Raw genomic sequence first — 55,731 nt, 5'->3', positions numbered from 1 at the left:
ACGACGTCGCCGGTGGTGAGGCCGACGCTGCCCCAGTGGTAGGGCATCCAGATCTGGTGGACGGTCCGGTCCTCGACACGCAGCGGCGCCATCCGGTCGGTGACGAAGACGCGGGCCTCCACCGCGGTCCGGCTGGTGATCACGTGGGCCCAGTCCAGATGGCGCAGGCCGCGTTCGGCCGCCAGCTCCGGCGACACCTCCACGACCAGCTCGGGCTGCAGCTCCGACAGGTACGGCAGTTGGCGGCTCATGCCCCCGGCGGTGTGGTGCTCGGTGAGCCGCGACGCCGTGAACACGAAGGGGAACACCTCCCCGTGCGCCTCGGGGGGAGCCGGGTTGGAGGGGTTGTCGCGGCGCCCGTAGACCTTCCTCGTGGGATTGGCCTGCTGGCCGTAGAGGAGGTTGCGCACGGGCGACTCGTGCGGCTCGTAGTGGGTGGGCAGCGGGCCGTCCGCCAGGCCGGTGGGCGCGAACAGCCACGCCTTCCCGTCGGACATCATGATGAACGCGTCCTCGCCGCTGAGGGCCTGCGGCCCCGATGCGCCCTCGGGAGGCCGGTAGTGGGGCGGCTTGTCCTTCTCGAAGTCCGGGGTGTCGTGTCCGGTCCACTCCCCGCGGTCCTCGTCCCACCAGACGAGGGCCTTGCGCTCGCTCCAGGGCCTGCCCTGCGGATCGGCGGAGGCGCGGTTGTAGAGCACCCGCCGGTTCAGCGGCCAGGTCCAGCCCCACTCGGCGTCGTAGGGCCCCTGCTCGAAGCGGGATTTGCGGCGCCGGGACTGGTTAGTCTCGTCGGCGTACACGCCGCTGTAGATCCAGCAGCCGCAGGCCGTGCTGCCGTCGGCCCTGAGGTCGGGGTAGCCGCCGACGGTCCGGCCGGTCCGCAGGTCGATGCCGTTGATGTGGCGCAGCACGTCCGCCGCGGACGGTTCGTCGCCCTCGGTGCGGTAGTCCCAGGCAAGGTCGAGCACGGGCCGGTCGCGGTCGTCGGTCGAGCCGGCCAGTCTGTCCTTGACGCGCCTGCCGAGGTGGTGGAAGAACCACAGCTCCGACCGCTGGTCGCCGCTTGGTTCGACGGCCTTGTCCCGCCACTGCAACATCCGCTGGGTCTGGGTGAAGGTGCCGGCCTTCTCCACGTGCGAGGCGGCGGGGAAGAAGAACACCTCCGTGCGGCAGCGCTCGGTGACGATCTCCCCGGTTTCGACCTCGGGGGCGTCCTTCCAGAACGTGGCGCTCTCGATCATGGTCAGGTCGCGGACGACGAGCCAGTCGAGGTTGGCCATGCCGAGGCGCTGGAGGCGGCCGTGCGCTGACCCGACCGCGGGATTCTGACCGAGCAGGAAGTAGCCGAAGATCTTCCCGTCGACCATGTCCATGGCAGTGCGGTAGGTGCCGTGATCGCCGTTGATGCGGGGCAGGTAGTCGAAGCAGTAGTCGTTGTCCGCTGTCGCCGCCTCGCCCCAGTACTCCTTGAGCAGGGAGATCATGTAGGCGTCGGCGTTGCCCCAGAACCCCTTCTGGTCAGGGCGGCGAACTCCGTCCAGGTAGTCGGCCAGGTTCTCCTGGGTGATGTCCGGCATCGGCAGGTAGCCGGGCAGCAGGTTGAACAGGGTCGGGATGTCCGTGGAGCCCTGGATGCTGGCGTGCCCCCGCAGGGCGTAGATGCCTCCGCCGGGGCGGCCGATGTTGCCCAGCAACAGCTGGATGATCGAAGCGGTCCGGATGTACTGGGCGCCGACGGAGTGCTGGGTCCAGCCGACGCTGTAGACCAGCGCGGCGGTGCGTTCCCGGCCGGAGTTCTCCGTCCAGGCCCGGCACACGTCCAGGAACCGGTCCCGGGGCACCCCGCAGATCCGCTCGACCATCTCCGGGGTGTAGCGGGCGAAGTGCCGCTTGAGCACCTGGAAGACGCAGCGTGGGTGCTGCAGCGTGGGGTCGGCGGCGATGTCTCCGACGGCTCCCCCGATGACCGGGCCGCCGGAGCCGTGCTGGTCGGGCGCGGCCTGTTCCTTGTGACGCCTCCCCGGGCGCTCTTCGGCCTCGACGCCCTCGTACGTCCAGCTGGAGGAGTCGTAGGAGGCGGTGTGCGGGTCGTAGCCGCTGAACAGGCCGTCCAGGTCCTCGGTGTCCTGGTAACGCTCGCTCAGCAGGAAGGGGGCGTTGGTGTACGCCTGTACGTACTCCTCGAAATGGAGGTCGTTGGACAGGATGTGGTTGATGACGCCGCCGAGGAACGCGATGTCGGTGCCGGCCCGCAGCGTGACGTGCTGGTCGGCCAGCGCGCTGGTCCGGGTGAAGCGCGGATCGATGTGGATGACCCTGGCGCCGCGTGCCTTGGCCTCCATCACCCACTGGAAGCCGACCGGATGGGCCTCGGCCATGTTCGAGCCCATGATGATGATGCAGTCGGAGTTGACCAGGTCCTGCTGGTAGTCCGTGGCACCGCCACGTCCGAACGAGGCTCCCAGACCGGGAACCGTGGCGGAGTGTCAAATACGGGCCTGGTTCTCGATCTGCAACGCGCCCAGGGCCGTGAACAGCTTCTTGATGAGGTAGTTCTCTTCGTTGTCCAGCGTGGCCCCGCCCAGACCGGCGAAGCCCATGGTGCGGCGCAGCTTCCTCCCGTCCGCATCGCTGTCCTGCCAGCCCTTGCGGCGGGCGTCCAGCACCCGGTCGACCACCATCTCCATGGCGGTCTCCAGATCGAGGTCCTGCCACTCGGTGGCGTACGGCGCACGGTAGCGGACCTTCTGCTCCCGCTGCGGGCCGGTGACGAGCTGCTTGCTGGCGGATCCCTTCGGGCACAGCCGGCCGCGCGAGATCGGGCTGTCCGGGTTGCCCTCGATCTGGATGACCCGGTCGTCCTTGACGTAGACACGCTGCGCGCAGCCCACGGCGCAATAGGGACAGACGGAGTCCGCGACACGGTCCGCGCGGTCGGTGCGGGGTCCGAGAGCTGCCGAGCGCGGGGACTCGGCCGCCTTGCCCCGGCCAAGCCGGTCGGGGCCGGTGAGCTGCCGGTACACGGGCCACCGACCGATCCACCGTTCCAGACCCATACGCTCGCTCCTTCATGGGTGGCATACGCCTTGCTCGACGCTACTAGCGCGGGGACCAAGTGCAAGTCGACGTCGGGCGGCGAGGCACCGCCGCGACGACGGCGTCGGCCGGTGGCCGGATACGTCTCTCAGTAGCCGCTTCACGGCTGGGCGCCTTCGCGAGCGCGGTGGCGGCAAGTAAGGGGTACGTCCTGCAGTGCGCCTCCGCGGGTCGCCGGTGGCGGGGCGTCCTGGCGGGAGGGGTTCGAACCGCCGACGGGTCAGTCCCTCAGCAGCCGGCCGACGAGGAAGAGGTTCAGCACGCTGATCGCCGCCGGCCGCCAGGCCTGCAGGGCCGCCCTTTCGATACAGCTTCGGGGTGAGTATGGCGTGCTGGCACGCCCTCCCCGCGCTTCGATCAGCGGTTGACGGCGGCCATGTTGTCCGCGTCGTAGCGCTCGCCGGAGGCGCGGGGCAGGTCGTTCAGGCGGGCGATGTGGCCGGCAGTGAGCTCGATGTGGTCGGCGGCGGCGTTCTCCTCAAGCCGGGCGACTCGCTTGGTGCCGGGGATGGGCGCGATGTCTTCACCCTGGGCGAGCAGCCAGGCCAAGGAGACCTGCGCGGGCGTGGTGTCGATCTCGGCGGCCACGGCCCGGACCTCGTCGACGATTCGCAGGTTGCGTTCCAGGTTGCCGTCGGCAAAGCGGTGGTTGGTACGGCGCCAGTCGTCGGTGTCGAGATCGTTCAGGGAGCGGATGCTGCCGGTCAGGAAGCCGCGGCCGAGCGGGGAGTACGGCACGAAGCCGATACCCAGTTCGCGCAGGACAGGCAGGATCTCGGCCTCGGGGTCGCGGGTCCACAGGGAGTATTCGGATTGGACCGCGCTGACCGGATGCACGGCGTGAGCGCGGCGGATCGTGGCGGGGCCGGCCTCCGACAGGCCGATGTGGCGGATCTTGCCCTCGGCCACCAGTTCGGCCAGCGCGCCAACGGTCTCTTCGATGGGCGTGCCGGGGTCCACCCGGTGCTGGTAGTAGAGGTCGATGTGATCGGTACCCAGGCGCTTCAGTGATCCTTCCACGGCCAGGCGGACGTTGGCCGGGGTGCTGTCCGGAGACATGCCACCGGTGTGGGAGATCAGTCCGAACTTGGTCGCCAGCACGACCTCGTCCCGGCGCCCCTGCAAGGCCCGGCCGACCAGTTCCTCGTTGATGAAGGGGCCGTACCCCTCAGCGGTGTCGATATGGGTGACCCCGAGGTCCAGAGCGCGGTGGATCGTGCGGATCGACTCGTCGTCGAACTGGCCAGCGCCGGTGTAGAACGCCGACATTCCCATGGCTCCGAGACCGATGCGCGAGACCTTCAGGCTGCCGAGAGACACGGTTTTCATGGCGCGGACTTCCCTTCCCCTGACTTAAGTACCGTTCGGTGCAGAACTCTAACACATCAAGACCGCCCGGTACTGAACTGCGCTCGCCACCTTGTGGGGGTGAAACTGCTGGTCAGCGTGGATCTGTACCGAGTGGTACGGTTGTGGTATGGGTGACTCCCGCAGGGCCGTCATGGGCCGGCCTCGAGAATTCGACATCGACCAGGCGCTGGAACGTGCGATGCGGGTGTTCTGGGCCCGAGGGTACGAAGGTTCGAGCCTCGCTGAACTGACCAGCGCCATGGGGATCACCAAGACGAGCATGTACGCGGCTTTCGGCAACAAGGAGCAGTTGTTCCGCAAGGCCCTCCAGCGCTACGGCGCAGGGCCGGCCGCCTACGCCACGCGCGCCTTGGAAGAGCCCACCGCACGGGCCGTGGCCTCGGCGTTCCTCCGCGGAGCGGTCCGCACCACGACCCCTCCCGGCGGCCCCTCCGGGTGTCTGACCGTGCAGGGTGCGCTGGCGTCGAGCGACGAGACCCAGGCCGTCCACGACCTGCTGGTCGACTGGCGCAACGACGCGGGGGTCCGCCTCGAGGAGCGCTTCCGGCGCGCCGTCAACGAGGGTGATCTTCCGCGCGACGCCGACCCACGGCGTCTTGCCCGGTTCATCATGACGATGGGTTTCGGCATCGCAGTGCAGGCCGCCAACGGCCTCGGTCCTGCCGAGCTCGATGAGATCGTCGACACGGCGTTGCTCGGCTGGCCTGCATAGCGGCTGCACCCCTCCGCCCGCCCGGTGAGACCGTCTCCGCACGATGAGGGCCGTGACGGGGCGGCAGAACTTCGGTACCGTCCGGCACAGAAGTTTCGGGCAGTGGTTCCTCCCCTGCCCGGACCGCCGCGACAAAACCGTCAAGGGCCACGAAAACCGAGCATGACCTCCGCTCCGGGGGCCGAAGAAGGAGATCATGTCCGACACCGACCTGCGCGAGTTCTACCTGCGCTACATCGGGGCGCTCAACGCCCACGAGATCTCCCGCATGGACGAATTCATCAACGACGAGACCACCCTGAACGGCGAGCCGGCCACTCGGGACCAGGTCATCGAGGTGCTGAACCACGCTATCGACGCGGTCCCGGACTTCCACTGGGAGCCCCGGGAAACCGCGGTCGACGGTGATCGCCTGGCCGCCCGTCTGACCAACACGGGCACGCCCGCCAAGGAGTGGCTCGGCGTGACTCCGACCGGCGCCTCGTTCGAGATCGTCGAGTACGCCATCTATCAGGTTCGTGACGGGCGGTTCGTGCACATGACAGCCCTGCACGACGCCGAGACCTTGAGGCGGCAGCTCGGTGCCTAGCGTTCGGCCCCCGTATTTCAGAGGGACACGAGGGACACGCACGCTGTTCTGCCGGCGGCGGAACAGCGACCGAACCGGGCTCATCGACCTCCGCGAACGGCTCCAGACCCAGCCCCACACCGTGACTCGGTAGAGGCAGGCGCGAGGTCACGCCCCCGTGGTGGAGCCGGGGCGGATGATCATCAGGACGGTGACCGTGGCCCACAGCAGGTTGAAGACGCCGGTGAGCATGGCGAGCCGCTGTGGTGTCGATGGAGTCGACGTCGGTGGGGCGGAACCGGCCGTCCCGGCCAGCGCGAGGTCCTGGGCGGGCAGGATCAGTACGGCCAGGACGGCGACGGCCGCCGTGGTCAGCACTATCGAGGCGATCAGCCAGCCATCGCCCATGACGCCGAGACTGCCGGCCGTGGCGAGGCCGGACAGGGGAACGGCGATGCCGATGACCGCGTAGACGCGGCAGATGCGGTGCAGTGTCCGCAGGGTCGTGCGGGCGTCGCCGTCGGAGGGGTCGCCGAGGGCGCGTCGCAGCGTCGCGGGAAACATGCTCGCGGCGACGGTGACCGGGCCGACGGCGACGAGGGCGGCCAGTACGTGCAGGGACAGGAGGAGTTTGGTCATGCCTGGTGCTCCCGTTCCGGCCGACGCTCGCCGGTGACCTTGGAGGAGGGGAGGCGGCCGGCCCTGGAGACGCCCCGAAGGGTGTCGCCGTCCACCGTGACGTCGAACGCCAGGTTCAGCCGCAGGGGCTCGGTGACGGCCTGCTTCCAGGTGAGCCGGTCGCCGTCGAGGGTGATGCCGCTCAGCGGTACTTCCTCGCCGGCTCCGCGGGCGACGCCGGTCAGGGCGCCGTCCCGCTCCCGGAGTTCCACCACGGCCTTGATCTTGCCCACGGGGGTGGAGACGGACAGGTGCCAGGTGCCTTCGACGGACATGCTGAATTTCCTTCTGACGATGCGAGGGGGGAAGCAGCCGGGTGCTCAGAGGGCGGCGGGCGTCCGGCCCCGGGGCCGCCAGACAGTGCCGCGCCGCTCGTGGGAGAAGAGCTCTTCGACCGCGTGCGCGATCCGCGGGCCCACCTCGCGCTCCAGCAGGTACAGGCCCAGGTCCAGCCCGGAGGTGACGCCGGCCCCGGTGATCAGGTCTCCGTCGTCCACGACGCGGGCGCGGACCGCGCGGGCGCCGGTGGCGTCCAGCAGGTCGAGGCCCAGGTGGTGGGTGGTCGCGTGACGCCCCTCCAGCAGACCCGCCATGGCCAGGACGAGCGAGCCGCCGCAGACGGCGGCGACCGTGATGCGCGGATCGGCCATGGCCTGCTTCAGCAGCGCGGGGAGCCCGGTGGCCAGCGTGCGGCCCAGCAGCACCGGGATGAACTCGTCCTGCTTCCGCTCACCGGCGCCCGCCTCTTCCGCCGGAACCTCGCCGGGTTCACCCACCCGGCCGGAGGCGCCGGGCACCACCAGCAGGTCCGCGCGCTCCAGGTCGACGGCGCCCGTGGCGCGCAGCGTCAGCCCTCCGGTGCCGCTGATCACCTCACGAGAGCCCTCCGCGGAGACCAGCTCCACGGTCACCGCGCCGTCCGACGCCGAGCCGCCGGCGTACAGCACCTCGTAGGGAGCGATCACATCGAGTGGGTCGAAGCCGTCGAACAGGATGATCTGGACGTGCATGAAGGTTCCCTCGGGTCGTTCTCCTGCGGACACCCGAAGTCAACCGGGTGCCGCCACGCTCGCCCAGTGGCACTTGTGACAGGCTTCGACGGGAAAATGCCAAACGCTTCCGGAGGGCTCGGAATGTCGCTGAGGATGGGCTTTCCGGGGGAGAGAGCGACGCCGTCACGGCGGCGGAGAGGTACGTTCCTGCCATGCACACCGTCGCCGTCCTCGCGCTGGACCAGGTGATCCCGTTCGACCTGTCGACCCCGATCGAGGTGTTCTCCCGCACCCGCCTGCCGGACGGGCGGCCCGGCTACCAGGTCCGGGTGTGCGCCGAGCGCGACGAGATCGATGCCGGAGCCTTCGCCGTACGCGCCCCCTGGGGGCTGGAGGGTCTCGCCGGCGCGGACACGGTCATCGTGCCGGGTGTCGCGGAACCCACCGCCCCGCTCTCGCCGGCCGTGCGGGACGCACTGCGGGCGGCCGCGGCCGCGGGGACGCGGATCGCCTCCATCTGCGTGGGCACCTTCTCCCTGGCCGCCACCGGGCTCCTCGACGGCCTGCGCGTCACGACCCACTGGGGTGCGGCCGCTCTCCTGGCCGCCACCCACCCGGCCCTGGACGTCGACCCGGACGTCCTCTACGTCGACAACGGCCAGTTCCTCACCTCGGCGGGCGCGGCCGCCGGCCTGGACCTGTGCCTGCACATGATCCGCCGGGACTACGGCTCGGCCGTCGCCGCCGACGCGGCCCGCCTGTCGGTGATGCCTCTCGAACGGGAGGGCGGTCAGGCTCAGTTCATCGTCCACGACCACGTGCCGACACCGCACGGCTCCGAACTGGAGGCGCTGCTCACCTGGCTGCGGGAGAACCTGGCCCGCGACCTCACCCTCACCGACATCGCCGAGCGGGCCGGAACCAGCACCCGCACCCTGATCCGCCGCTTCCGCGACCAGACCGGCACCACCCCGCTGCAATGGCTGCACCGCGCCCGCATCCGCCAGGCGCAGCACCTGCTGGAAACCACGGCCCACTCCGTCGAACGCATCGGCCATCAGGTCGGCTTCGCCTCCCCCACCACCTTCCGCGACCGTTTCAAGCGCACCACCGGCGTCAGCCCGCAGACCTACCGGCGCACGTTCGCCTGAACGACGAGGGGCGCCCTCCGGGACCCAGGCCCGGAAAGCGCCCCTCGTGACAGCGTCAGCGGGCGTCGGTGAAGGTCTCCCCCCGCTCCGCCTTCTCCAGCAGCAGCGCCGGAGGCGTGAAGCGGGCGCCGTAACGCTCGGCCAGTTCACGCGACCGGGCTACGAAGCCGGGCAGGCCGCCCTCGTAGCCGTTGATGTACTGGAGGACGCCGCCGGTCCAGCCGGGGAAGCCGATGCCGAGGATGGAGCCGATGTTGGCGTCGGCGACCGAGGTGAGGACGCCCTCTTCGAGGAGGCGGACGGTGTCGAGGGCCTCGGCGAAGAGCATGCGTTCCTGCATGTCCTCGAAGGGGATCTCGTGCCCGGGCTTGGTGAAGTGCTCGCGCAGGCCCGGCCAGAGGGTGGTGCGCCTGCCGTCCTCGTAGTCGTAGAAGCCGGCGCCGCCGCTGCGGCCGGGGCGGCCGAACTCGTCGACCAGGCGGTCCACGACCTCGTCGGCGGGGTGCGGGGTCCAGGTGCCGCCCGCCTCCTCCACGGCACGGCGGGTCTCCGCGCGGATCTTGCGCGGGAGGGTGAGGGTCAGCTCGTCCATCAGCGACAGCACCTTCGCCGGGTAGCCGGCCTGAGCCGCCGCCTGCTCCACCGACGCCGGTTCGATGCCCTCACCGACCATCGCGACGCCCTCGTTGATGAAGTGGCCGATCACCCGCGAGGTGAAGAAGCCGCGCGAGTCGTTGACCACGATCGGCGTCTTGTTGATCTGCCGGACCAGGTCGAAGGCGCGGGCCAGCGCCTCGTCCCCGGTGCGCTCGCCCTTGATGATCTCGACCAGCGGCATCTTGTCGACCGGCGAGAAGAAGTGCAGCCCGATGAAGTCGCGCTGCCGCTCGACGCCCTCGGCCAGCGCGGTGATGGGCAGCGTGGAGGTGTTGGAGCAGAGCAGCGCGTCGGGCTCGACGACGGACTGGACCTCCTGGAACACCTTGTGCTTGAGCGCGGTGTCCTCGAAGACCGCCTCGATCACCGCGTCGCAGCCCGCGAGGTCGGCCGCCTCGGCGGCCGGGGTGATCCGGGCCAGCAGGGTGTCGGCCTTCTCCTGGCTGGTGCGGCCCTTGGCGACGGCCTTGGCGCACAGCTTCTCGGAGTAGCCCTTGCCCTTGGCGGCCGCCTCCAGCGAGACGTCCTTGAGGACGACCTCCAGGCCCGCGCGGGCGCAGGAGTAGGCGATGCCGGCGCCCATCATGCCCGCGCCGAGCACGGCCACCTTGCGGACCTTGCGCGGCTCGATGCCCTGGGGCCGGTTGGCACCGGAGTTGACTGCCTGGAGGTCGAAGAAGAACGCCTGGATCATGTTCTTCGCGGTCTGCCCGGCGGCCAGCTCCACGAAGTACCGCGCCTCGATGACCTGCGCGGTCTCGAAGTCGACCTGGGCGCCCTCGACCGCGGCGGCGAGGATGTTGCGCGGTGCCGGGTAGGGCGCGCCGCCTGTCTGCTTGCGCAGCGAGGCCGGGAAGGCGGGCAGGTTGGCGGCGAACTTCGGGTGGGCCGGGGTGCCGCCGGGGATCTTGTAGCCGGGCTTGTCCCAGGGCTGCTGCGACTCGGGATTGGCGTCGATGAAGGCGCGGGCCCGAGCGGTCAGCTCCTCCGGCGTCTCCACCACCTCGTGCACGAGCCCGTTGTCCAGCGCGCGGCGGGGGTTGTACTGGGTGCCCTGGAGCAGCACCTTCAGCAGCGCGTCGGTGATGCCGAGCAGCCGCACGGTACGGACGACACCGCCACCGCCGGGGAGCAGGCCGAGGGTGACCTCGGGACAGCCGATGCGGGAGCCGGGGGCGTCGAGGGCGATCCGGTGGTGGCAGGCGAGGGCGATCTCGAAGCCGCCGCCGAGGGCCGCGCCGTTGATCGCGGCGACCACGGGCACACCGAGAGTCTCGATGCGGCGCAGGTTCCGCTTGATGGCCAGGCCGCCGTCGAAGAGGTCCTGGGCGGTCCCGGGGGTGACCCGGATCAGGTCACGCAGGTCACCGCCCGCGAAGAAGGTCTTCTTCGCCGAGGTGAGGATGATGCCCCGGATCGAGTCCTTCTCGGCCTCCAGCCGGTCGGTGATCACGGCGAGGGACTCGCGGAACGCCTGGTTCATGGTGTTCGCGGACTGGCCGGGGTCGTCGAGGACGAGGGTGACGACACCGGTGTCGTCCTGCTCCCAGCGGATGGTGGTGCTCTCGGTCATGACAGTCGTCTCCGTAGAAGTCGCTTGGTTCCGCTGGGAGTTCAGACGCGCTCGATGATCGTGGCGATGCCCATGCCGCCGCCGACGCACAGGGTGGCCAGGCCGTACCGCTTGTCCTGGCGCTCCAGTTCGTCCACGAGGGTGCCGAGGATCATCGCGCCGGTGGCGCCGAGGGGGTGGCCGAGCGCGATGGCGCCGCCGTTGACGTTGACCTTGTCCAGGGACAGGCCCATGTCCTTGACGAAGCGCAGGACGACGGCGGCGAACGCCTCGTTGATCTCGACCAGGTCGATGTCGTCGATGGTCAGCCCGGCCTTCGCGAGCGCCTTGCGGGTGGCGGGAGCGGGGCCGGTGAGCATGATGGTGGGCTCGGAGCCGGAGACGGCGGCGGAGACGATCCGGGCGCGGGGGTTGAGCCCGTACCGCTCCCCCACCTCGCGGGAGCCGATGGCGACCAGGGAGGCGCCGTCCACGATGCCGGAGGAGTTGCCCGCGTGGTGGACGTGGTCGATCTTCTCCACCCAGTGGTACTTCTGCAGCGCGACCGCGTCGAACCCGCCCAGCTCGCCGATGTCGGCGAAGGACGGCTTGAGACCGGCGAGGGAGTCGGCGGTGGTGCCGGGGCGGAGGTGCTCGTCGTGGTCGAGGACGGTAAGGCCCGCGCGGTCCTTGACCGGGACCACCGAGCGCTCGAAGCGGCCCTCCTTCCAGGCGTTGGCGGCACGCTCCTGGGACAGGGCCGCGTACTCGTCGACGTCACGGCGGCTGAAGCCCTCGATGGTGGCGATGAGGTCGGCGCCGATGCCCTGCGGGACGAAGTTGGTGGCGAGGTTGGTCATCGGGTCGTTGAACCAGGCGCCGCCGTCCGAGGCCATCGGCACCCGGGACATCGACTCGACACCGCCCGCCAGTACCAGGTCCTCCCAGCCGGAGCGGACCTTGGCGGCGGCCGTGTTGACGGCCTCCAGACCCGAGGCGCAGAAGCGGTTCTCCTGTACGCCCGCCACGGTGTCCGGCAGTCCCGCGGCGACGGCGGCGATCCGGGCGATGTCGGAGCCCTGGTCGCCGACGGGGCCGACGACGCCGAGCACGATGTCGTCGATGGCGGCCGGGTCCAGACCGGGGAAGCGGGCGCGGATCTCGTGGATCAGGCCGACGACCAGGTCGATCGGCTTGGTGCCGTGCAGCGCGCCGTTGGCCTTGCCTCGGCCGCGCGGGGTGCGGATCGCGTCGTACACAAACGCTTCGGTGGTCACTGGTGTGCCTTTCGGGAGGGTGTCAGGCGGTAGCTTGCGGGAGGTCCCAGTCGCGGGCCACTTCCTCGGCGCCGGTGCCGGGCAGGGCGGGGCCGGTGCGGACGCGGGTGGGGGTGGCGGAGAAGCGTGGGGCGGGGGCCGGCTGGACCAGCCCGTCGTGCTCGGTGAAGGTGGCGCGGGCGGCCAGGTGGGGATGGTGCGGAGCCTCGCGCAGGCTCAGTACGGGGGCCACGCAGGCGTCGGTGCCCTCGAAGCGGGACGTCCACTCGGCGCGCGTACCGGACTTGAAGCGGGCGGCCACCCGCTCGCGCAGCTCGGGCCAGCGGGCCGGGTCGTGGTGGGCGTCGGTCAGGCCGTCGAGGTCGAGGAGGCGGAGGAACTCGGCGTAGAAGCGGGGTTCCAGGGCGCCGACCGCCATGTACCTCCCGTCGGCGGTCTCGTAGGTGCCGTAGTAGGGGCAGCCGCCGTCGAGCAGGTTGGCGGCGCGGCGGTCCTGCCAGGCGCCGGCGGCGAGCATGCCGTGGATCATGGCGGAGAGGTGGGCGGTGCCGTCCACGATGGCGGCGTCCACCACCTGGCCGGTGCCGGTGGAGCGGGCGTGGTGCAGGGCGGCGAGGACGCCGACGACGAGGTAGAGGGAGCCGCCCGCGTAGTCCCCGAGGAGGTTGGCGGGCAGGGCCGGGGGTTCGCCGGGGCGGCCGATCATGCCGAGGGTGCCGGTGACGGCGATGTAGGAGGCGTCGTGCCCGGCGCGGTCGGCGAGCGGGCCGTCCTGGCCCCAGCCGGTCATCCGGCCGTAGACCAGGCGGGGGTTGCGGGCGTGGCAGTCGGCGGGGCCGACGCCGAGGCGCTCGGCGACACCGGGGCGGTAGCCCTCGATCAGGACGTCGGCGCGCTCGGCGAGGTCGAGCACGCGCGCGGCACCGTCCGGGGCCTTGAGGTCGACGACGACGGAGCGCTTGTTGCGGTTGGTGACATCGCGCGCGGGGTCGATGCCGAGGCCGGGGCCGTCGGGCCGGTCCACCCGGACCACGTCGGCGCCCAGGTCGGCCAGGAGCATCGCGGCGAAGGGGCCGGGGCCGATACCGGCCAGCTCGACCACCCGCACCCCGCTGAGCGGGCCCTGCCCCGGCGCCGTTGCCGTCGTCATGCCGTCATGCCCCCAAAGCGCGTATGACACAAACGATGTAACACCGGTGATGCTAGGAACACCGTGCACCCGGCACAAGACCTGAACGAGCGGGCGCTTAGCGAAGTGCCCCGGTGCGCCCCGATTCCCCGGGCACACCGCACGGGGCGCCTGCCGGGCCCCGCACCCCTCACGCTAGCCTCGGCCCCCGACAGTCGCGCGGGCTGCACGGCAAGGAGTGTCATGAGCAGGCTGAAATCGACGGACCGTCCCTACGACATCGTGATCTTCGGTGCCACCGGCTTCGTCGGCACGCTGACGGCGGAGTATCTCGCCGCGCACGCTCCGGAGGACCTGCGGTGGGCCGTCGCGGGCCGGGACCCGGGCAGGCTGGAGGCACTGCGGGAGCGGCTGCCCGGCGGTTCGGCCATCGGAGTGATCCACGCCGACGTGAGCGAGCCCGCCACCCTGCGGGCGCTCGCGGAACAGGCCCGCGTGGTGGCCTCGACCGTCGGCCCGTACATCACCTACGGCGAGGAACTGGTCGCCGCCTGCGCCGACAGCGGCACGGACTATCTCGACCTCACCGGCGAGCCCGAGTTCGTGGACCTGATGTTCATCCGCCACGACGCCCGTGCCCGGGAGACCGGCGCCCGGCTGGTGCACGCCTGCGGTTTCGACTCCGTACCGCACGACCTGGGCGCCTATTTCACGGTGCGGCAGCTTCCCGAGGGGGTGCCGCTGCGGGTGGACGGGTTCGTCACGGCGAACGCCACCTTCTCCGGGGGCACGCTCGCCTCGGCGCTGAACCAGTTCGCGCGCGCCGGGAGCATGTGGGCGGCGGCCCGCGACCGGGCCCGGCACGAGCCGCGCCTGATGGACCGCCGGGTCTCGGCCCCCACGGGCGCGCCCCGGTTCGCCGGGGAGGTCGGCGCCTGGGCGCTGCCGCTGCCCACCATCGACCCGCAGATCGTGCGCCGCTCCGCCAAGTCCCTGGACCGCTACGGCCCCGACTTCCGCTACCGCCACTACGCGGCGGTCGAGCACCTCCCGGTCGCGGCGGCGGGGCTCGCGGGTGTGGGCGTCCTCGCGGTGGCGGCCCAGCTCGCCCCCGTCCGCTCCTGGCTCTCCGGCCGGCTCCAGCCGGGCGAGGGCCCCGACGCGGAGAAGCGCGCCCGGAGCTGGTTCCGTGTCCGCTTCGTCGGCGAGGGCGGCGGGCGGCGCGTGTTCACCGAGGTCACGGGCGGCGATCCGGGCTACGGGGAGACGGCGAAGATGTTCGCGGAGGCGGCCCTGTCCCTGGCGACGGACGACCTCCCCGACCGCTCCGGCCAGCTCACCCCGGTGACCGCGATGGGCGACGCGCTGCTGGAACGGCTGCGGGCGGCGGGCATCGGGTTCCGGGTGGTGGCCGAGCGGAGCGTCTGAGCGGAAAACCGGTTCGGCGGCGGTGCGGAGCCTGGCACAGTGGCGCCCCATGACGGACTCCGCACTCGTGGCAGCCTCGGACATCCCGCTCATGCAGGGCCTGGCGCAGCGCGTCACCGCCCTCCGCCCGGACCTGATCAGCGCGGGCGCCTCGTACGGCGAGCTCGCCTGGATCTACGGCAAGGACCATGCCGCCCAGAGCGCCGGCTGGCGGCGCCGCCTGTGGTTCGCCGGTGACGAGTTGGTGGCGTGGGGCTGGGCCTTCCTCCCCCGCCGGGTCCGGCGTGACGACGGGTCGGTCACCGACGTCACCGGCGCCTCGCTGAGCCACCAGGTCCATCCGGACCACGCGGGGCTGGTCGACGAGGTGATCGAGTGGTACGACGCGGTGGCGGCCGGCCTGGAGCGCACCGCTTTGCCGACCACCGCCGACGAGTACGCGCTGACCCGCTGGGCGGCGCACGGATACGAGCCCGACGCACGGGCCCTCGGCGACACCGGGGACTGGACCCAGCTCAACCGACGGGACCTCACCGACGTGGAGCACCCGGTGCTGCCGCCCGGCTTCCGGTTCCGCACCGCCGAGGAGGCGGGCCCCCGGGCCGCGGTCCGGGCCCATTTGGACGCCTGGTCCCCGTCGCCCTACACGGCCCGGAGCTACGAGGGCGTCCGGCGGACGGCGGCCTACCGCGCCGATCTGCATGTCCTGGTGGAGGCTCCGGACGGCACCATGGCCGCCTCCACCATCATGTGGCTCGACCACATGAACAGGACCGTCGAGTTCGAACCGGTGGGCACCCACCCCGCCTACCGCCGCCTCGGCCTGGCCCGGGCGATGATGCTCCACGGCATGCGCCTGGCCCGGGCGGCCGGCGCCACCCACGCGACGGTCGTCTGCCTCGGCGCGCCGGGCCGTCCGAGGGCACGCGGGCTGTACTACGGGCTCGGTTTCCGGGAGCTTTCCCGCGATGCGCCGCTGATCAAGTGGGCGGGCTGAGAGTCCGCAGCGCCCTTCGGCACAGGGAGTCCGCCCTGCGGGTCGTCTCCGGGAGGCGGTACTTGGGGGTGAGGGCAAGAGTGTGGGCGACGGCGTTCTCCAGCGACACCCGGTGCCCCACCGACACGTACACCGGCTTGACCTCGCCGCGGGTGCGCAGGGCGGCGCCCACTTCCTCGGCCCCCTCCGCGAGCAGCGGGGCGGTGCTCCCCCGCGACGGGGCGAGCGCCGGGTGGGTGAAGGTGAAGGGGTTCTTGGCGACGCCGATGGTGGGCAGGCCGGTCAGGACGCCGAGGTGACTGGCGAGGCCGAAGCGGCGGGGGTGGGCGAGGCCGTAGCCGTCGCAGACGACGAGGCCGGGTGGGCAGGGCAGCGCGTCCAGGGCCGCCCGTACGGCCGGCAGCTCGCGGAAGGCGAGCAGGCCGGGGACGTAGGGGAAGGCGACCCGGCCGACGGCGGTCGCCTCGGCGACGACGGCCAGGGTGACCGCGTCCAGGACCACGGCCGCCGCCGCGACCAGGTCGCGGGCGTCGTCGTAGGCCACGTCGACGCCGGTGACATGACCGGTGCCGGGCGGCGGGCCTGTCTCGTCGCGGACGACACGGCCGCGCAGCGCGTCCTGGACGGCACGGGCCTCCTCCTCGGTGGCGGGCCAGTCGGCGGGAACCTGTGCGGTGATCATCGTGGCCCCGACGATACGGGGCGCCGGGGTAGGCTCGCGATCATGTTCGTACTGGAGCTGACGTACACCGCCCCGCTCGACGCCGTCGACGCCGTCCTGACCGCTCATGTGGCCTGGCTGGACGAGCAGTACGACAAGGGGCTGTTCCTCGCCTCCGGCCGCAAGAACCCCCGCGACGGCGGGGTGATCGTCGCCGTCGCGGACAGCCGGGCCCAGATCGAGGCGGTCGTGGCCGAGGACCCGTTCGTCACCGCCGGGGTGTGCGAGTACCGCGTCACCGAGTTCACCGCCACGAAGACGGCACCCGAGCTGACGCGGTACCGGCAGAGCGCCGGCTGAGCCGGCCCCGGCTCACTTCTTCCTGTCCAGCGCGCGCTGGAGCTGCTCCTTGTTCATGTCGGAGCGGCCGTGGATGCCGCGCTGCCTGGCCTCGTTGTAGAGCTGGTCGTACGTCGGGCCCTGCGAGCCCTTGCCGGAGCGCCGGCCGCCGCGCTCCCCGGAGGACATGTCCTGCGTCGAGGTACGGCTGGCGGTCTTGGACTCACCGGCCCGGGCGCGCTCCTTGTTGACCGTGCGCGCGGCGATCTCCTCCGCGCGGTCCTCGCTCGCCCCCTGGTCCAGCTCGCTCTCCTTGATGTGCTCGTACTGGCGCTCACGCTTGGGGCTGGAACCGGCTGGCATGGTCGCTCCCTTCGTTGCCCTGCGGGCCTTCGCAGGCTGTCCGGTAGGGAGGCGAGTACCCGGATTCGGACCCGTTTCGCACCCCGGAATCGTGACCGAGGTCACTCCGGCCGGGTGTGCACGGAACGGAGGCTTCCGACGTCTCTCCCGGTGTCGGGCCGCGACCCGCCGAGGAGCAGTGTCCAGCCGTCCGAGGGAGCACAGGCTTTGTCCACCGTGATCGAGGCAATCGTGGAGGCGCGTCTGGTCGCCGCCGCGCCCCGCATGCCGAGCATTCCCGCCGCCCTGCACTACGACCGGCGCGACCCCTACGCCGTCCGGATGACCTTCCCCGCCCCGGCCACCCTGGCGGGCGTGGAGGTGTGCTGGACCTTCTCCCGCGAGCTGCTGTCCGCCGGGCTGCACGAGCCGCAGGGCCAGGGTGACGTACGGGTGCGGCCCTACGGCTACGACCGCACGGTGCTGGAGTTCCACGCGCCGGAGGGCACCGCCGTGGTGCATGTGCGCTCCGGGGAGATCCGGCGCTTTCTGCGGGCGGCGGGCGAGCTGGTGCCGGTGGGCCTGGAGCACCTGCAACTCGACCTCGACCAGGGGCTGGCCGAGCTGATGCGGGACTCCGGCTGACCGGGGTCCGCGTTAATCGCGTTGACAGGCTTCGAGGCCGTTCGTAGCGTGTACAGCGGTTCTGTTGCCGTCGATAGGAGAAGGACGTTGCTCGTCTGAGGTCATGAGACATCGCGTTCACACCGGTGAGGTGTGCGTGGCGTTCAACCTCGGCGTACGAGCCGTCCCTCAGGCACAGGCCCTTTTTTCTGGCCCCTTGGGCCCAGTTCTCCCGGCCCCCAGTGCCTCCGGGCTTCCGGTTTCCGCCCGCGGTGTCTCGTCAGTCCCCCCGACCAGACCGCACCCGGCACCCGTGAGGCCCCTATGTCATCACCCGCGTCCTCCCTCTCCGCCACCTCCCTGACCTTCGCCTGGCCGGACGGCACCCCCGTCCTGGAAGGCCTCGACATCTCCTTCGGCCCCGGCCGCACCGGGCTGGTCGGCGCCAACGGCTCGGGCAAGTCCACCCTGCTGAAACTGCTCTCCGGCACCCTCGTCCCGACCGACGGCACGATCAGGGTGTCCGGCGAGATCGGCCTGCTCCCGCAGAACGTCACCCTGGACACCGCCCTCCGCGTCGACGAGGCCCTCGGCATCGCCGCCAAGCGGGCCGCGCTGCACGCCATCGAGGCGGGCGACGCCTCCGAGGAGCACTTCGAGACCCTCGACGAGGACTGGGACGTGGAGGAGCGCGCCCTGGTCACCCTCGGCGAACTCGGCCTCGGCCACATCGGCCTGGACCGCACGGTCGGTGAGGTCTCCGGCGGCGAGTCGGTGCTGCTGCGGCTGGCCGCGCTGCTGCTGCGCCGCCCCGACGTGCTGCTGCTGGACGAGCCCACCAACAACCTCGACCTGTACGCCCGCCGCCGGCTGTACGCGGCCGTGGCAAGCTGGCCCGGCGTCCTCGTCGTGGTCAGCCACGACCGCGAACTGCTGGACCTCGTCGACCAGATCGCCGACCTCCGCGCCGGCGAGGTCGCCTGGTACGGCGGCAACTACTCCGCCTACGAGGAGGCCCTCGCCGTCGAACAGGAGGCGGCCGAACGGACGGTGCGCGCGGCGGAGGCCGACGTCCGCAAGCAGCGCCGCGAACTCACCGACGCCCATATGAAACTGGCCCGCCGCAAGCGGTACGGGCAGAAGATGTACGACTCCAAGCGCGAGCCGAAGATCGTGATGGGCGCCCGCAAACGCGCCGCCCAGGAGTCCGCGGGCAAGCACCGCATCATGCACGAGGAACGGCTCGCGGAGGCCAGGGAGCGGCTGGACGAGGCGGTGGAGGCGGTCCGGGACGACGACGAGATCCGCGTCGACCTGCCGTACACCGCCGTGCCGCCGGGCCGGCAGGTGCTCACGCTGGAGAAGCTGGAGACGGTCCACGGGCCGCGCGTGGCGGGCCTGCTGGACCTGCGGGGCCCGGAGCGGATCGCGCTCGTCGGGCGCAACGGGGCCGGGAAGACGACCCTGCTGCGGACGATCGCCGGGGAGCTGCCCCCGGTCGCCGGGCTGGCCGAGGCCCATGTGCCGCTGCGCTTCCTGCCCCAGCGGCTGGACGTGCTGGACGACGGGGCTACGGTCGCGGAGAACGTGGCCCGGTTCGCGCCGGGGGCCACCCCCAACCGGGTCCGCGCCCGGCTGGCCCGCTTCCTGTTCCGGGGCAAGCGGGCCGACCAGCCGGCCGGCACCCTCTCCGGCGGCGAACGCTTCCGGGCCGCGCTGGCCGCACTGCTGCTGGCCGAACCCGCCCCGCAACTGCTGCTGTTGGACGAGCCGACCAACAACCTGGACATGGCGAGCGTGCGCCAGCTGACCTCGGCGCTGGAGTCGTACGAGGGTGCGCTGATCGTCGCCGGGCACGATCTGCCGTTCCTGGACTCCATCGGCATCACCCGCTGGCTGCTGGTGGCGGACGGGGAGTTGCGGGACGCGACGCGGGAAGAGATCGGCTAGGCGGGCGCTCCGCCTGGACGGGGCCCTTACGCCCGCCTTAACCTACGGCTTCGTAACCTACGGACACGTAGGCTACGAAGCCGTAGGTTCTTGACGCCGCCCTCTTGGGGTGGCTATGTCGATGAATCTCCCTTTTCTGCTCGGCCGTTTTTTGGAGTACCCCCGTGACGATCACCTCCCCTCACCTCGGCAGCCCGTCCGCCTGGACCGACGCGCGGCTGCTGTTCGCCCTGGAAGAAGTGGTCGAGAACGAGCTGAACCGGCATCTGCAGGTCGCCAAGGACTGGATGCCGCACGAGTACGTGCCGTGGAGCGACGGGCGCAACTTCCCAGGCCTCTTCGAGGACGGCGAGGCGTGGGGCAAGGAGCAGTCCAAGGTCACCGAGATCGGCCGGGTGGCGCTGGTCGTCAACCTGCTGACCGAGGACAACCTGCCGAGCTACCACCACGAGATCGCCTCGCTGTTCGGCCGGGACGGCGCCTGGGGCACCTGGGTGCACCGCTGGACCGCCGAGGAGGGCCGGCACGGCATCGTGATGCGCGACTACCTGCTCGCCTCCCGCGCGGTCGACCCGGACGCGCTGGAGCGGTTCCGGATGTCGCACATGAGCGAGGGCTTCGAGTCCGACAACCGGCACTCGATGCTGCACTCGGTCGCCTATGTCGCCTTCCAGGAGCTGGCCACCCGGATCTCGCACCGCAACACCGGCCACCAGTCCGGCGACCCGGTCTGCGACCGCATGCTGTCCCGCATCGCCACCGACGAGAACCTGCACATGGTCTTCTACCGGAACCTGCTGAAGGCCGCGTTCGAGATCGCGCCCGACCTGACCATGCAGGCGGTCCGTGACGTCGTGGTCGACTTCCGCATGCCGGGCCACGGCATCCCCGGCTTCGAGCGCGCGGCCGCGCAGATGGCCATAGGGGAGGTCTACAACCTCCGTATCCACCACGACGACGTGCTCCAGCCGGTGCTGCGCTTTTTGAAGGTCATGGAGATCGACGGCCTCGGCCCGGAGGGCCTGCGCGCCCAGGAGGAGCTGGGCGTGTTCATGGGCGGACTGGACTCGGAGGCGGCCAAGTTCGACGAGCGGCTCGCGGCCCGCAAGGCGCGCATGGCGGCACGCGCGGCCGGCTGAGCCCTGGGCCGTACGGCCCCGTGACCCGCGTTCAGCACACCGTACGGCCCGTTCTTCAGCGGGCCGTACGGCGCAGGGCGAGCCGTTCCCGTTCGGAGAGGCCGCCCCAGACGCCGAAGCGTTCGTCGTGGGCGAGGGCGTAGTCGAGGCAGGCGGGGCGGATCTCGCACAGGGCGCAGATCCGTTTGGCCTCGCGCACCGAACTGCCGGGCTCGGGGAAGAAGAAGTCCGCCCCGGTCTGCGCGCACAGGGCCTGGCCCTGCCAGGCGGAATCGGCCGGTGTGATCGTCTCGATGTGCATGGCCAGGATCGTGCCGGGCGCCGGAAAACGTTTGATCAACGCCGTGTCAACGAGCGCCGCGTGGGCCGTCCCGATGATCCTCCGGGCGGACACGCCCGCGCACGGCGGCGCGCGGGGCGATCCTCCCCAGCCGGTGCCAGACTCGTCGGTGCCAAGGACGGCTCGGTCCCCGAGGAGGGCGCGCATGCTCACCACCCGTTTCCCCGACGGCGCTCCTAACTGGATCGACCTCGGTTCCCCCGATCTGGCGGCGAGCCTCGCCTTCTACGGCGGCCTCTTCGGCTGGCAGCCCGCCCCCGCCGGCCCGGAGACGGGCGGCTATGTCCTCCTCCAGCGCGACGGCAGGACGGTCGCCGGGGCCATGGCGCTGGACCCGGAGCGCGGCCGGGCGGGCTGGACGGTGTACTTCCGCTGCGCGGACGCGCTCGGCACCGCCGAGGCGGCGGGGGCGGCGCACGGCACGGTGGTGTTCTGGCCGACGGAACTGCTGGGACTCGGCCGGGTGGCGGGCCTGCAGGACCGGGCCGGGGCCGCGTTCCGCGTCTGGCAGCCGGACCCGGTCGAGGGCCTGGACGCGGCGACCGAGCCGGGCGCCCTCTGCTGGGTCGAACTGCACACCCCGGACGTGGCGGCGGCCGCCGCCTTCTACCACCGGGTACTCGGCGTGGAGACCTCCGGCGTCGGCTTCCCCGGCGGGGTCTACACCTCGCTCTACCCCGGCGGCGCCGACGAGGACGCCATGTTCGGCGGCATCGTCCCCACCTTCGAGAACCCCGCCGACACCGCCCCCGCCTGGCTGCCGTACTTCGGCACGGACGACACCGACGCCCTGGTGGCCCACGCGGAGGAACTCGGCGGCTCGGTCCGCCTCCCCGCGACCAGCGTCCCCGGAGTGGGCCGCCTGGCCCGCCTCGCCGACCCGCACGGGTACGAGTTCGCGGTGATCAAGGGCGACCCGGCGCAGGAAGCCTAGGGCCTCTCGTTTGGATCTTGCCGGGCTCGCGGGCCCTGGCACCGCGCCTCGCGGCGTTGTCGTCGGTTGCCATGGCTCCGCCATGTCGCCCTCCTCCGCCTTGCGACGCACGGCACCAGACCCCGCTCCCTGATCCGGCCTGATCCAAACGAAAGACCCTAGGCGGACGCCCGGCGGACGAGGGTGGTCGGCAGGATGACGCCGCCGGCCGGGCCGCCGCCCAGGAGGAGGCGGGCCATGATGCGGCCCATCTCCTCTATGTCCTGGCGGACCGTGGTGAGCGGGGGCTCGGTCTGCTCGGCCACCGGGGCCATGTCGTCGAATCCGATCACCGCGACGTCCTCGGGGACGCGGCGCCCGTGTGCGCGCAGGACGCGGAGCGCGCCGAGAGCGGTGAGGTCGTTGGCGGCGAAGACGGCGTCGACGTCGGGGCGCCGGGCGAGGAGTTCGCGCATCGCGTGCTCGCCGCCGGCGGGGGTGAAGTCGCTCTCCACGACCAGCTCGGGGTCGGTGTCGCCCATCACGTTCCGGTAGCCGTCCAGCCGGTCCACGGCGGAGGTCTGGTCCAGGGCGCCGGTGATGTGCGCGATCCGGGTCCGGCCGAGCCCGACGAGGTGCCGTACCGCGTCGCGGGCGCCGCCCCGGTTGTCGCTGTCGACGTACACCGCGCCGCCGGTGTCCCCGTCGTCCCAGTCGGGGCGGCCGCCGAAGACCGTGCGGACGCCCGCGTCGCGGATCAGGCCGGGCAACGGGTCGTCGAGGTGGAGGGAGAAGACCAGGGCGCCGTCGACATGGCCGCCCGCGAGGTAGCGGGCGACGCGGGCATGGTCGTCCCGGCCCTCGGTGAGCAGCAGGACCAGCTGATTGTCGTGGGCGGTGAGTTCCTTGCTGATGCCGCGCAACTGGGCGGCGAAGAAGGGGTCCGCGAACACGCGGGTGCCGGGTTCGGCGATGACGACCGCGACGGCGTCGTGCCGCTTGGTGACCAGGCTGCGGGCGGCCTGGTTGGGGACGTAGCCGAGTTCCTCGACCGCCTGGCGGACACGGGTGACGAGCGAGTCGCGTACGCCGTCGCCGCCGTTGACGACCCGTGAGACGGTGGCGCGGGACACCCCGGCCCGCGCGGCCACTGCCTCCAGCGTGGGACGCGACACTGCCTCGGTCACTTGGGGCTCCTCATCGGCGGCTGTGATCAGGATAGCCGCGGGGCCCGGCGCGCCCGGGGACTCGCTCAGGAGGGCGCCTGGTCCTCGCGCGCCCGGCTGGGCTGCACCCGCTTGGGTTCGCCGGGCATCTTCGGGTACTCCGGCGGGTACGGCAGGTCGCCCAGCCCGTGTTCGGCCTCGTCGCGGCGGGCGAGGTCCAGCAGGGCGTCGAGGGAGTAGCGGTGGTCGTCCATGTCGGCGTGCACATCGCCCAGTTCGGCGAACCGGCGCGGCATGGTGACGATGTCGAAGTCGCGGGGCCGGGCGTCGGCGACCTCGTCCCAGCGCAGCGGCGCGGAGACGGTGGCGTCGGGCAGCGGGCGCACAGAGTAGGCGGAGGCGATGGTGCGGTCGCGGGCGGTCTGGTTGTAGTCCAGGAAGATGCGCTCGCCCCGCTCCTCCTTCCACCACTTCACCGTCACCTGGTCCGGCATCCGGCGCGCCAGTTCCCGGCCGACGGCGATGGCCGCGCGCCGCACCTGGGTGAAGGTCCAGCGCGGCTCGATGGGCACGAAGACGTGCAGGCCGCGCCCGCCGGAGGTCTTGGGCCAGCCCCGCAGACCGCCGAACTCCTCCAGGACGGACCGGAGTTCGAAGGCGGCGCGGACCGCGTCCTCGTAGCCGGTGCCGGGCTGCGGGTCGAGGTCGAGGCGGAGCTCGTCGGGGTGGTCGACGTCGTCGCGGCGGACCGGCCAGGGGTGGAAGGTGAGGGTGCCGTACTGGGCGGCCCACACCGCGGCCGCCTCCTCGGTGGGGCACATCTCGTCCGCGCTGCGGCCGCTGGGGAAGGTGATGTGGGCGGTGGGGATCCAGGACGGCATGTTCTTCGGTGCGCGCTTCTGGTAGAACCACTCCCCCTCCAGGCCCTCCGGGTAGCGCTGGAGGGTGGTGGGGCGGTCCCGCAGGGCGCGCAGCACACCGGGGCCGACCGCCGCGTAGTACTGGGCGACGTCGAGCTTGGTGTAGCCGTGCGCGGGGAAGAACACCCGCTCCGGGTGGGTCAGCCGTACGGTCCGGCCGCCTACCTGAAGTTCCACCGCATCGCCCATGCGGCCACCGTAGGCGTACCCCGCGCGGCCCGCACACCGGGCGCCGGCGGGTGGGGGCGCGCAGAATCGGCGTATGGACCTGCCGGTGATGCCGCCCGTGAAGCCGATGCTCGCCAAGGCGGTGGCGAAGATCCCGCCGGGCATGCACTACGAGGCCAAGTGGGACGGCTTCCGGGCGATCGTGTTCCGCGACGGCGACGAGGTCGAGCTGGGCAGCCGCACCGGCAAGCCGCTGACCAGGTACTTCCCCGAGCTGGTGGCGGCGCTGAAGGAGCGGCTGCCGGCGCGCTGCGTGGTGGACGGGGAGATCGTGATCGCACGGGACGGCCATCTGGACTTCGACGCGCTGACCGAGCGCATCCATCCGGCGGACTCACGGGTGCGGACGCTGGCCGAGCGGACCCCGGCGTCCTTCGTCGCCTTCGACCTGCTGGCGCTGGACGACCACGCCCTGCTGGACGTACCGCTGACCGACCGGCGGGCGCTGCTGGACCGGGCGCTGGCCGGAGTGAGCCCGCCGGTGCATCTGGCGCCCGCGACGACGGACGTGGAGGAAGCGCGCCGCTGGTTCGAGCAGTACGAGGGCGCCGGTCTGGACGGGGTGGTCGCCAAGCCGCTGACGGTGCCGTACCTCCAGGACGAGCGGGCCATGTTCAAGGTCAAGCACGAGCGGACGGCGGACGTGGTGGTCGCCGGGTACCGCCTGCACAAGAGCGGCCCCGTGGTGGGCTCGCTGCTGCTCGGGCTGTACGACGACGAGGGCGCGCTCCAGCACGTGGGCGTGGCGGCCGCGTTCACGATGAAGCGGCGCGCGGAGCTGGTGGAGGAACTCGAGCCGCTCAGGATGGACGACGTGAGCGGGCATCCGTGGGCGCGCTGGGCGGAGGAGGCGGCGCACGAGACGGCCCGGCTGCCGGGGGCGCCGAGCCGCTGGTCGGGCAAGAAGGACCTGTCCTGGGTGCCGCTGCGCCCGGAGAAGGTCGCGGAGGTGGCGTACGACCACATGGAGAACGGCCGCCGCTTCCGGCACACCGCCCGCTTCCGCCGCTGGCGTCCGGACCGCACTCCCGAGAGCTGTACGTTCGCCCAGCTGGAGGAGCCGGTGCGCTACGACCTGGCGGAGATCCTGGGTGCTTCTCCCGAGGCGTGAGCCGGCTTCAGCCGCCGAGGTGTTCCAGCGCTCCGCTCGCGCGGGCCACGAGTCCGTCGGCGCCGCACGCCTGGGCCAGGTCGAGACCGCGGGTGAGTTCGGCGCGGGAGCGGGCGAGGATGCCGTGCTCGACGCGGGCGGCGGCGTGCTCGTACTGGCACGGTGACGCCTCCAGATAGGCGACGGCCTTGGCGGCGAGGCGTTCGGCGCGCGGGCCGGTCTCCAGGGCTGCGGCGCAGCGCAGGGCCTCTCCTATGGCGGTGTCGGTGCCGAACCGCTCGGCCTGGCGGCGGGCGTCGGTGACGAGCCCGCGGGCCCGTTCCGGGTCGTGCGGGGCGAGGGCGCGGGCCAGGTCGACGGCCCACGGCGCGAGCACCGGGTTGTGACCGCCGCGGGAGGCGGCGGCCTTCTCGGCGGCCTCCAGCTCGTTGATGCCCTCCTCGGTCCGGCCCACGGCGAGCAGCAGGCGTCCGCGTACGGAGCGGATGTCGGGCAGCACGATGGTGGACGGGTAGGGCGGAGCGAAGCCGTACTGCTCGGCGATGGTCCACGCCTGGGCGACATGGCCGCGGGCGAGCAGGATGTCGACCAGGCCGCAGGTCGCCGACCAGTACAGCGGGAGGCCCCGGCCGACCCGCTCGGCCAGCCGGAGCGCCTCGCGCAGCGCGGCCTCGGCGTCCTGCAGCTTGCCCTGCCTGCGGTAGGCGAGGCCGAGGTAGGCGTTGGCCATGGAGAGGTGGCCGCCGTGCCAGCCGGCGCGGGTGTAGGCGCGCAGGGCCTCGGAGAAGAGGCTCTCGGCGCGGTCGAGCCGGTCGGTGTGGGCGTAGGCGCTGCCGAGCATCATCAGCAGCTCGACGCCCCACTCGTCGTCGGTCCAGCCGAGGCCGGGGGCGAGGCGGCCGTTGACCAGGGCGCGGTCGCACAGCTCGACCACCAGCTCGGCGTTCTCGCCGTGGGTCATGGCGTCGAAGCCGCGCAGGATCAGCAGGGCGCGCTCGGAGTTGTCGCGTCCGGTGCAGGTGGCGGCGAGTTCGGCCAGGCGCCGGGAGCGTTCCGGGGAGACGGTCTCGCCGTGCACGGCCTCCCAGGTGAACTGCACGGCCTGGAGCCGCATCCGTACCGGGCCCGGTTCGTGCCGGTCGGCCTCGGCCTCCACGGTACGGACGGCCTCCTCCAACTGGTCGTTGTGGAGCAGGGCCTGGGAGAGCCGGATGGAGGCGTCCACGCGCTGGGCGCTGTCGAGTCCGGGGGCGGCGAGGGCGTCGCGCAGGTGCTCGATGGTGAGGGCGGGCGCCGACAGCAGCCTGGCGCGGCCCAGTTCGTACAGCACCTGCGCCCGCACCTCGGGCAACGGAGGTTCAGCCAGGGCGCGTTCGAGGCAGGTGCAGGCGGCGTCGGGGGCGCCGACGGCGAGGTGTTCGCGGGCGGCCTCGCGCAGTTGCTCGACCAGGGTCTCGTCGCCCTCGGGGTGCACCCTGAGCAGGTGGCGGGCGGCCTCGGCGGCGCTGCGTCCGGTCTCGGCGACGATGTTCGCGGCGATGCCGTGCATGGCGGTGCGCATCGCGTCCGTGATGGAGTCGTAGACGGCGGAGGCGATCAGGGGGTGCACGAACTCCAGGGTGACGTCCTGGGGCTGGGGCGTGGCCGGGTCGGGGACGACCTCGGCGAGGATGCGGGCGTCGCAGAGCAGCTCGGCACAGCGGGCGGCGGTGCCGGCGTCCATCATGGCGAGCCGGGCGACCAGGCCGACCGGGCTGCCGGTGCCGAGGATGGCGGCCGCCCAGGCGAACTTGGTGGGCTCCACGCCGAGTTCCTGGAGCCGGCTGACGAGTCCGCCGCCGCGCGCGGAGCGGTTGAGGTCGCGCAGTTCGGCGGCTCGGTCCTCCCGGGGCTGGAGTTCGCGGTCGCGGACCTTGGCGAGGAGTTCGACGGTGTCGTAGGCGTTGCCGCCGGTGACGGCCCAGACCTCGCGGCAGAACGGGTCGTCGGCCTGCGGGCCGACGGTGGCGCGGGTGAGTCCGGCGGTTGCCTGCGGGGTGAGCGCGCTGAGGTTGCTCACGGGGCGGCCGGCGGCGGCGATCTCGTCCAGCAGGCGGGCGCTCTCGCCGTGGGCCTCGCCGGGCCTGCGGGCGACCACCACGAGCACGGGCAGGTCGGCCAGACGCTCGGCGAAGGCGGCGAGCCAGCGCAGCGTCTCCAGGTCGGCCCAGTGGGCGTCGTCGACCAGGAGGACCAGCGGATAGGTGCGGGAGGCGAGGCGGCGGACCGCGTACACGAGTCCGTCGCACACGTAGCTCGGGTCGGGGCTGCCCTCGCCGGGCTCCACGATGCCGAGGGCGGGGCCGGAGATGTCGTACCAGGAGCCGAGGTAGTCGCGGGCCTCGTCCTGGGTGAGGGCGGCGAGCGCGGGCTGGAGGAGCTGGCGCAGGACGTGGAACGGGACGGACTTGAGGGTCTCGCCGGCGCGGGCCGACCAGACCACGCAGCCACGGCGTTCGGCGATGCGGCGTATCTCGGCGAGCAGGGCGGTCTTGCCGAGTCCGGCCTCGCCACGGAAGAGGAGGAGGCTGCCGGCGGACTCGCGGTCGGCGCACAGCAGCTCGATCGCCTCGGTGACGGCGGCGATCTCCGCTTCCCGCTCCCACAGATAGCCCGAGGCGACCGCCTGTGGCCGCTCCTCCGTCATCCCGTTACCTCCGCAGGTGGTCCGAACGGCGTACGAAGAACGAGCGTAGCCGTCCGAACGGGCCCTTGGCGCCCGCTCCGGGCAGGTGTTGCCCCGCTGGGTGAGCCGGGTTCCGGCCCGGCTGACGAACACCCCTCCCGACCGGCCGGTTTGTGCCCTTGCGTACGTCAACGCTGTTCATCACGGCACTTATTGACCAGGAATCGGATAAACCTGTGAATCGGTACCGGGGCTCGGGGGGCCCGTGGGCGGGTGCTCTCATCCGGCTTTCACCGACTCCTCATACGGTATGCCCATGACGCAGGTGACTCCTCCCGGCTGGTATCCCGACCCCGGACAGACGCACGACGCTCCGCCCACCGAGCGCTGGTGGGACGGCAACGCCTGGACGGCCGAGGTCCGTCCGGCCGGGACGGCCCAGGCCGCTCCCCCGCCCGCGCACCCCCCGTACGCCTACGGTGGATACCCCCCGCAGCCCCCGGCCGGGAACCGGCGCGGACTGCGCACCGGCATAGCCGTCGCGGCGGCGGCCGCGGTGCTGGCGTGCGTCGGGGTCGGCGTCTACGCGCTGGCCAAGGACCCCGGCGGGGGCGACCGCGCCGACTCGCGCCCCCGGCAGGGGCAGGAGCGCCGCCAGGAGGGACCGGGCGACCCGCAGGAGTCGCCGTCCCCCGACCGGTCGGCCGCGCCCAAGGTGCGCGGCGGCGGCACCCTGCTGGACCCGGTCAACGGGATCAGCATGCCGGTGCCCGAGGGCTGGACCGGCCAGGCGTTCGCCATCGGTGCCCAGGTGACCTCGGACAAGTCCTACAAGTGTCCCGGCGACACCTCCAAGAACTGCACTGCGGGCGGCGCGTACTCGGCGCCGGCCCGTGTGCTGGGCACGCGCGGCGAGACGGCGGAGGCGGTCGCCAAGGCCGATGTCGCGGCCAACGCCGAGGAGTCGTACGGCGGGAACTCCTACGGCGGCATCACCTCGCACCAGGTGCTGGCGTCGCGGGCGGTGACGGTGGCCGGGCAGAAGGGCTATCTGGTGCGCTGGAAGGCGGTCACCAGCAAGGGCGCCGACGGCTATGTGGAGTCGGCCGCGTTCCCCTCGCCCGCCGATCCGAGCCGCATGCTGGTGGTGCGCTTCGGGCTGGACGTGGGGCAGTCCACGGCGGTGATGGACGAGATCCTCAAGGGGATCAGGGTGTCTTCCGGCGGGGGCTCCGGCCAGGACGTCTGAACCCGGCCCGCTGAAGAAGTCCGCCGAAGAAGTCCGGGCCGGGCGGAATTCCCCTCCGCTCAAGGGGAACCCCGCCCGGCCTGGGCGTGCGCCGCCCCCGTCCCCACGGTGCGGCGCGTCCAGGTCACCGTTCAGTCATCCCGTGAACGGCGGCCTGGGGTCTGTACCGGCCTACTCGGCCGGATTCCTCGTCAGGCCGAGCGCCGGAAGCACGACGGCCTCCACGAACCCTGCCAGGTAGTCGGCGTCGGCGTACTGCCCGCACAGCACGGGACGCACGCGCAGGACGCCGAACATCATCGCCGGTACGTACTCCAGCGCGGGGTGGCCCGCCGGGACCTCGCCCCGCGCCACGCCCCGCTCCAGCATCTCCTGGAGCGCGGCGATCTCCGGGTGGACCAGCGCCTCGCGCAGCGCCTCGGCCAGTTCGCGGTCGTCGGTGAGGGCGTGCCCCAGCGACTGGAGCAGCCGGGTGTCCTTGCCCGACCAGTCCCCCGCGGCCCGCGCGGCCTGCCGCAGGTCCTCGGTGAGCGAGCCGGTGTCGATACCGGCGAACCGCACCCTGCGGCTGGCGCGCAGCGCGGCGGCGACGAACTGGGGCTTGGTCTTCCACTGCCGGTAGAGCGTGGACTTGCTGCACCGGGTGCTGGCGGCGATGCCCTCCATGGTGACGGACTCGTAGCCGCAGTGGCGGATCTGGTCGAGGACGGCGTCGAAGAACTCCTGCTCACGCTCGGGCGTGAGCTTGGAGCGGCGCGAAGCGACGACCGTCTCGGGTTCGTCCGCGGCCTGCGACGTCATACCTGGCTTCCCCTCACTCGTCCCCGGTGTGTGCTGCCTGATTCCAGTGTGTCGCACTGTACCGATACGGCAGTGTACCGGTACTCGACCGTATCGGTACACTAGCGTATCGGTACGCAAACGTATCGCTGAGTTCGGAAGCCGTCCGGACCCAGCACGCACCACCGTCAGTGAAGGGGGCCGGGGGATGAACGCCCGATCCGAGCCCGCCGGAACGGAACCGGACTCAACGGTCCGGCCACCGCTCCTGCGGGAGTTCCTGCTCGTCGCGGGGCTCTTCTTGGTCTACAAGCTCGGACGGCGGCTCGCCGACGGCCACACCTCGGACGCCTTCCGCGACGCCCACCGGGTCTGGCACCTGGAGCGCACCGTCCATCTGCCGTCCGAGACGGACGTCCAGTCGGCGCTGCTGCACGGCGACGCCCTGGTCCACCTGGCGAACACCTACTACGCCACCGTGCACTTCCCGGCCACCGTCGCCTTCCTGGTCTGGCTGTATCTGCGCCGCCCCGCCCACTACGTCCGGGCCCGCCGGGTCCTGGCGCTGGTGACGAGCGCGGCGCTGGTGCTGACCTTCACCTTCCCGCTGGCCCCGCCGAGGATGCTCAGCGGCACCGGCCTGCTGGACACCGCCCGGATATACGGCCCCTCGGTGTACGGGCCGCCCGCCCGCGACCACCTCTCCAACCAGTTCGCCGCGATGCCCTCGCTGCACTTCGGCTGGGCGCTGATGGTGGCCGTCGGCCTGATCGCCGCCACCAGGTCCCGCTGGCGCTGGCTGTGGCTGCTGCACCCACTGGTCACCCTGGCGGTGATCGTGGGCACCGCTAACCACTACTGGCTGGACTCGATCGTGGCGACGGCCCTGCTGGTCACCGCGCTGGCCCTGATCCCCGCCCCGCACCGCACCGCGGGACCGCGGAACGCGGGCACCGCCCGGCTCCGGCTCCTTCCGCAGGACACCGCGCTCGCGGGACCGGCCCGATGAGCGGCGCGCTGCCGGTCGCCATCGGCCTGTCCCTGATATCGGCCGTCGCCTACGCTTCGGCGGCCGTCGCGCAGGAGCGCCTCGCTTCCCGGAACTCGGACGCGGGCCTGCTGCGGATGCTGAGCACCGGCGCCTGGTGGTCGGCGGTGGGCCTGAACGCGGGCGCCGCCCTGCTGCACGTCGTCGCCCTGCGGTACGGCCCGCTCACCGTGGTCCAGCCGCTGGGCGCCCTGACCCTGGTCGCGGCGGTGCCGCTCGGCGCGCGGGCGGCCGGACGCCGGGTCACCGCGCTGGAGTGGCGAGGTACGGCGCTGACGCTGCTCGGGCTGGGCGCGCTGCTGACGGCGGCCTCCGGTCCGGCGCCCCAGCGGGCGCTGAGCCTGCCCTCGGCGCTGGCGGTCGCCGCCACGACCACCGCCGTGATCGGCACCCTGAGCCGCCCCGGCGCCCGGCCGGGCCTCAGGCACGCGACCGCGTCCGGGTTCGCCTCGGGTGTCGCCTCCGCGCTCACCCAGACCGCGACGGTGGCGGCCACCGAGGGCACCGGCCCGGCGCTGAGCCCGCTGGTGATCGTGGTCGCGGTGCTGGTGGCCGCGTTCGCCACCGGCGGGCTGCTGCTGTCGCAGACGGCCTACCGGGGCGGTCTCGGTGCCCCGCTCGCGGTGGTCACCCTGGCCAACCCGCTGGCCGCCTCGGTCATCGGCCTGACCCTGCTCGGCCAGGGTCTCCACGGCGGCGCCGTCGGCATCCTGCTGGCCCTCGCCGGGGCGGCCCTGGCGGCCCGGGGCGTGGTCCTGCTGACCCGCGCGACCCCGGCCACCGCGTCCGTGCCACCGCCCGCGCCGGGAGCGGACGACGAGGAGCACCCGGTGGCGGCGGTGCTGGCCCTGGAGCCGCACACGGCGACGCGGGAGCCGAGGCTGACCCGTCGGCGGTCGAGACCACGGCGGCTGACCCGGTTGTAGCCGGGGTCCGAAGCGGCTGCAGACGAGAGGGCGGCCGGCGCGTGACGCGCCGGCCGCCCTCTCGTACGTCTGCCCGGGGACTCGTCAGCCCAGGCCGCGCGAGTCCTGCTTCAGCGCGGTGTCCACGGTGAGCGCCGTCGCCACGACGAGGCTCCGCAGCGGCTCGGACAGCGGGCGGTGGATCTGGAGGACGTAGTTGTCCGCCGTGGTGAACAGCGTCTTGGCCAGACCTTCCCAGGTCTTGGTGATACGGGCGATCTCGGTGCCCTCGTGGTCCACGATGGCGAAGTTCCAGGCCCGCCAGTTCTCCGCCTTGATCGCGCCGACCTGGTGGCCGTCCACGTTCATGGCGAAGTTGATCTTGCCGATCATGTTCTGCTGGACGATCTCACCGACCTGCGAGCCGTCCGGACGGGCCACCAGGACGCGCGACTTGAAGATCTTCGCCGGGCGGGTGAGCAGCAACTGCGGCTGGCCCTGGGTGTCCCGGATCTCCAGCCGGTGGGGGAGGAACTGGTCCCAGCTCGACACGAAGCGCAGGATCTTGCGGAGCACGCCCTGGCCGACCTCGACCACGGCACCGAGGTCACGGCCGTTCTGGTCCATGACCTTGTACTCGTTGGTCAGCTCGATGAGCTTGGCCTTCTGGTTCACCACGAGCACGGGCTCGGTGAACAGGGTCCCGCCGGGTGTCGGTTCCGTACCGTCCGCGCCGGGGTGGGAGCCTGAAGAAACGTTCGATTGCGTGGTCACCGGGGCACCCTACCGTGGCTTGAACCGTACCTGACCATTCTGTTCCGGGAACGGGATATTCCGCTCCGGCTCCTCGGCGAGGAGGACGCGGGTCAGCTCCTCGATGAGGGCTCGGCGCTCCTTCTCGCGGCGGACCCGGGCCTGGGTGAGCTCGTGCTCGGCGGCCTCCCGCTCATCGGTGGTACGGGCGCGCAGCAGGGCCAGTTCGGTCCGCCGCCGCTCCCGCGCCTGCTCCTCGTCCGCGCGCCGGCCCGCATCGCGCTCACGCCGGAGGCCCGCCAGGTGGTCGTGGAGGGCCACGTCGTAGGCGCTGATTCCGGCCATGAACTTCACCAGGACCGGCAGGGAGTCGAACACGAGCAGCAGCAGATGGAGGACGACGGCGAAATAACAGGGGTAGAACGCGCTCGTCATGACGGCCCAGAGGGCCTCGGCGCGGTCGAGCAGACCGGTGTCGCGCAAGTCCCGCGCCTTGTCCGCGCGTTCGGCCCGCGCCTTCTCCATCACCTTGGCGCGGTACTCCTCGGTGGACTGCTTCATCCGGCCGGCGAGGGTGTCGAGCCTCCTCCGCAGCTCCGTCGCCTTCGCGCGCTCCGGGTCGATGTCATTGCCCGAGCTGTACGCGGCAGCCTGCCTGCGGGCGGTCTCGCACTGCTCGGTGACGGTCCAGCCATTGGACACACGCTTGTAGTTCTTCCGGGAGCACAGCTCGTTGGAGTCGGCGTTCAGCTTCGCCTGCTGCCGGTCGACGTCGGCGACATGCTCGGTGAGCTTCCCCAACTGGTCCTTGACATCGGTGATCTGGTTCCTGAGCGCCACCGGGGCGCCGCGCACCCCGAGTTGGTACTCGCCGCAGTCCGCACGGTCCAGGGTTGTCGTACCGTCGACCGGATTGCAGGCCAGCAGACGGCCGTAGTACGTCTGGACCGCGCGGTCCCGGCCCTCGGTCAGGTGCTTGTCCATCTCGGGGGCGAACACCTGGAACAACAGGGGCTCGGCCAGGGCCAGTCCGATCAGGATGGACAGCAGGAGGCGCGGCAGCAGGGCCCGGTTGCGGGACCGGCCGATCTTGCCGTGGGTGCTGGAGACCAGCCAGCTGTCGACGAGGTAGACAAAGGCCGTCCACACCGCCCCGGCCGCCACCATGACCCACACCGAGGCGCCCTGCAGGAGCGCGTCCAGGGCCACGGCCGCCGAGATACCGCCCAGCAGCGCGGTGGCCAGCACGATGCCGCCGTAGCGGGTGTAGACAGGACGCTCGGACGGCACCGTGTCGAGGACCGGCTCGTAGACGCCTATGCCGGCGCGCAGGAGGCGGCCGGGACCGCGACGGCCGGGGGTGTGCGGGTCAGTAGCCATACTCCTCCCTCCCCACGTCACCGATGTCGGACGGGTTGTCCTGGCCGTCGTCCTCGTAACGCTTGGCGCGGGCCTCGGCGGGCGGGGGGCCGGAGCGGGGCGCGTCGTCGGCGCCGTCCGTCCTGGCCCGGCCGGGCTCGTCGACGCGCTCGCCGGCCTCGACCTCCGTGCGGACGTCGTCCGGGCCGCTCTGGATGGTGCCGCCGATCAGCTCTTCCAGCAGCCGCTGCATGTCGATGGGCATGGTCGCGGTGTGGCCCTCCTGGACCAGCCGCTTGTACAGCTCGAACTTCATCTCCTGGCGCCGGTCCGCCCGTTGCCGGTCGTCGCGCTCCTTGCGCAGGGCGTCCTCGCGGCGCTGCTGGTCCCGGCGCTGGCGCTCCTCACGGCCGGCCTCCAGCTCGCGGATCTTCTCCTGACGCTCCACCTCCCAGCGGCGGTCGGCCCGCTCGGTGTCGGTGCGCAGATCCTCGCGCCACAGGTTGGACAGCCGCTCCAGCAGGGCCCGTTCGGTCTCGTCCCGGCGCTCCTCGGCGTCCCGCAGATCGCGCTCGGCGCTGCCCAGCCGGTCGGCGAGCTGCTCGGCGGTCAGCTCCTTGCGCCGGTAGGCCCGCCACAGGGCGAACCGGGAGCCGAACCGCTCCTCCTGGCCCACGTCGAGCGCCTCCTGCTCGCGTTCGTAGGCGGCCCGCTGCTCGGCGAGGTTCAGCTCGGCCTCCTGCTCGCGCCGCTGGAGCTCTTCCTGGTGCTGCTGGGTCAGCAGGGCGAGTTCCTGCTCGTGCTCCTGCTTCCGCTTGGTGCGCTCCTGGGCCACGGCCTGCTCCACGGCCTCGCGCTGCCGCGTGAACTCCAGTTCCGCCAACCGCTGCTGCAGCTCGCGCAGTTGATCCGGGGTGAGGAGGTCCACGCTGACGAGTTCGACCGCCATGCCGGGCAGCCGGGGCGGCTGGGCGAGGGCGAAGGCGGTGACATTGGCGCAGATCCGCTTGGTGACCTCGGCGAGCTGCGCGTCCCCGTGGGGCACGTACTCCCCCGCCAGCGCCGGGCAGCCCTGGAGGTAGGAGACGAGCGCGGCGGAGGCGTCGGAGGGGCCGCCCTCGCGCATCAGCTCCACGGAGTCCTCGGCCGTGCACCGGAAGCGGACGCGTACGGCGCAGTCGGTGCCGTCGGCCGAGGGCACCGTGATCATTGCCTCCACCGGGACGTCCCGGCGCCGGTCGACCACGGCCACCGAGGTGGCCCGCACCGCCGTCTCCGAGCGGAGGTCGAGGTCGCCGTGGCTCTCGACCCAGTCCTCCCCCACCCGGTACACGGCGACCTGGTGGGGTTCGAGCCGGGGCAGCTCCGAGCGCTCGCGCCGGGCGGTGCCCATGCCGCGCCAGCCACGGGCGGCGGGTGGTTCCAGGGTCCGGGTCGAGACGACCGGATATGGTGCGCGCGACGCGTCGCTCATCTGAACACCTCTCATCACTTGCACAGTTCGTCCAGCAGGGCACGGATCGCGTCCTGCGGTTGCTTGCCACGGGTGAGCCGCGTCAGGTCGGTGCACAGCGCCCACCGCTCCCTGGAGTCGGTCACCCGTTCCCGCAGCCCCCGGCCGAGGGCGCGGCCCATGTCGACGGTCGACCCGGTGAGCGTGGGCAGCGCGCCGAGGTGGTCGGCGAACGCCTTGAGGGACAGGCCGCGCAGGGGGCGGTAACAGAACGCCTTGGCCCACAGGTCCAGCAGCGCTCCGCCGCGCTCGGGGTGCAGCACGAAGTGGCGCAGGGCGACAGGGCGGCCGGAGGCGTCGCGGATGCAGAGGATCATCACCACGACCCGGTAGGTCAGCGACTTCAGCGGGGTGCGGCCGGAGGTGGCCGCGTGTTTGCCCAGCCGGTACGTAAGCAGGTTGAGCACCCGTGACGGGTCCTCGTCGTGGTAGACGACCAGTGCGAACAACTTCGCCAGCGCGGCGGCGGCGGTGCCCTGGCCCGCCTCGTTGGCGATGAGGTGCCACAGCCACTTCACGGCGTCCGAGGGGAAGCGGACCCCCAGCCAGCCGCTGAAGGCCAGCGCGGCGGTGCCCCGCAGCTCGGGCGACTTGGAGCGTGCCCAGCCGCGCGCGATGTCGAGGGCGGAGGTGTCCAGGCCCAGGTCGCTCTGGCACATGTACCAGAGCACATAGACGGCCATGGCCTGCCCGCGCTGCCCCGCATGGCCCTGGGCCCAGGGCACGAGGTAGTTGGTGACGACCTCCTCGAAGTCCTTGGTGGCGAGCATCGCCAGCCCGGCGGCCAGCGACACCTCGAACTCGTCACCGGCGACGGTGCCGGGCGGACACGGGGCGTCCGGCTCGTTGAGCACGCCGCTGAGCCACTTCTGCACACCGTTCCAGAACTCGGAGCCGAAGAGGCCGCACAGCACGATGAACACCCAGCGCCGGTGCGAGGGGGTGGCGAACTCCACGACCTCGCGAACGACGGCGCCCATCGGCACCTGGCGCAGGGTCAGCAGCTCGATGTCGAGCATGGCCCGACGGCTGTCGTACAGCGCGGACTCCGCCCCGCCCTCCCGCTCGGCCATCAGGTCGGTGCCCTTCTGCGCGGCACCGGAGGTGACCGGACCGGAGAAGGCGTTGGCCTTCCCGCCCGCCCCCGACTGCGCGAACTGGCGGCCGACATGGCCGTCGAGCAGCGCGAACAGTTCCTCACAGGCACGGATGCCGTTGCCGGCGGCGAACGCCACCGTGGTGACCTGGAGGACCTCCCGCATGGTGCGGCCGGGCGCGTGGAACCAGCGCCGTACGGTGTCGTAGGTGCCGGTGTCGTAGTCGTTCCACACCTCCTCCGGAGCGCCGCCGGCGCGGATGCCGTCGGCCACCTCGGCGGCCTTGGCGACGGGGCAGTTGACCCGGATGAGCTTGATCGCCTCGGCGATCGTCTCCTCGGCGACCCCGCCGAGCCGCAACCGGAGGCGGAGCACGTCCTCGGTGGCCGGAGCGGCCCAGGGCACATGGCTGACCGCGGTGGGCAGCCGGTGCTCCAGGCGGGGCCGGGTGGTCACCACCAGGTGGGCCCTGCTCACATGGACGCGTTCGCGCACCCGGCGCCAGGCGAAGTCGGCCTGGGCGTCGCTGAGGGAGCCGTCCTGGACGCCGTCGAGGACGACATAGCCGTTCCCGGCGTCGAAGACGCGGTCCGCGAGCTGGTCGAGGGTGGTGTCCGGGGACAGCACGATCACCCGGCCGTCTCCGGCCATCACCTGCTTCAGCAGGGCGACGGCACCCGAGCGCCGGCCGGTGCCGGACTCGCCGATCAGGGTCACCACATGGTCGACGCGGAGGGCGCCGAGGGCGTCCGCGAAGGCGTCGGGCTTGGCGTAGCTCTCCAGCAGGAGGGCGATCTCCTCGTGCCGCATGGGCCCGGTGGCCTTGGAGACGGGGACGGCGCCCGCGATTCCCGTCACGCCGCCCCGGCCGACGTTGCCGTACAGGTACTGATTGACCGTGGTGTAGGTGGAGTGGACCGCGGACACCTGCTCGTCGGCCCTGCCGGCCGGCGCGGCCTCCGCGGGAGGCGTGCCTTCCGGTGAGCGCATGGGTTCTCCGCTCGGTGCCTCCTGGACGCCGGGCTCGGCGGGCCGCGGGCCGGATTCCGGGATTCCCGGCTCGCGCGGCGCATCAGCGGTCTCTTCCGCCTCAGCGGTTACGGAATTCCCAGCCGCCGCCTCTTCGTCGCGTACCGGGCTCGCGGATTCCCTTTTCGTAGCCCCCGGCGCTTTATCCATGCTGGGGAGTTTCTCGACTCCCGGTGTTTTCCAGGTTCCGGAGGCGGGCGGTATGGAGCGGTTCACCTCACCGTACGGGGACGGCCCGGACGGTGCGTTCCCGGGGATCGGGGACTCGCCCTTCATGAGCGGTACTGATTCATGACGCCGATGACGGGACCGTGGACCGGGGCCTCGAAAATCATGCCGGTTTTCTGGGTGGGAACGGGCGTCTGCGCGGGAGCGGCCGGCCACTCGGGGGCGGGGGCCGCGGGGGGTTCGTCGGCGTCCAGGGGCCCGAGCGCGTGCACGTCTCCGCCCAGGACCCTGATCCACACCGCGTCGTCGAACTCCTTGGACCGCACCCGGAACTCGCGGAACTCCTCGGCGCGCAGGGTGGTGTACGCACCGCCGATCACGGTGTGGAAGACCTCGCGGGAGACCGCCGTGGCCAGCACCGCCGCCGGGCTGAGCCGCAGGGCCTCCCGCAGCGGCCCGCAGTCCAGGATGCGGGCGGTCTCCACCGCACCCCGGTCGGAGAAGCCGCCGCGCGCCGGGACGGCCACGCCGTAGTGGAAGGCGGCCCGCAGCCGCAGCCGGGCCCCGGCCTCGCGGCCGTCGTTGACGTCACGCAGGCCGGAATCCAGGTGACGGACGAAGTCGTCCACGAGCACCGGCTCGGACTCGTCGGCGCCCAGCACACTGAAGGCGGAGTCCCCCGCGAACTGCGTCTGCCATCCCTCCCGCTCGAAGCCGACCTCCACGGCCGCCTGGTCCAGCACATGATGGATGGCATCCTGCATCCAGTGCTGACGCCTCGGATGGCTCCGGCCGTACCCTTCCGCGTCCACCGAGAAGAGGGGGCGGCGCGAGAATCCTTTCATTCGATTCATGTTCTATTCCTTCGGAAACGTGATCGAATCCCGCGCGTCGGAACGCCTCGATCGAGATGGGGCAAGCAGCATTACAGTCCCGCCCATCGACGGATACCTCTGTTGCGAAAACGAGACAGAAACAACTTCGGGTCCGGTGTTGTTTCGACAGCCACGGAATACGTCGTATCAGTCGGCGCGGCCCGGAACCCCGTACAAATACGGGATGCTGGCTCCTTTCCCGGAACCCGTCGAATTAGGTGGTGGCCCCCGCCCCGGCGCGGGTTACTGGTCGCACCCCGGCTCGGGGCTCGCGCGTTACCGAGGAGACGGCATGACGCACCAGACGCAGGACGGACTGCAGGACGCGGCCGTGATGCTGACGTCGCTTCAGACCACCCACCAGCTCGCCGACGGCAAGGCCGGGGTGCTCGCCGGGGTGCAGGCGGCCCTGGTGGTCTCCTTCGGGCCCTGGGTCCGTACGGCGCGCTCGGCGTGGGCGCATCACGCCGCGAGCGGGGTCCTCCTGGACTCGCTGGTGGTGCTGTTCGCGGTGGCCTTCGTGACCGGGGTGGGGTGCCTTGCGCTGGTGCTGCGGCCCCGGCTGTGGCGGCCGGCGTCCTTCAACCGGTTCAGTGTGCGCGCTCTGTCGGCCGTCACCGCCGCGCCGGGCGCGCGGCCGGGGCCGGAGGGGGCGGAACTGTGGGAGGCGTGCCGCTTCCTGGCGGCGATCACGGTGACGAAGTGCCGTTACGCGGCAGCCGCCATCGCGTGCACGGCGGCGATGGCGATCACGGCGGGACTGTGCGTGCTGCTGCGGGCGTTCACCGGCTAGAGGCCGCCTTCGAGGTCCGACGGGAGCAGCCGGGCCTCCTCGCGCAGCAGGTCCAGGTCGAGGACGGTCGTGGTGCGGTAGCCGGTGACGATCAGCTCGGCGTCCCGAAGTTCCTTGAGCGCCTTGTGGACGGTCGGCTCGGCCGCGCCGGTGAGGGCCGCCAACTCCGGCTGGGTGAGGGTGAATCCGAGTTCCACCCCGTCGCGGCCGGGTCGACCGTGGCTCGCCGCGAGGTCGACCAGGATGCGGGCCAGCCGCTCCTTCACGTTGTAGCCGCGGAACTCCAGGCGCCGGTTGTTGGCCCAGCGCAGCCGCTCGGAGACGATGCCGGTCAGCTCCACGGCGGCGTCGGGACGCCGGAGCAGGAAGGCGCGCAGGGTCTCGTGCGGTACGGCGCGCGCGGTGACCGGCCCGCACGCCGTGACGGTGGCCGTGCGCGGCATGGCCCCGACCGCCGCCATCTCCCCGATGATGTCGCCGCCCAGCCGGATCGCCAGCAGGGACTCCCGGCCGTTCTGCGCGGTCGCGGTGACCTTGGTGAAGCCGGTGAGCAGCAGCAGGCTGTGCCGGTCGGTGTCGCCCTGGCGGACCAGCAGGTCCTTGGCGTCGAAGCGGCGCGGGCGCCCGAGCGTCAGCAGGTCCTCGAGCGCGGCCTCGGTGAGTCTGCCGAGGTAACTGCCGCGCGGCCAGTTGGACTCGGGGTCCGCGTCCCGTGAAGCTGCGTAGGTCACGACTCGACGATAGGCGTTCGGCCGGCAACCGGCATGGGTCCGGACGCACCGTAACCCGCTCCCCCGGTCGAGGAGCGGGCCGGTGCGGGGGTTCGGGTCAGGGGGTCTGGTATGCCTCCACCTCGCTGAACTGCCCGGCCGGCCAGCCGGTGTTGCCGGTGACGGTCAGGCGGAGGTGGCGGAGGCTGGTGCCGCTCGGGAGGGAGACGGTGACGGTGTTGCCGGTCACCGGGTCGAAGCGGTAGTCCTTGGCGGCGGCCACGGTGGTGAAGTTCGAGCCGTCGGTGCTGCCCTGGACGGCGATGGTCTGGGTACGGGCGCCCCAGGCCGAGGACGGAGGCAGCTTGAGCACGACGCGGCGGACCGGGTAGGCGGAGCCGAGGTCGGACGTCCAGGACTGCGGGAAGGCGTTGTTGGCCGACTCCCAGTAGGTGTTGGCGTCGCCGTCGGCCGCCTTGCCGGGGGTGTAGATGTCCTGGGACCCGGTCGCGGTGGCCGGGCGGCCCTTGACCAGGTTGCGGCCCGGATCGGGCTCGGGGTTGCCCTGGCCGGGCTGGGGCCAGGTGGCGCAGTCCGACCAGGTGCTGTTCCAGCCGGAGTTGCCGCCGCCGTCGGTGAGGGCGAAGGCGCCGGAGTTCGCCGGGTAGGGGCAGTTGTAGATCCCGGCGACGCCCACCTGGGTCGCGGTGACGTTCTTGAAGGTGGCCGCGCCCTGCGCCTCGGCCTGGACGACCACGGTGCCGGTGTTCCTCACCGTCGCGCCGGTCACGTTGACGTTGCGCACCGGGTAGCCCTGGCCGCCGCCGGACACGAACTCGAAGGCGGAGTACGGGCTGTCGGTGATCGTGGTGTCGGTGATGTTGACCGTGGCGTTGATGGCGCTGTCGTAGGAGTCGACACGCAGCGCGCCCATCGGATGGTTCCAGTTGGGGTTCAGGGCGCCCGTGCGGACCAGGGTGTTGCCCGAGACCGTGATGGTGCCGGCCAGCGGGGAGAAGGGATCGAGGAACTTCTGGTTGGAGATGGCGATCCCGCTGCCGAGGGCGTTGGTGTCGGAGACCAGGTTGTTCTTCACCGAGATGTCGGTGCCGCCGTAGATGGCGATGCCGTTGGCGAGGTTGGGCTGCGAGATGGTGTTGTTCTCGAAGCTGGAGTTGGTGTCGGGGGCGTAGAGGGACCACATGGCGAGGGAGTCGTCGCCCTGGTTGCGCAGGAAGTTGTTGCTGACGCGCACCCCGCGGGCGTTGCCGTTGAGGTTGAGGCCGTCGGCGGTGGTGTCGAGGATGCGGTTGTTCTCCACGACCAGGTTGTCGTTGTTGCCGAGCAGCCACAGGCCGACCTTCATGTGCTGGACCCACATGCCGGACACGGACGAGTTGGGGCCGAGCGAGCCGTTGACGAAGTTGTCCGGGCTGGAGTCGACGCGCTCGGTGACCTCGCCGATGACCGCGAAGTCCCGCAGGTGGACGTTGCCGGCGGAGCTTGACTGGTCGATGAAGCGTGAGGTGTGCACGACCGAGTACCAGTGCCCGGCGCCGCGCAGCGTCACGTTCTGCACCCCGCTGAGCGAGGACGTGATCCGGTAGTCGCCCGGCGGAATCCACACCGTGCCGCCCTGTGCGGCCGCGATGGCGTCGCGGAACGCCTGGGTGGAGTCGCCGCCGCCGCTGGGGTCGGCGCCCTTGGACACGACGGACACCGAACCGGCGGGCTGGGTGGCGGCGGCCGCGGCCTGCTCGAAGTCGGCCACGTCCACCGTGACCTGGGTGCCGGTGGACTCGAAGGCGACCTTGTCGCCCGCCTGGACGTTCTGGCCGAGCAGGAGGCGGGCGTTGTCGAAGAAGTGGTGGGTCTTCGAGCCCGGTATCCAACCGGTGTCGATGTAGCTGTACTTGGAGGTCACGGGCAGCGTCCTGGCGATCCGGGTGCCGTTGACGTAGACCGCGAGCGAGCCGGACTGGCCGTCCGGGACGCTGTAGGCGACGTTCACCGCGTTGGCCGCGCGCGGCACGGTGAACTCCACGCGCTGCCCGGAGTTGAGGCGTACGGCCTGCCGTCCGGACGCCTCCGAGGCGAGGCTGCCCTGGGTGTGGTCGGGGCCGATCTTGCTGCCGGTGGTGCCCGCGGACTCGGCCTCGACGGAGGTGAACGGGAGCGTCGCGCCGGAGGCGGCGTGCGCGGCCGGGGCGACGGCGACCGTCATGCCCGCGGCGAGGGCGACGACGGCGCCCAGGGCGGGCAGGCTCCTGAGGTGTCTGGCGGTGCTGCTGCTGTGCATGTGCTGATCCCTTCAGTGGTGGGGGTGCCGGGGATAGCAGGTGCGGGGGTGGGGCGGTTCAGGCGCGCAACCAGACCGCCGTGTCCTGCGGCAGCCGGCCCGACTCGTCCAGCGGGCCGCTGCTGAGCAGGAGTTCGGAGTGCGCGGGCAGTTCGGTGGCGGTGGCGGCGAGGTTCACCACGCACAGGGCGCCGTCGGCGCGGGCGAAGGCGAGGACGCCCTCGGGGGCGGGGAGCCAGGTCAGCGGGCCCTCGCCGAACGCGGGACGGGCGACGAGCGCCTCGCGGTACAAGGTGAGCATGGAGTGCGGGTCGCGCTCCTGCCGGTCGGCCGCGTACGCCGCCCAGTCCGCCGGCTGCGGCAGCCAGGGCTCCTCGCGCGAGCCGAAGCCCGCGTAGGGGGCGTCGGCGGACCAGGGCAGCGGGACCCGGCAGCCGTCGCGGCCGGGGTCGGTGCCGCCGGAGCGGTGGTGCATCGGGTCCTCGATCCGGTCCACCGGGATGTCCGCCTCGGGCAGGCCCAGTTCCTCTCCCTGGTACAGGTAGACCGAGCCGGGCAGGGCGAGGGAGAGCAGGGCGGCGGCGCGGGCGCGACGGGTGCCGAGCGCGAGGTCGGTAGGGGTGCCGAACGCCTTGGCGGCGAAGTCGAAGCCGGTGTCGGCGCGGCCGTAGCGGGTGACGGTGCGGGTGATGTCGTGGTTGCACAGCACCCAGGTGGCCGGGGCGCCCACGGGAGCGTGCTCGGCGAGGGTGGAGTCGATGGCCGCGCGCAGCCGGTCCGCGTCCCAGGGGCAGGACAGGAAGGCGAAGTTGAAGGCGGTGTGCAGTTCGTCGGGGCGGAGGTAGCGGGCGAAGCGCTCGGCGTCGGGGAGCCAGACCTCGCCGACGAACACCCCGCCGTACTCGTCGGCGACCGCGCGCCAGGAGCGGTAGATGTCGTGGAGTTCGTCGCGGTCGACGAAGGGGTGCGGGTCGGGGGCGCCGGCGAGGTCGGGCAGGCCGGGGTCCTTGGCGAGCAGGGCGGCGGAGTCGATACGGACGCCCGCGACACCGCGCTCGAACCAGAAGCGCAGGATGTCCTCGTGCTCGCGGCGAACGGCCGGGTGGGCCCAGTTGAGGTCGGGCTGCTCGGGGGTGAACAGGTGCAGGTACCAGTCGCCGTCGGGCAGCCGGGTCCACACCGGTTCCGTGGAGCCGACGAACTGCGACGGCCAGTCGTTGGGCGGGAGCTCGCCGTGCGCGCCGCGTCCGGGGCGGAAGTGGAACAGTTCACGCTCGGGGCTGCCGGGGCCGGCGGCGAGCGCGGCCCGGAACCAGGGGTGCTGGTCGGAGACGTGGTTGGGCACGATGTCGACGATGGTGCGAATGCCCAGCTCACGGGCCTCGGCGATGAGCTTCTCGGCCTCGGCGAGGGTGCCGAAGGCGGGGTCGACGGTGCGGTAGTCGGCGACGTCGTAGCCGCCGTCCTTCATCGGGGACAGGTACCAGGGGTTGAACCACAGTGCGTCCACGCCGAGTTCGGCGAGGTAGGGCAGCCGGGCGCGGACCCCGGCGAGGTCTCCGGTGCCGTCGCCGTCGCCGTCCGCGAAGCTGCGCACGTACACCTGGTAGATGACGGCCGAGCGCCACCAGTCGGCCTGCCTGCGGGCATGGGTGGGCTGTGCCACGGTGCGTGCCCTTTCTGTCGAGTCTGTCGAGGGGGCCGGGTCAGCCCTTGGTGCTGCCCGCGCTGATCCCGGCGATGATGTGCCGCTGGAACACGAGGAAGAGCGCCACCATGGGGATGCTGGCGATCACCATGGCCGCAACGAGCACGGTGAGCTGGATGTTCTGCGACAACTGGACGAGGGCCACACTGATCGGCTGCTTGTCGGTGTCGGAGAAGACCATCAGCGGCCAGAGGAAGTCCTGCCAGACGGCGACCAGCGCGAAGATGGAGACCACGCCGAGCACCGGGCGGGACATGGGCAGCACGACCGACCACAGGGTGCGCAGCTTCCCCGCGCCGTCGATCTCGGCGGCCTCCAGCACATCACGGGGCAACTGGTCGAAGAACCGCTTGAGCAGGTACAGGTTGAAGGCGTTGGCGACGGCCGGCAGCCAGATGCCGAGCGGGTCGTTGAGCAGGCTGGTGTGGATCAGCGGCAGGTCGGCCGCGGTCAGGTACTTCGGTACGACGAGCGCCTGCGCCGGGACCATCAGGGTGGCGAGGATGCCGCCGAGGACCACGTTGCCGAAGGCGGGCTTCAGCTTGGACAGCGCGTACGCGGCGGCCGTGCAGAACACGAGCTGGAAGGCCCAGGCACCGGCCGCCTGCACCACGGTGTTCCACAGGTGCTGCGGGAGCTGCATCAGGTCCCAGGCATCGGTGTAGCCCGTCAGGTGCCAGTGCTCGGGGACCAGGGTGGGCGGGGTACGGGCGATCTCGTCCGGGGACTTCATCGCGCCGGACGCCATCCAGTACACCGGGAACAGGAAGGCGAGCGCGAACAGGACGACGACGGTCCCGAACACCGTCCAGTACAGGGCCCTTCCCCGCGGACGGGCGAGGGTGGCCGGGGAGATGAGGGTACGGGTGCTCATGTGCCCCCCTCGGTACGGGTGTTCATGCGTCCCCCTCGCTGCGGGTGAGCCGGAGGTAGAGGGCGGAGAAGGCGCCGAGCAGTACCAGCAGCATCACGCTGAGGGCGCAGGCCCCGCCGAAGTCGTTGTAGAGGAAGGCGTACTTGTAGATCAGGTAGAGCACCGTCACGGTCGCGCTCTCCGGGCCGCCGCCGGTGATCACGAAGGGCTCGGTGAACACCTGCATGGTGGCGATGATCTGCAGGAGCATCAGCATCAGGATCACGAACCGGGTCTGCGGGATCGTGACGTGCCGGATGCGCTGGAGCAGGCCGGCTCCGTCGAGTTCGGCGGCCTCGTACAGCTCGCCGGGGATGGACTGGAGGGCGGCGAGGTAGATGAGGACGGTGCCGCCGAGGTTGGCCCAGGTCGCCACGATCACCAGGGAGATCAGCGCGGTGTCGGTGCCGTTGGACCAGTTGGAGGTGGGCAGGTGCAGGGCGCGCAGCGTCTCGTTGGCGAGGCCGGCGCCGGGGTCGTAGAACCACTTCCACAGCAGGGCGCTGACCACCGGGGGGATCATCACCGGCAGGTAGACCACGACCCGGAAGAACGCCTTGGCGTGCCGGAGTTCGTTGAGGACGAGGGCGAGCACGAAGGGCACGGCGAAGCCGAGGAGGAGGGCGAGCACGGTGAAGGTGAGGGTGTTGCGCCAGGCCGCGCCGAACTCCGGATCGTGCAGGACCCGGCGGAAGTTGGCGGTGCCGACCCATTCGGGCGTGGAGCCCGGGGTGTAGCGCTGGAAGGCGATGACGACGGCGCGGATCGCCGGGTACCAGGAGAACAGGGCGAAGCAGACCAGGCCGCCGAGGAGGAAGCCGTAGGCGCGGACCTGGTCGGCGAGCGCCCGGCGGCCCCGGCCGCCGCCCGCCGGGGTCGGGGGCGGGGCCAGGGGGGCGGCGGCCGCGGGGAGCCGCTCGGCCGTCTTGGTCATGGTGGTCAGCCCCGCGCCAGGATGCTGTCGATCTTGCCGTCGGCGTCCTTGAGGAGCTGGTCGACGTCCGCGTCCTTCTTGGTGAGGACGGCGGAGACGACCCCGTCGAGCACCGAGTAGATCTGCTGGGCGTGCGGCGGCTCGATCTTCATGTCCAGACTCTGGTTGCCGTCCAGGAACGACTGGTAGTTCTCCACCGGGACGTTGGCGTTGGCCTTCTTGACCTGCTGGTCCTTGGCGTCGGCGGCGCCGGTGAACAGGCGCGGCTCGGGCAGTCCCACGGGTGCGTCGTTCTTCTTGGCGCGGGCGTAGTCGCCGAGGAAGCCGTCTCCGGGGGTGAGGAACATGTGGTCGAGCCACTTGAGGCCGGCGCGGATCTGGGCGGGGCTGGCCTTCTTGTTGAACATGTAGCCGTCGCCACCGATGAGCGTGCCCTTGCCGCCGGGCATCGGGGCGAGCGCCAGGTCCTTGTACGAGCCGCCCTTCTCCTTCACCAGGATCGGGATGTTGTCCGGCGCCGAGAGGTACATGCCGAGCTTGCCCGAACCCATCATCTGCTGGGCGTCGTTGATGACGAGGAGCTGCTTGCTGCCCATGGAGTCGTCCGCCCAGCGCATGTCGTGCAGGTTCCGCAGCACCGCGCGGCCCTCGGGGGTGTCGACGGTGGCCTTCTTGCCGTCGGCGCTGACGACGTCGCCGCCCTGGGAGTACAGCTCCGCGGTGAAGTGCCAGCCGCCCTGGTTCTGGGCGCTGTAGTCGGCGTACCCGACGGTGCCGTTGCCCAGTCCGGCGATCTTCCTGGCGGCGGCGCGTACCTCGTCCCAGGTGGCCGGGGGCTTGTCGGGGTCGAGGTCGGCCTTCTTGAACAGGGCGCGGTTGTAGATCAGCCCCATGGAGTAGCCGGTGCGCGGGATGCCGTAGACCTTGCCGTCGACGGTGTAGATGTCCCGGAGCTGCTTCTGGATGCTGTCGTAGCTCTTGAGTTCCTTGACGTACGGGGTGAGGTCGGCGGCCTGGTGGATGTCGACCACATGCCGGGCATCGGTGAAGTAGGTGTAGAACACGTCCTCCATCTGGCCGCCGGCGAGCTTGGCGTCGAAGGTCTTGGGGTCCTGGCAGGGGAAGGCGTCGTGGGCGACCACGTCGATGTCCGGGTGGGCCTTCTCGAAGGAGGCGGTGTCCTCCTCGAAGAACCGGCGGTCGACCTTGGCGCTCTTGGGCGGCTCGCAGTTGACGGTGATGCGGGTCTTGCCGCCCGCCGAGCTGTCGTCGTCCGAGCCGCAGGCTGCTGCGGTGAGGGCGAGCGAGGAACAGACGCCGATCGCGGCGACGGTGCGGCGGAACCCGGTGCTTCTCATCGGTGGACCCCTCAAGGCAGGAGCGGTGGGCGCCGCACACTCAAGCACCGACGACACCTTGCCGCAAGATGTCGCGCAGAATCTGTAATTATTTGACAGCCCAACGGCTCCCCGGTGCGCTCAGTCGCGCGGCGCTTGCGCGGTGGAGCCCCGGACCACCAGCTCGGGCTCGAACAGCAGCTCCTCGGCGGGGACGGCGGTGCCGCCGATCTGCGCGTTCAGCAGTTCCACGGCGGCCCGGCCCATGGCCTCGATGGGCTGGCGGACGGTGGTGAGCGGGGGCTCGGTGCAGTTCATGAAGGCCGAGTCGTCGTAGCCGACCACCGAGATCTGCCCCGGTACGTCAAGTCCCTTGCGGCGGGCGGCCCTCACCGCGCCGAGCGCGAGCGGGTCGCTGGCGCAGATGATGCCGGTGACACCCCGGTCGATCAGCCGGGAGGCGGCAGCGTGCCCGCCCTCGATGGAGAAGATGGCACGGGCCACATGGGCGTCCGGCAGGTCCCCGGCCAGCGCGCGGGCGGCGGCGAGCTTACGGGCGGAGGGGACGTGGTCGCCGGGGCCGAGGACCAGGCCGATCCGCTCGTGGCCGAGGGAGGCGAGGTGGCGCCACGCCTGCTCGACGGCGACCGTGTCGTCGCAGGAGACGGCGGGGAAGCCGAGGTGCTCTATGGCCGCGTTGACCAGCACGACCGGGATGCTGCGGTCCGCGAGGCGGCGGTAGTGGTCGTGCGGGGCGTCGGCCTGCGCGTACAGCCCGCCGGCGAAGACGACGCCGGAGACCTGCTGCTGAAGGAGGAGTTCGACGTAGTCGGCCTCCGAGACGCCGCCCTTGGTCTGGGTGCACAGCACCGGGGTCAGCCCGAGCTGGGCGAGCGCGCCCCCGATGACCTCGGCGAACGCGGGGAAGATGGGGTTCTGGAGTTCCGGCAGGACCAGGCCGACCAGACGGGCGCGCTCGCCGCGCAACTGGGTGGGGCGCTCGTAGCCCAGGACGTCCAAGGCGGTGAGGACCGACTGCCGGGTGGCGTCGGAGACTCCGGGCTTGCCGTTGAGCACCCGGCTGACCGTGGCCTCGCTGACCCCGACCTTCTTCGCCACTTCCGCAAGTCGTCGCGTCATGTGCGCAAGGGTAGCGCAAGTTACGCAAGCAGCTTGCGTAACAGTGTCGCGGGTGCGGATGACCCGGCGCCGTCGATGACCTGAACACCGACGGGGCCGGGCCGGGTCTATGGGGTGGGGACGACCGTCAGGTGGGCGCGCCGGCCGGCGGTGGACGGCTGCCGGGGGATCATCGTCAGGCGCCGGTGACCCAGGTCGCGCAGCAGGGGCGGGGTCTCGTCCACCACCCGGCACTCCGTGGTGCCCCGGCGCGGATCGGGGTGGTGCAGCAGGCGTACGGCGCCGTCGAGCCGGGCCGCGCTCTCGCCGACCGCGTGTATCCAGTGCGGCAGCCCCTGCCGGTAGGCGGCCTCCATGATCGGGTCGTGGGCCACGTCCCGGCGTATCGCCTGGAGTTCGTGGTCGTGGCCGTACCCCTCCATCGCGGTCTTGAGCTGGGCCAGCATCGGCAGGCACCAGGCCGGCTCGTGCTCGCCGAGCACGCGGCCCGCGTCGGGGTGGAAGAGGACGAAGCGCAGGAAGTTGTCGCCGGGCATCGCGGTGGGGTGGTGCCGCACCTCACCGAAGAGGACGGCGAAGGAGTCGTTGGCCAGAATGACGTTCCAGCGGTGGTCCACGACGAGCGAGGGGAACGGGGCGGCCTCCACCACGGCGGCGTAGTCGTCCAGATAGTCCCGCGCCTCACAGCTCTCGGGGACGGACCGGGATACCGGCCGCCGCCCGCCCGCCTGATGTGCCATCGGGTGGTCACCCCTCTTGCCTTGGCCGCCTGCACGCGGCGCTGCGATCCTGCTGCTCCGACAAGAGCCGTGTCAACTATCGTGGCATTTCATGCCTGTTGACGGCTGAAATTCGCCACAGTTGTGGCGAGACCTGGATGTGAGTTCGAACCACGGGCTACTCTCCGGGATGTTCATGGCGGCCGGGGGTGACAAGCGCGCCCGATCTCGCGCGGCGCGCGGCCCTTGAGAGACGTAGGAGTTCTGTCGGTGACGGATGGCTACGAGAATCCGGGCGCCACGGCGACCGCTCAGCTTCCGGCCGTCGTCGCCCGCGTCACCGCGCTCGCCGACCGGCTCGGCGTCCCGCACGCCGAGGTCTTCGACACCGCCCGGCTCTCGGTCGGCAGCGGGGTCCCGGAGCCGGTGGTCAAGGCGCTGCTCACCGGCCGCCCGGCCGGTGAACCGGACGTGCAGGCCCGCTTCCTGCAACGGCTGGACCTGCTGCGCCGCACCCGGCTCAAGCCCGGCGGGCGCAGATACACCCAGCAGGAGATCGCCGACGGCGCCGGCATGTCCCGGCAGCAGGCCGGCGCCCTGATCAACGGCGACCGGCGCCCCACGATGGAGCACTGCGACGCGCTCCAGCGGTTCTTCCACGTACATGCCGGGTTCCTGACGGCGGAGGACCCCGAGGCGCTCGCGGGCGTCCTCCAGCACATCGAGCAGGAGCTTCTCCAGAAGCTGGCGGACCGGGAGCGGGCCGCCTCCGCGACGGCGCAGGACCCGCTGGAGCGGCTGCTCCAGGACCACGGGGTGCGCGGGATCGCCTGGCGCGCCGCCCAGCTCCCCACCGACCAGCACCGCGACAAGGTCGCGGAGTGGCTGGACATGCTGCTGGAGAGCGTCCGGCAGCCGGGGTCGTGATCGGGATGGGGTCCAAGAACATCGCCAAGGACATGCGGCGGCTGTGCGCCGAACTGGTCGGCCAGTTGGACCGGCGGCCCGCGCCGGTGCCGCCCGAGGAGCTGTACCGCTCGCTGTGCTCGGCGATGAGCCGCAGGCGCGGCCGCCCGGTGCACTTCCGTACGTCGGTCTTCCCGCCCGGCACGGCCAGCGGGCTGTGGCTGGACATGAGCGACCGCGATCTGGTCGTGGTGGAGGAACGCACCGCGCCCGACCACCAGTTGGTGATCCTCGGCCACGAGCTGTGGCACATGCAGACCGACCACGCCGCCCACCGGGTCGACGGTCTCGGCATGGGGGTCGCCACCCGGCTGCTGACGGACGACACCGACCGGGACGCGCTGCGGGCGGCCGTGCACCGGGTCGCCGCGCGCACCCGGTTCGACCAGGACGAGGAGCGGGACGCGGAGACCTTCGGCCTGCTGCTGGCCAGCAAGTGCCGTACCAGGATGCGGGGTTCGTCGCTGAGCGGCCCGGTCCGCCGGGACGACGTGGCAGGGCGCATCGGTACGTCGCTGGGATATCCGGGGCCGCAGGGCTGAGGCGCCTGAGCCGTACGGGCGACCCCGGGCGGCCCGGGGCCGACGCGTTGTCAGTGGTGGGCGGCAAGCTGGAACCGTGCGTGCCGCGAGGGGCGGTGCGCTGCGCCAGCGTGCGTGAACCGTGCCGCCGACCGGGGAGCCGACCGATGCCGACCGCCGTACTGACCGACCGTGAGCGCACCGCCGTACAGGCGTATCTCCGGCTGCTGCACACCGTGCGCGCCACCCTGGACGGCCCGCCGGACGCGGCCCCGGCCATGGTGCCGCCGGGCGTGCTGGCCGAGGCCGAACGGGCGCTGGCCGGAGCCGGGCTGGCGGGGAACGAGGACGAGTTCTTCGAGCTGCTGCGCACCTGGTACCCGTAGGCCCCGGATCAGGGCGCCGGGACGGTCACCGCCGTCAGGACCAGCCCGTCGCCGGTGCGCCAGTGGCCGTCGAATCCGGTCAGGCGGTGGCCACCCACCGAAGGGCCCGGCACCAGCAGCCGGGCGTGGAAGGTGCCCCGGTCGACGTGCGTGGGGACCAGGTCGATGTCGGCCTCGGAGAAGTCCAGCCAGGCGCGGGTCAGCGGGAACCATGCCTTGTAGACGGATTCCTTGGCGCTGAACAGCAGCCTGTCCCAGTGCACACCGGGCCGGGCGGCGGCCAGCGCCCGCCGGCGGTCGCGTTCGGCGGGCAGGGAGACGGAGTCGAGGACGCCCTCGGGCAGCGGTTCGTGCGTCTCGGCGTCGATGCCGAGGGACGCGAGGTCGCCGGTGCGGGCCAGGGCCGCGCACCGGTAGCCGTCGCAGTGGGTCATGCTGCCGAGCAGGCCGTCCGGCCAGACGGGAGCGCCGCGCTCGCCGGTCGGCACGGGGGCGGGCGCCCGGCCGAGCTTCTCCATCGCACGCCGGGCGCAGACCCGCGCCGAGGTGAATTCCAGGCGCCGCTTGGCGACCGCACGGTCCACCAGGGCCCGTTCCTCGGGGAAGAGCGCGGTGTCCGGGTCGTCGTCGGGGACGCCGTACGACTCCACGGCGACCACCGTGTCCGGCAGCAGCTCCTCGATCACCGGATACCCGACCTCCCACGACAGTGCGGTGCGGCACCACGACAGCACATCGCCTGGGCACGGGCAAGAGCGACCCTCGTCCGGTGCCGGCGCGCCCGGCGAATCCGTAACACTCGCGTTGCACGAACCACTCCGCGCAGGCCGTATGATCGCCCCATCACTCACCGCCCAACACCCCTTTTCACAGGGCGGTTTGGTGACCCTTCCTTCCTCCTGTCCGGGCGCGGACCGCTGAGTCCTGCCCGAAAACCCCCGAAAGGCGGCCCGCATGGTCTCTCGCGTACGCGTATGGCTCAACCGCACGTACGCGGAGAACGTGTTCTTCATGGATCAGCTCCGGAGAAACCCGAGCGACCGCGCCGTGGAGATCCACGCGACGCACGGCGACCCGGACTCCCCCGTGCTGGCCGCCGCCGACACCGCCGCGCTGGAGCCGGAGGGGCTGTCCCCGGCCGGGTACGTCGAGTACGCGCTCGACCAGTGCGCCCGGCGTGGCATCGATGTCTTCGTGCCCCGGCTGCACCAGGCGGCGATCGTGGCGCACCGCGCCGACTTCGCCGCGGCGGGTACGGCCCTGCTGGCGCCGACACCGGAGGCGGTGGCCGTGTTCGAGGACAAGGTGACCGCGTACGAGGCGGTCCGTTCGGTGGGCGTGCCGGTGCCGCCGTGGTTCCGGGTCCGTACGGCGGACGAACTCCTGGCCGCAGTCGAGGAGTTGGAGGCGGCCGGGCACCGGGCATGCTTCAAGCCCGCCTCCGGGGCGGGCGGGGTCGGCTTCCGGATGATCACCCGCTCGCCCTTCTCGCTGGCCCACCTGAGCGGCTTCCCGAGCCCGTACGTGCAGCTCGATCTGGCGGTGTCGGCGCTGCGGGAGGCCGAGGAGCCGGTGGACCTGCTGGTGATGCCGAGGCTGGAGCAGCCGGAGGTGTCGGTGGACTGCCTGACCGGTCCGGACAACCGGGTCCGGCTGATGGTGGGCCGCACCAAGAACGGCCGGCGGCGTGGCTTCACCCTGGACGAGCGCTGGCTGGAGCCGGCCCGGCTGATCGCGGAGGGCTTCGGGCTGCACTACCTGTCCAACATCCAGTTCCGCATGCTGGGCGACCGGCCGGTGCTGCTCGACGTCAACACCCGTGCCGCCGGCGGACTGCACCAGCTCTCCCTGTGCGGGGTCAACGCCCCGTGGGCCGCTGTTCAGTTGGCGCTGGGTGAGGACCCCGGCACGGTCGAGCCGCCGTTCCTGGGCCAGGACTACGCGGTGGTCTCCGGGCCGCGCCCGCTGGGCCCGCCGACGCTCACCGAGCAGGACCCCGAGGAGGCGGAGGTGTGCCTGCCCGCGCCCACCGCCCCGCTCGCCGCGTCGGCCGCCGCGGCGGCGGGAGCCGGAGCCGCGCTGCCGCTGTAGTACTCCGTCGCCATCCCGGTATGGACCAATCCCGTGCTGTCCCTTGACAGTTGGATTGGTCCATACCACTTTGGGGGGCGCACTCTCCGCAGGCTCGTTCCGCACTTCCCGCACCCCGGTGCACTCCCGAACGCCCCCATACCATCAGGGAGATCGCGTGCGACACATTCTCGGGCGTCCCAGACGCCGGCTTCTCGCCCTGGTCGGCACCGCCGCCCTGGCACTCGGCGGGGCCGTCGCCCTGCCGGGCACCGCCGAGGCGGCCAACGTGCTCACCAACCCCGGCTTCGAGTCGGGCGGCCTGTCCCCGTGGACCTGTTCCGGCAACCTCGGCTCGGTCGTCTCCTCCCCCGTGCACGGCGGCTCCAAGGCGCTGCAGGGCGCGGTGAGTTCGAGCGACACCGCGCAGTGCGCGCAGACCGTCGCCGTGAAGCCGAACACCGCGTACACCCTCAGCGGCTGGGTCCGCGGCTCGTACGTCTACCTCGGGGTGGACGGCGGGGCCTCGACCTGGACCTCGTCCCCGTCGGCGTACAGCCAGCTCACCGTCTCCTTCACCACCGGCGCCTCGCAGACCAGCGCGACCGTGTACGTGCACGGCTGGTACGCGCAGGGCTCCTACCAGGCGGACGACATCAGCCTGGACGGACCGGGCGGCGGGGGCGGCGGTGACACCCAGGCGCCGAGCACACCGAGCAGCCTCACCTCGACCGGCAAGACCTCGGGCAGCGTCTCGCTGCGGTGGAACGCGGCCACCGACAACGTGGGCGTCACCGCGTACGACATCTACAGCGGCTCCAACCAGGTGCTCAGCGTCTCCGGGACGACGGCCACGGTCAGCGGGCTCTCGCCGAGCACCGCGTACACCTTCACCGTGAAGGCGCGGGACGCGGCCGGGAACACCTCCGGCGCCTCCAACCCGGTCTCGGTGACGACGAACGCGGGCTCGGGCGGCGGCACCGGTTTCAAGCAGGCCGCGCCGTATCTGTACGAGGGCTGGGGCGACCCGCCGAACCCGGCGACGGTGATGAACGCGACCGGGGTGAAGTGGTTCACCATGGCGTTCGTGCTGGACTCGGGCGGCTGCAACCCGGCGTGGGACGGCAGCCGGCCGCTCACCGGCGGGGTCGACCAGACCGCGATCAACCAGATCCGCTCGGCGGGCGGTGACATCGTGCCCTCCTTCGGCGGCTGGCAGGGCAGCAAGCTCGGCGCCAACTGCTCCTCGGCGGGCGCGCTGGCCGGCGCGATCCAGAAGGTGATCGACGCCTACTCGCTGAAATCGATCGACATGGACATCGAGAACACGGACGAGTTCGAGAACGAGGCCGTGCAGGCGAAGATCCTCACCGCGCTGAAGACGGTCAAGGCGAACAACCCCGGCCTGAAGACCATCGTCACCTTCGGCACCACGACCACCGGCCCGACCTACTACGGCAACCGGCTCATCGAGCAGGCCAAGTCGATCGGCGCCGACATCGACGTGTTCACGATCATGCCGTTCGACTTCGGCGGCGGCTCGGACATGTACGGCAACACGGTGAACGCGGCCGAGGGTCTGAAGGCCAAGCTGAAGTCGACCTTCGGCTGGGACGACGCGACCGCCTACTCCCACATCGGCATCTCCGGCATGAACGGTCTGTCCGACCAGCAGGAGAACACCACGCCGGAGATCTGGACCAAGATCCGTGACTGGAGCAACTCGCACCACATCGCCCGGCTCGCCTACTGGGCGGTCAACCGGGACCGGCCGTGCGCCGGCGGCGGTGTGGTGAGCAACTGCTCCGGCATCAACCAGAGCACCTGGCAGTTCACCTCGATCACGGCCGGCTTCACCGGCTGAGCCTCGTACGACCCGCGTGGGGGCCGCTCGGCGGAGCGGCCCCCACCCGTGTTCACTTCAGATACGCCAGCTCCGGGTGGGCCGCGGTGTAACCGTCGACCAGCCTGCGGGCCACGTTGACCGAGTCGACAAGCGGATGCAGCGCGAACGCCTTCACAGCCGTCTCCCGCGATCCCGACTCGGCGGCGGCCAGCACCTCCCGCTCGACCGCCTTGACCGAGCAGACCAGCCCGGTGGCGTGTCCCGGCAGCGGATCGGTGGCCAGCGGGTGCGCGCCGTCCGCGCCGACCAGGCAGGGCACCTCGATCACCGCGTCCGCGTCCAGGGCGGTGAGCGTGGAGCGGTTGCGGACATTGAGGATCAGGGTGGTGCGCTCGTCGCGGGCGACGGCCCGCATCAGGGCGAGCGCCACCTGCTCGTACCCGCCCGACAGATCCTCCTCCTCCCGCTCCCCGGCCCCGGCGCTCTCCCGGTTCTCCGCCATGTACGTCGCCTCGCGCTCGGCGCGGGTGTCCTGCCAGGCCCGCAGCGCGGACCCGCCGGGGCGCAGCGCGTCGCTGTAGAACCGGGACTGCTGGTCACGCAGGAA

50 protein-coding genes (2 of these 50 running past the window's edge) are annotated in these 55,731 nt (G+C 71.8%); 20 read left to right on the top strand and 30 right to left on the bottom strand.

Annotated features, from left to right (window positions below; all coding sequences use genetic code 11):
* Positions 1-3,056: the 5' portion of a formate dehydrogenase gene (gene fdh, locus E5082_RS27100; RefSeq protein WP_229918982.1), read on the bottom strand. It extends 235 nt beyond the left edge of the window; only the first 3,056 of its 3,291 coding nucleotides appear in the window; it begins with the start codon at positions 3,054-3,056; the stop codon falls past the left edge of the window.
* Positions 3,057-3,453: 397 nt separating this feature from the next.
* A complete protein-coding gene (locus tag E5082_RS27090; protein WP_135793882.1) occupies positions 3,454-4,425 on the bottom strand; it encodes an aldo/keto reductase in 972 nt (323 codons plus the stop codon).
* 148 nt (positions 4,426-4,573) lie between these two features.
* Between E5082_RS27090 and E5082_RS27085 the strand changes: the two genes are divergently transcribed.
* Positions 4,574-5,179 carry a TetR/AcrR family transcriptional regulator gene (locus tag E5082_RS27085; RefSeq protein ID WP_135793881.1) on the top strand — a complete coding sequence of 202 codons (606 nt, stop codon included), beginning with the start codon at positions 4,574-4,576 and terminating at the stop codon, positions 5,177-5,179.
* A gap of 196 nt (positions 5,180-5,375) precedes the next feature.
* On the top strand, positions 5,376-5,768 hold the full coding sequence (locus tag E5082_RS27080; protein WP_135793880.1) for an ester cyclase: 393 nt from the start codon (positions 5,376-5,378) through the stop codon (positions 5,766-5,768).
* A 147-nt stretch (positions 5,769-5,915) separates the two neighbouring features.
* On the opposite strand, the gene E5082_RS27075 is transcribed toward E5082_RS27080, so the two are convergent.
* The 3 genes from E5082_RS27075 to E5082_RS27065 are packed head-to-tail and all read right to left on the bottom strand — an operon-like array spanning position 5,916 to position 7,435.
* Positions 5,916-6,386: a DUF2269 family protein gene (locus E5082_RS27075; RefSeq protein WP_135793879.1), complete on the bottom strand. Its 471-nt coding sequence runs from the start codon at positions 6,384-6,386 to the stop codon at positions 5,916-5,918.
* On the bottom strand, positions 6,383-6,700 hold the full coding sequence (locus E5082_RS27070) for a hypothetical protein (RefSeq protein WP_135793878.1): 318 nt from the start codon (positions 6,698-6,700) through the stop codon (positions 6,383-6,385). Before E5082_RS27070 ends, E5082_RS27075 begins: the two co-directional genes overlap by 4 nt.
* A 45-nt stretch (positions 6,701-6,745) precedes the next feature.
* The gene (locus tag E5082_RS27065; protein ID WP_135793877.1) at positions 6,746-7,435 is read right to left on the bottom strand and encodes a DJ-1/PfpI family protein; all 690 of its coding nucleotides are present in this window, start codon (positions 7,433-7,435) and stop codon (positions 6,746-6,748) included.
* Between the two features lie 194 nt (positions 7,436-7,629).
* Between E5082_RS27065 and E5082_RS27060 the strand changes: the two genes are divergently transcribed.
* Positions 7,630-8,568, top strand: coding sequence for a GlxA family transcriptional regulator (locus E5082_RS27060; RefSeq protein ID WP_135793876.1), 939 nt, complete (start codon positions 7,630-7,632; stop codon positions 8,566-8,568).
* Positions 8,569-8,623: 55 nt separating this feature from the next.
* Here the strand turns inward: E5082_RS27060 and E5082_RS27055 are convergent, their stop codons facing one another.
* The 3 genes from E5082_RS27055 to E5082_RS27045 are packed head-to-tail and all read right to left on the bottom strand — an operon-like array spanning position 8,624 to position 13,204.
* Positions 8,624-10,798 carry a 3-hydroxyacyl-CoA dehydrogenase NAD-binding domain-containing protein gene (locus E5082_RS27055; protein WP_135793875.1) on the bottom strand — a complete coding sequence of 725 codons (2,175 nt, stop codon included), beginning with the start codon at positions 10,796-10,798 and terminating at the stop codon, positions 8,624-8,626.
* Between the two features lie 41 nt (positions 10,799-10,839).
* The gene (locus E5082_RS27050) at positions 10,840-12,054 is read right to left on the bottom strand and encodes an acetyl-CoA C-acetyltransferase (protein WP_135793874.1); all 1,215 of its coding nucleotides are present in this window, start codon (positions 12,052-12,054) and stop codon (positions 10,840-10,842) included.
* A gap of 22 nt (positions 12,055-12,076) precedes the next feature.
* Positions 12,077-13,204, bottom strand: a complete 1,128-nt coding sequence (locus E5082_RS27045) for a CaiB/BaiF CoA transferase family protein (RefSeq protein ID WP_135793873.1) — start codon at positions 13,202-13,204, stop codon at positions 12,077-12,079.
* A gap of 222 nt (positions 13,205-13,426) precedes the next feature.
* On the opposite strand from E5082_RS27045, the gene E5082_RS27040 reads away from it, so the two are divergent.
* Both E5082_RS27040 and E5082_RS27035 read left to right on the top strand, forming a co-directional pair.
* Complete coding sequence (locus E5082_RS27040; protein WP_135793872.1) at positions 13,427-14,611, top strand: saccharopine dehydrogenase family protein; 1,185 nt, start codon at positions 13,427-13,429, stop codon at positions 14,609-14,611.
* Between the two features lie 49 nt (positions 14,612-14,660).
* Positions 14,661-15,608, top strand: coding sequence for a GNAT family N-acetyltransferase (locus tag E5082_RS27035; protein ID WP_135793871.1), 948 nt, complete (start codon positions 14,661-14,663; stop codon positions 15,606-15,608).
* Here the strand turns inward: E5082_RS27035 and E5082_RS27030 are convergent.
* Complete coding sequence (locus E5082_RS27030) at positions 15,592-16,290, bottom strand: endonuclease V (protein ID WP_135793870.1); 699 nt, start codon at positions 16,288-16,290, stop codon at positions 15,592-15,594. The genes E5082_RS27035 and E5082_RS27030 overlap by 17 nt on opposite strands.
* Before the next feature lie 42 nt (positions 16,291-16,332).
* On the opposite strand from E5082_RS27030, the gene E5082_RS27025 reads away from it, so the two are divergent.
* A complete protein-coding gene (locus E5082_RS27025; protein ID WP_135793869.1) occupies positions 16,333-16,629 on the top strand; it encodes a YciI family protein in 297 nt (98 codons plus the stop codon).
* 12 nt (positions 16,630-16,641) lie between these two features.
* Here E5082_RS27025 and E5082_RS27020 read toward each other — a convergent pair whose 3' ends face one another.
* Positions 16,642-16,971 (bottom strand): plasmid stabilization protein, encoded by a 330-nt coding sequence (locus E5082_RS27020; protein WP_135793868.1) that lies wholly within the window; start codon positions 16,969-16,971, stop codon positions 16,642-16,644.
* A gap of 207 nt (positions 16,972-17,178) precedes the next feature.
* Here E5082_RS27020 and ssgD point away from each other — a divergent pair, with 207 nt between their 5' ends.
* From ssgD to E5082_RS27005, 3 genes are all read left to right on the top strand, one after another.
* Positions 17,179-17,595 carry a spore wall synthesis regulator SsgD gene (gene ssgD, locus E5082_RS27015; RefSeq protein ID WP_130329034.1) on the top strand — a complete coding sequence of 139 codons (417 nt, stop codon included), beginning with the start codon at positions 17,179-17,181 and terminating at the stop codon, positions 17,593-17,595.
* Positions 17,596-17,898: 303 nt separating this feature from the next.
* Positions 17,899-19,524, top strand: a complete 1,626-nt coding sequence (locus E5082_RS27010) for an ABC-F family ATP-binding cassette domain-containing protein (protein WP_135793867.1) — start codon at positions 17,899-17,901, stop codon at positions 19,522-19,524.
* 164 nt (positions 19,525-19,688) lie between these two features.
* Entirely contained in the window at positions 19,689-20,663 is a 975-nt protein-coding gene (locus tag E5082_RS27005; protein ID WP_135793866.1) for an acyl-ACP desaturase, read from the top strand.
* A 55-nt stretch (positions 20,664-20,718) separates the two neighbouring features.
* Here the strand turns inward: E5082_RS27005 and E5082_RS27000 are convergent, their stop codons facing one another.
* Positions 20,719-20,964: a WhiB family transcriptional regulator gene (locus E5082_RS27000; protein WP_135793865.1), complete on the bottom strand. Its 246-nt coding sequence runs from the start codon at positions 20,962-20,964 to the stop codon at positions 20,719-20,721.
* Positions 20,965-21,148: 184 nt separating this feature from the next.
* Between E5082_RS27000 and E5082_RS26995 the strand changes: the two genes are divergently transcribed.
* Complete coding sequence (locus tag E5082_RS26995) at positions 21,149-21,937, top strand: VOC family protein (protein ID WP_135793864.1); 789 nt, start codon at positions 21,149-21,151, stop codon at positions 21,935-21,937.
* Positions 21,938-22,095: 158 nt separating this feature from the next.
* Here the strand turns inward: E5082_RS26995 and E5082_RS26990 are convergent, their stop codons facing one another.
* Both E5082_RS26990 and ligD read right to left on the bottom strand, forming a co-directional pair.
* Entirely contained in the window at positions 22,096-23,103 is a 1,008-nt protein-coding gene (locus E5082_RS26990) for a LacI family DNA-binding transcriptional regulator (RefSeq protein WP_135793863.1), read from the bottom strand.
* A 65-nt stretch (positions 23,104-23,168) separates the two neighbouring features.
* Positions 23,169-24,191, bottom strand: coding sequence for a non-homologous end-joining DNA ligase (gene ligD, locus E5082_RS26985; protein ID WP_135793862.1), 1,023 nt, complete (start codon positions 24,189-24,191; stop codon positions 23,169-23,171).
* Positions 24,192-24,264: 73 nt separating this feature from the next.
* On the opposite strand from ligD, the gene E5082_RS26980 reads away from it, so the two are divergent.
* Positions 24,265-25,341 (top strand): ATP-dependent DNA ligase, encoded by a 1,077-nt coding sequence (locus E5082_RS26980; RefSeq protein WP_135793861.1) that lies wholly within the window; start codon positions 24,265-24,267, stop codon positions 25,339-25,341.
* A 7-nt stretch (positions 25,342-25,348) separates the two neighbouring features.
* On the opposite strand, the gene E5082_RS26975 is transcribed toward E5082_RS26980, so the two are convergent.
* Positions 25,349-28,027 (bottom strand): ATP-binding protein, encoded by a 2,679-nt coding sequence (locus tag E5082_RS26975; RefSeq protein WP_135793860.1) that lies wholly within the window; start codon positions 28,025-28,027, stop codon positions 25,349-25,351.
* A 295-nt stretch (positions 28,028-28,322) separates the two neighbouring features.
* Here E5082_RS26975 and E5082_RS26970 point away from each other — a divergent pair, with 295 nt between their 5' ends.
* Positions 28,323-29,255 carry a DUF2510 domain-containing protein gene (locus tag E5082_RS26970; protein ID WP_135793859.1) on the top strand — a complete coding sequence of 311 codons (933 nt, stop codon included), beginning with the start codon at positions 28,323-28,325 and terminating at the stop codon, positions 29,253-29,255.
* 171 nt (positions 29,256-29,426) lie between these two features.
* On the opposite strand, the gene E5082_RS26965 is transcribed toward E5082_RS26970, so the two are convergent.
* On the bottom strand, positions 29,427-30,056 hold the full coding sequence (locus E5082_RS26965; protein ID WP_135793858.1) for a TetR/AcrR family transcriptional regulator: 630 nt from the start codon (positions 30,054-30,056) through the stop codon (positions 29,427-29,429).
* A 187-nt stretch (positions 30,057-30,243) separates the two neighbouring features.
* Between E5082_RS26965 and E5082_RS26960 the strand changes: the two genes are divergently transcribed.
* The gene (locus E5082_RS26960) at positions 30,244-31,044 is read left to right on the top strand and encodes a phosphatase PAP2 family protein (RefSeq protein ID WP_135793857.1); all 801 of its coding nucleotides are present in this window, start codon (positions 30,244-30,246) and stop codon (positions 31,042-31,044) included.
* Positions 31,041-32,009 (top strand): DMT family protein, encoded by a 969-nt coding sequence (locus E5082_RS26955; RefSeq protein WP_135793856.1) that lies wholly within the window; start codon positions 31,041-31,043, stop codon positions 32,007-32,009. Before E5082_RS26960 ends, E5082_RS26955 begins: the two co-directional genes overlap by 4 nt.
* 84 nt (positions 32,010-32,093) lie before the next feature.
* Here the strand turns inward: E5082_RS26955 and E5082_RS26950 are convergent, their stop codons facing one another.
* From E5082_RS26950 to E5082_RS26930, 5 genes are all read right to left on the bottom strand, one after another.
* On the bottom strand, positions 32,094-32,762 hold the full coding sequence (locus E5082_RS26950; RefSeq protein ID WP_135793855.1) for an LURP-one-related/scramblase family protein: 669 nt from the start codon (positions 32,760-32,762) through the stop codon (positions 32,094-32,096).
* 9 nt (positions 32,763-32,771) lie between these two features.
* Positions 32,772-34,121: a DUF4407 domain-containing protein gene (locus tag E5082_RS26945; protein WP_135793854.1), complete on the bottom strand. Its 1,350-nt coding sequence runs from the start codon at positions 34,119-34,121 to the stop codon at positions 32,772-32,774.
* Entirely contained in the window at positions 34,111-35,574 is a 1,464-nt protein-coding gene (locus E5082_RS26940; RefSeq protein WP_135793853.1) for a coiled-coil domain-containing protein, read from the bottom strand. The genes E5082_RS26945 and E5082_RS26940 overlap by 11 nt, the downstream gene beginning before the upstream one ends.
* Positions 35,575-35,588: 14 nt before the next feature.
* Complete coding sequence (locus tag E5082_RS26935) at positions 35,589-37,700, bottom strand: hypothetical protein (RefSeq protein ID WP_135793852.1); 2,112 nt, start codon at positions 37,698-37,700, stop codon at positions 35,589-35,591.
* A 311-nt stretch (positions 37,701-38,011) separates the two neighbouring features.
* Positions 38,012-38,761, bottom strand: a complete 750-nt coding sequence (locus E5082_RS26930) for a hypothetical protein (protein WP_135793851.1) — start codon at positions 38,759-38,761, stop codon at positions 38,012-38,014.
* A 313-nt stretch (positions 38,762-39,074) separates the two neighbouring features.
* Here E5082_RS26930 and E5082_RS26925 point away from each other — a divergent pair, with 313 nt between their 5' ends.
* Positions 39,075-39,575: a Pycsar system effector family protein gene (locus E5082_RS26925; RefSeq protein ID WP_135793850.1), complete on the top strand. Its 501-nt coding sequence runs from the start codon at positions 39,075-39,077 to the stop codon at positions 39,573-39,575.
* Here the strand turns inward: E5082_RS26925 and E5082_RS26920 are convergent.
* The 8 genes from E5082_RS26920 to E5082_RS26885 all read right to left on the bottom strand — a co-directional run bounded on the left by E5082_RS26920 (position 39,572) and on the right by E5082_RS26885 (position 49,356).
* The gene (locus E5082_RS26920; RefSeq protein ID WP_135793849.1) at positions 39,572-40,306 is read right to left on the bottom strand and encodes a Crp/Fnr family transcriptional regulator; all 735 of its coding nucleotides are present in this window, start codon (positions 40,304-40,306) and stop codon (positions 39,572-39,574) included. The genes E5082_RS26925 and E5082_RS26920 overlap by 4 nt on opposite strands.
* A gap of 97 nt (positions 40,307-40,403) precedes the next feature.
* Positions 40,404-42,584 (bottom strand): discoidin domain-containing protein, encoded by a 2,181-nt coding sequence (locus tag E5082_RS26915; protein ID WP_135793848.1) that lies wholly within the window; start codon positions 42,582-42,584, stop codon positions 40,404-40,406.
* A gap of 58 nt (positions 42,585-42,642) precedes the next feature.
* A complete protein-coding gene (locus tag E5082_RS26910; RefSeq protein ID WP_135793847.1) occupies positions 42,643-44,250 on the bottom strand; it encodes a glycoside hydrolase family 13 protein in 1,608 nt (535 codons plus the stop codon).
* A 40-nt stretch (positions 44,251-44,290) separates the two neighbouring features.
* Positions 44,291-45,166, bottom strand: a complete 876-nt coding sequence (locus E5082_RS26905; RefSeq protein WP_135793846.1) for a carbohydrate ABC transporter permease — start codon at positions 45,164-45,166, stop codon at positions 44,291-44,293.
* 22 nt (positions 45,167-45,188) lie between these two features.
* On the bottom strand, positions 45,189-46,139 hold the full coding sequence (locus tag E5082_RS26900) for a carbohydrate ABC transporter permease (protein WP_135793845.1): 951 nt from the start codon (positions 46,137-46,139) through the stop codon (positions 45,189-45,191).
* Positions 46,140-46,144: 5 nt separating this feature from the next.
* Complete coding sequence (locus tag E5082_RS26895) at positions 46,145-47,497, bottom strand: ABC transporter substrate-binding protein (RefSeq protein WP_135793844.1); 1,353 nt, start codon at positions 47,495-47,497, stop codon at positions 46,145-46,147.
* A gap of 120 nt (positions 47,498-47,617) precedes the next feature.
* Positions 47,618-48,616: a LacI family DNA-binding transcriptional regulator gene (locus tag E5082_RS26890; protein WP_031183567.1), complete on the bottom strand. Its 999-nt coding sequence runs from the start codon at positions 48,614-48,616 to the stop codon at positions 47,618-47,620.
* Between the two features lie 107 nt (positions 48,617-48,723).
* A complete protein-coding gene (locus E5082_RS26885) occupies positions 48,724-49,356 on the bottom strand; it encodes an MmyB family transcriptional regulator (RefSeq protein ID WP_135793843.1) in 633 nt (210 codons plus the stop codon).
* 249 nt (positions 49,357-49,605) lie between these two features.
* Between E5082_RS26885 and E5082_RS26880 the strand changes: the two genes are divergently transcribed.
* From E5082_RS26880 to E5082_RS26870, 3 genes are all read left to right on the top strand, one after another.
* The gene (locus tag E5082_RS26880; RefSeq protein WP_135793842.1) at positions 49,606-50,262 is read left to right on the top strand and encodes a helix-turn-helix domain-containing protein; all 657 of its coding nucleotides are present in this window, start codon (positions 49,606-49,608) and stop codon (positions 50,260-50,262) included.
* 32 nt (positions 50,263-50,294) lie between these two features.
* On the top strand, positions 50,295-50,843 hold the full coding sequence (locus E5082_RS26875) for a toxin-antitoxin system, toxin component (protein ID WP_086690817.1): 549 nt from the start codon (positions 50,295-50,297) through the stop codon (positions 50,841-50,843).
* Positions 50,844-50,989: 146 nt separating this feature from the next.
* A complete protein-coding gene (locus E5082_RS26870) occupies positions 50,990-51,208 on the top strand; it encodes a hypothetical protein (RefSeq protein WP_135793841.1) in 219 nt (72 codons plus the stop codon).
* Between the two features lie 8 nt (positions 51,209-51,216).
* Here E5082_RS26870 and E5082_RS26865 read toward each other — a convergent pair whose 3' ends face one another.
* Positions 51,217-51,894, bottom strand: a complete 678-nt coding sequence (locus E5082_RS26865; protein WP_135793840.1) for a 4'-phosphopantetheinyl transferase family protein — start codon at positions 51,892-51,894, stop codon at positions 51,217-51,219.
* A gap of 268 nt (positions 51,895-52,162) precedes the next feature.
* Here E5082_RS26865 and E5082_RS26860 point away from each other — a divergent pair, with 268 nt between their 5' ends.
* Both E5082_RS26860 and E5082_RS26855 read left to right on the top strand, forming a co-directional pair.
* Positions 52,163-53,299, top strand: coding sequence for an ATP-grasp domain-containing protein (locus E5082_RS26860; RefSeq protein ID WP_135793839.1), 1,137 nt, complete (start codon positions 52,163-52,165; stop codon positions 53,297-53,299).
* A gap of 157 nt (positions 53,300-53,456) precedes the next feature.
* Positions 53,457-55,142 (top strand): carbohydrate binding domain-containing protein, encoded by a 1,686-nt coding sequence (locus E5082_RS26855; RefSeq protein WP_135793838.1) that lies wholly within the window; start codon positions 53,457-53,459, stop codon positions 55,140-55,142.
* A gap of 52 nt (positions 55,143-55,194) precedes the next feature.
* Here the strand turns inward: E5082_RS26855 and E5082_RS26850 are convergent, their stop codons facing one another.
* On the bottom strand, positions 55,195-55,731 hold the final stretch of the coding sequence (locus E5082_RS26850) for a 6-phospho-beta-glucosidase (protein WP_135793837.1). Its footprint extends 801 nt past the window's final position; the window shows 537 of its 1,338 coding nt (coding positions 802-1,338); its start codon lies off the right edge, out of view; its stop codon occupies positions 55,195-55,197.

Source organism: Streptomyces griseoluteus, from assembly GCF_004784465.1.
Classification (GTDB): domain Bacteria; phylum Actinomycetota; class Actinomycetes; order Streptomycetales; family Streptomycetaceae; genus Streptomyces; species Streptomyces griseoluteus.
This window is presented reverse-complemented; position numbering and strand designations above follow the sequence as displayed.

What these genes read in the sequence shown, in the direction of transcription:
- E5082_RS26870 (WP_135793841.1), top strand. Translation starts at nt 50,990, where the DNA reads ATGCCGACCGCCGTACTGACCGACCGTGAGCGCACCGCCGTACAGGCG.
- E5082_RS27075 (WP_135793879.1), bottom strand. Translation starts at nt 6,386, where the DNA reads ATGACCAAACTCCTCCTGTCCCTGCACGTACTGGCCGCCCTCGTCGCC.
- E5082_RS26895 (WP_135793844.1), bottom strand. Translation starts at nt 47,497, where the DNA reads ATGAGAAGCACCGGGTTCCGCCGCACCGTCGCCGCGATCGGCGTCTGT.
- E5082_RS27085 (WP_135793881.1), top strand. Translation starts at nt 4,574, where the DNA reads ATGGGTGACTCCCGCAGGGCCGTCATGGGCCGGCCTCGAGAATTCGAC.
- E5082_RS26965 (WP_135793858.1), bottom strand. Translation starts at nt 30,056, where the DNA reads ATGACGTCGCAGGCCGCGGACGAACCCGAGACGGTCGTCGCTTCGCGC.
- E5082_RS26915 (WP_135793848.1), bottom strand. Translation starts at nt 42,584, where the DNA reads ATGCACAGCAGCAGCACCGCCAGACACCTCAGGAGCCTGCCCGCCCTG.
- E5082_RS27025 (WP_135793869.1), top strand. Translation starts at nt 16,333, where the DNA reads ATGTTCGTACTGGAGCTGACGTACACCGCCCCGCTCGACGCCGTCGAC.
- E5082_RS27070 (WP_135793878.1), bottom strand. Translation starts at nt 6,700, where the DNA reads ATGTCCGTCGAAGGCACCTGGCACCTGTCCGTCTCCACCCCCGTGGGC.
- E5082_RS27090 (WP_135793882.1), bottom strand. Translation starts at nt 4,425, where the DNA reads ATGAAAACCGTGTCTCTCGGCAGCCTGAAGGTCTCGCGCATCGGTCTC.
- E5082_RS26890 (WP_031183567.1), bottom strand. Translation starts at nt 48,616, where the DNA reads ATGACGCGACGACTTGCGGAAGTGGCGAAGAAGGTCGGGGTCAGCGAG.
- E5082_RS26955 (WP_135793856.1), top strand. Translation starts at nt 31,041, where the DNA reads ATGAGCGGCGCGCTGCCGGTCGCCATCGGCCTGTCCCTGATATCGGCC.
- E5082_RS27055 (WP_135793875.1), bottom strand. Translation starts at nt 10,798, where the DNA reads ATGACCGAGAGCACCACCATCCGCTGGGAGCAGGACGACACCGGTGTC.
- E5082_RS27020 (WP_135793868.1), bottom strand. Translation starts at nt 16,971, where the DNA reads ATGCCAGCCGGTTCCAGCCCCAAGCGTGAGCGCCAGTACGAGCACATC.
- E5082_RS27000 (WP_135793865.1), bottom strand. Translation starts at nt 20,964, where the DNA reads ATGCACATCGAGACGATCACACCGGCCGATTCCGCCTGGCAGGGCCAG.
- E5082_RS26975 (WP_135793860.1), bottom strand. Translation starts at nt 28,027, where the DNA reads ATGACGGAGGAGCGGCCACAGGCGGTCGCCTCGGGCTATCTGTGGGAG.
- E5082_RS27040 (WP_135793872.1), top strand. Translation starts at nt 13,427, where the DNA reads ATGAGCAGGCTGAAATCGACGGACCGTCCCTACGACATCGTGATCTTC.
- E5082_RS26900 (WP_135793845.1), bottom strand. Translation starts at nt 46,139, where the DNA reads ATGACCAAGACGGCCGAGCGGCTCCCCGCGGCCGCCGCCCCCCTGGCC.
- E5082_RS27030 (WP_135793870.1), bottom strand. Translation starts at nt 16,290, where the DNA reads ATGATCACCGCACAGGTTCCCGCCGACTGGCCCGCCACCGAGGAGGAG.
- ligD (WP_135793862.1), bottom strand. Translation starts at nt 24,191, where the DNA reads ATGGGCGATGCGGTGGAACTTCAGGTAGGCGGCCGGACCGTACGGCTG.
- E5082_RS26905 (WP_135793846.1), bottom strand. Translation starts at nt 45,166, where the DNA reads ATGAGCACCCGTACCCTCATCTCCCCGGCCACCCTCGCCCGTCCGCGG.
- E5082_RS26960 (WP_135793857.1), top strand. Translation starts at nt 30,244, where the DNA reads ATGAACGCCCGATCCGAGCCCGCCGGAACGGAACCGGACTCAACGGTC.
- E5082_RS27080 (WP_135793880.1), top strand. Translation starts at nt 5,376, where the DNA reads ATGTCCGACACCGACCTGCGCGAGTTCTACCTGCGCTACATCGGGGCG.
- E5082_RS26945 (WP_135793854.1), bottom strand. Translation starts at nt 34,121, where the DNA reads ATGGCTACTGACCCGCACACCCCCGGCCGTCGCGGTCCCGGCCGCCTC.
- E5082_RS26875 (WP_086690817.1), top strand. Translation starts at nt 50,295, where the DNA reads ATGCGGCGGCTGTGCGCCGAACTGGTCGGCCAGTTGGACCGGCGGCCC.
- E5082_RS26885 (WP_135793843.1), bottom strand. Translation starts at nt 49,356, where the DNA reads ATGGCACATCAGGCGGGCGGGCGGCGGCCGGTATCCCGGTCCGTCCCC.
- E5082_RS26925 (WP_135793850.1), top strand. Translation starts at nt 39,075, where the DNA reads ATGACGCACCAGACGCAGGACGGACTGCAGGACGCGGCCGTGATGCTG.
- E5082_RS27065 (WP_135793877.1), bottom strand. Translation starts at nt 7,435, where the DNA reads ATGCACGTCCAGATCATCCTGTTCGACGGCTTCGACCCACTCGATGTG.
- E5082_RS27060 (WP_135793876.1), top strand. Translation starts at nt 7,630, where the DNA reads ATGCACACCGTCGCCGTCCTCGCGCTGGACCAGGTGATCCCGTTCGAC.
- E5082_RS27035 (WP_135793871.1), top strand. Translation starts at nt 14,661, where the DNA reads ATGACGGACTCCGCACTCGTGGCAGCCTCGGACATCCCGCTCATGCAG.
- E5082_RS27010 (WP_135793867.1), top strand. Translation starts at nt 17,899, where the DNA reads ATGTCATCACCCGCGTCCTCCCTCTCCGCCACCTCCCTGACCTTCGCC.
- E5082_RS26970 (WP_135793859.1), top strand. Translation starts at nt 28,323, where the DNA reads ATGACGCAGGTGACTCCTCCCGGCTGGTATCCCGACCCCGGACAGACG.
- E5082_RS26995 (WP_135793864.1), top strand. Translation starts at nt 21,149, where the DNA reads ATGCTCACCACCCGTTTCCCCGACGGCGCTCCTAACTGGATCGACCTC.
- E5082_RS26980 (WP_135793861.1), top strand. Translation starts at nt 24,265, where the DNA reads ATGGACCTGCCGGTGATGCCGCCCGTGAAGCCGATGCTCGCCAAGGCG.
- E5082_RS26930 (WP_135793851.1), bottom strand. Translation starts at nt 38,761, where the DNA reads ATGAATCGAATGAAAGGATTCTCGCGCCGCCCCCTCTTCTCGGTGGAC.
- E5082_RS27045 (WP_135793873.1), bottom strand. Translation starts at nt 13,204, where the DNA reads ATGACGACGGCAACGGCGCCGGGGCAGGGCCCGCTCAGCGGGGTGCGG.
- E5082_RS26940 (WP_135793853.1), bottom strand. Translation starts at nt 35,574, where the DNA reads ATGAGCGACGCGTCGCGCGCACCATATCCGGTCGTCTCGACCCGGACC.
- E5082_RS26860 (WP_135793839.1), top strand. Translation starts at nt 52,163, where the DNA reads ATGGTCTCTCGCGTACGCGTATGGCTCAACCGCACGTACGCGGAGAAC.
- E5082_RS26935 (WP_135793852.1), bottom strand. Translation starts at nt 37,700, where the DNA reads ATGCGCTCACCGGAAGGCACGCCTCCCGCGGAGGCCGCGCCGGCCGGC.